Origin of the sequence: Pseudoalteromonas sp. B131b (genome assembly GCF_037162545.1) — a bacterium.
GTDB lineage: Bacteria > Pseudomonadota > Gammaproteobacteria > Enterobacterales > Alteromonadaceae > Pseudoalteromonas > Pseudoalteromonas fuliginea.
The window spans coordinates 519043-576713 of the sequence record NZ_JARLUZ010000001.1 but is presented as its reverse complement, the minus strand read 5'-3'; the positions used below and the strand labels follow the sequence as shown (position 1 = coordinate 576713).

Below are 57671 nucleotides of genomic sequence, written 5' to 3'. Positions count from 1 at the left end.
GAAACGTATTCAGTTGCAGATTTTAGGCGCGATGCAGTGCAAAAAATTGACGAATTCCATAGACAAGGTAAAGTGCCTGTATTGGTTGGGGGTACAATGTTGTACTTCAAATCTTTAATTGATGGTTTATCGCCTTTGCCTGAAGCAGATGCAGTAATAAGAGCAGAATTAGAAGCACAAGCTAAAGAATTTGGCTGGCCTCATTTATATAAAGAATTAGCTAAAGTTGACCCTAAAGCAGCTGAAAAAATGAGTGAAAATGATTCACAAAGAATTAATCGCGCTTTAGAAGTTTACCGATTAACTGGTAAAACCATGACTGAGTTGCAAAAGCAAAAACAGCCACCTTTACCTTATACTTTTCATCAATTTGCGATTGCACCGCAAGAACGCAGTGAATTACATGCGCGAATTGAAGAAAGGTTTAAAATAATGATTGATCAGGGGTTTGAAAATGAAGTTTCGACCCTATATCTACGTAAGGATTTACACCCCAATATGCCTTCTATTCGTTGTGTAGGTTATAGACAAATGTGGGATTACCTTGCGGGTGAGATAGACCATGATGAAATGGTTTTTCGCGGCATCGCTGCTACACGTCAATTGGCCAAACGTCAATTAACTTGGTTGAGAAGCTGGCCTGATGTTACTTGGTTAACAACAGGTGATGAAGAAAACTTGCATCGTGTAGTAAGTTCGCTAAGCTAGTAGTAGTTGAACAAAATTTAGCTTTGTTAAATAAGTTCAGCCACTTAATTATAATAACACCTAGAACGAAGGAATAATAACATGGCAAAAGGCCAATCGTTACAAGACCCATTTTTGAATGCACTACGTCGTGAGCGCATTCCAGTATCAATCTTTTTGGTAAATGGCATAAAATTACAAGGTAAAATTCAGTCATTTGACCAATTTGTTATTTTACTTGAAAACACTGTAAACCAAATGGTGTATAAACACGCAATTTCAACAGTTGTACCTGCTCGCGCAGTCAACTTCCAAGGTGTTCAAGGGGATGAGAGCACTGAAGAGCCAGAAGCTGGAAATTTTTAATTAGGAGCGTAATGCTTGTTTGACCGCTATGAATCCGGCGAACAGGCAATTTTAGTTCATATCGACTTACCTAAAGAAGGAGATCGTGAAGATCTTCATGAATTAGAAATGTTGGTATCCTCTGCTGGTGTTAGTAGTTTGGCGGTTGTGCAAGGCAGCCGTCAAGCACCACATCCGAAACTATTCGTCGGTACCGGTAAAGCAGAAGAAATAGCTGAAATTGTCAAAATCCACAATGCAGATGTCGTTATTTTTAATCATCAACTCAGACCGTCACAAGAGCGTAACTTAGAACGCGTTTGTGAGTGTCGTGTACTTGATAGAACGACGCTAATTCTTGATATTTTTGCCCAACGTGCACGTACCCATGAAGGTAAGCTGCAGGTTGAATTGGCACAACTTCGCCATATGTCAACTCGATTAATTCGAGGCTGGACCCATCTTGAACGTCAAAAAGGCGGGATTGGCTTGCGTGGGCCAGGTGAAACCCAACTTGAAACCGACAGACGATTACTTCGTGCTCGTATTCAAAATATTCGTGCGCGTTTGGCTAAAGTAGCTGTACAGCGCGAACAAGGTAGGCGAGCTCGTACACGTAATGAAATACCTACTGTATCGTTAGTGGGTTACACGAATGCGGGTAAATCTACGTTATTTAATCGTATTACACACTCAGACGTATATGCGGCCGATCAGTTGTTTGCAACGCTTGATCCAACTTTACGCAAGCTTGAATTAGGTGATGTTGGCCCCGTTATTTTAGCGGATACGGTTGGTTTTATTCGTCATTTACCGCATGACTTAGTCGCGGCTTTTAAAGCAACGCTTATTGAAACACGTGAAGCTGATTTACAGCTACATGTAATTGACGCAGCAGACTCTCGTCTTCAAGAAAATATTGAACAAGTACAATCTGTGCTTAAAGAAATTGAAGCCGATGAAGTACCACAGCTATTAATTTATAATAAAATTGATGCGCTAGATAACGCAGCTCCCCGTATTGATCGCGATGACGAAGGACAACCTATAAGGGTGTGGCTTAGCGCCCAGACTGGTGAAGGCTGTGAATTACTTAGTGAGGCCATTAGTGAGTTACTTGCTAAGAAAATGTTTAACGAAACCTTATTTCTTACGCCATTGTATGGTCGCCTAAGGGCTGCATTATTTAGTTTAAACGCAGTGCATGAAGAGCGATTTGATGATCAAGGTAATTGGCTGTTAGATGTTAGAATGCCTATGGTTGAGTGGAATCGTTTAATTAAAGAATTTGGTCCTGAAATTGCTGGTTTTATCAGCCGTAATTAAAAATTGACGTTTAAATGTCGGTTTTTGTATGAGAAACGCGGTAGATTTGTTAGATTTAACACAATTTCCTAATTTATTTAGATAACAATGGAGTATAGCTATGGCCTGGAATGAACCGGGTAATAATGGCAATGACAAAGATCCGTGGAATAATAAAGGCGGACGTGATCAAGGCCCACCTGATTTAGACGAGGTGTTCCGTAAATTTAGTAACAAGTTCGGCGGCTTATTTGGCGGGAAAAAATCCGGCAATGGTAGCGGTGGTGGACTTGGCGGAGCCGGTATTTCATTTATACTTATTATCGCCGTTATTGTATGGGCGTTAAGTGGTATTTACACGGTAAAAGAAGCCGAGCGTGGTGTGGTTCTTCAATTTGGCAAATATGACCGAATTGCAGATCCAGGTCTGCGTTGGAAAATGACGTTTATTGAAACAGTGATCCCAGTCGATATTGAAGCAGTTCGTTCACTATCAGCTACTGGCTTTATGTTAACTGAAGACGAAAACGTAGTAAGCGTTGAGTTTCAGGTGCAATACCGAGTTATTGACCCATATCTTTACAAATTTAGTGTAACTAATGCTGATAGCAGCTTAGAAGAAGCATTAGATAGCGCACTGCGCTATGTTGTGGGCCATGCCAAAATGGACCAAGTTTTGACTAATGGTCGTGAGGTTGTTCGTCAAAATACATGGGATGAGCTTAATAAGATTATCGAACCATATAACTTGGGTTTAATTGTAACTGACGTTAACTTTAAAGATTCTCGTCCGCCAACTGAAGTTAAAGATGCATTTGATGATGCAATTGCTGCACAAGAAGATGAAGAACGTTTCATTCGTGAAGCAGAGGCCTACGCCCGTGAAATTGAGCCTCGTGCACGTGGTCAAGTAACACGTATGACGCAGGAAGCTGAAGGTTACCAAGAGCGTATAACTTTAGAAGCACAGGGTGAAGTGGCTCGGTTTGAAAAGTTATTACCTGAATATCAAGCTGCTAAAGAAGTTACTCGTGAGCGCTTATACATTGATGCAATGGAAGAAGTGTTAGGGAGTAGTTCTAAAGTATTGGTTGATGTTAAAGGTGGTAATAACATGATTTATTTACCGCTTGATAAGATCATGGATAAGCAAGGCACAGCAACACGTGTTGCTCTACCAAGCTCAAGTGATATTCAAGATTTACGTAATAAAGTGAATACATCACGCAATAGCACTGTTAATGGTGGTAATGACCGCTTTAACAATGATCGTTTTAATGAAGGGAGATAAGCATAATGAAAAACTTTAGTTTAGTAATACTATTAGCTGCCATTGTGATGTCTTTCTCGTCAGTTTTTGTTGTACCTGAAGGGCAAAAAGCAATTGTTTTGCTATTTAGCAAAGTACAAAAAGACAGTGAAGACAGTGCTGTTGTTTACAGCCCTGGTTTACACTTTAAAGTACCATTTTTTAGCCAAGTACGACGTATTGATGCGCGTATTCAAACATTAGATGGTACGCCAGACCGCTTTGTTACAAGTGAAAAGAAAGACTTAATTGTTGATTCATTTGTAAAATGGCGTGTAAACGATTTTAGCACTTTTTACTTACGTGCTCGTGGCGATAAGCAATATGCTGAAACGTTACTTGAACAAAAAGTAAATAATGGCTTGCGTACTAACTTTGGTACGCGAACTATTCGCGAAATTGTATCAGGTGAGCGTAGCGAGTTAATGGAAGAGGCGTTAGTACAAGCTTCTGAAAGTGCACGCGAGTTAGGTATTGAAGTGCTCGACGTACGCGTTAAGCAAATTAACCTACCTCAAGAAGTCAGTAGCTCTATTTATCAACGTATGCGCGCTGAGCGTACTGCCGTTGCAAAAGAGCATCGTTCTGAAGGTCAAGAAAAAGCTGAAACTATTCGTGCCGGTGTCGATCGCCGTGTAACGGTTATGCTTGCTGATGCAGAGCGTAATTCTCGTTCTGTACGTGGTCAAGGTGATGCAGACGCTGCTGGGATTTATGCAAATGCATATAATAAAGACCCTGAGTTCTTTAGTTTTGTACGCTCGTTAGAAGCATATAAAAAGACTTTTAAAAATAAGCAAGACGTTATGGTGCTTTCACCAGATAGCGACTTCTTCCAATATATGAAAGGTGCTAAAGCTCAATAAGCTTTGCATTAAGTATTTAAAAGTTAAAAGCCTCGCATTTGCGGGGCTTTTTGTTAATGGGTATTTAATAGTTTAAATTACTGTTATTTATGTGGTTATTAGCTATCGTTTAGGTTTAAAAAAACTACGCGGAAAAAATAAGCTGAACAGGGGTGATCTTTACTTTAGTTTTCTGGTAAAATCTCGTCCTAATTTTCTCTAAGTGAATTTACAATGGGTAAAAACGTTGTTGTATTAGGCACCCAATGGGGTGACGAAGGTAAGGGTAAGGTAGTTGACCTCCTTACGGACAAAGCATCTTTAGTAGTTCGTTATCAAGGTGGCCACAATGCGGGTCATACTTTAGTTATCGAAGGTGAAAAGACGGTTCTACACCTTATTCCATCGGGTGTATTACGTGACAATGTTAAATGTGTGATTGGTAATGGTGTAGTTTTATCACCAGAAGCGCTAATGAGAGAAATTGGCATGCTTGAAGAGCGCGGCGTACCAGTACGCGAGCGTCTTTTAATAAGCGAAGCATGTCCACTAATCTTGCCTTTCCATGTTGCATTAGATGTAGCCCGCGAAACTGCTCGTGGCGATAAGCCAATTGGAACTACCGGTCGTGGTATCGGTCCAGCGTACGAAGATAAAGTGGCGCGCCGTGGTTTACGTGTAGGTGACTTGTTTAATCCGGAATTATTTGCAACTAAATTAAAAGAAGTTCTTGAATACCATAACTTCACTTTAGTTAACTACTACAAAGTAGATGCTGTAGATTTCCAAAAAACGTTTGATGATGCAATGGCTGTTGCTGATATCTTAAAAGCAATGGTTGTAGATGTAACTGAGCTTTTAGATCAAACGCGTTTAGCAGGCGAAAACATTTTATTTGAAGGTGCACAAGGTACGTTACTTGATATCGATCACGGTACTTACCCTTATGTAACGTCTTCAAATACTACCGCTGGTGGCGTTGCGACGGGTGCAGGTTTTGGTCCATTAAACCTTGATTACGTTCTAGGTATTATTAAAGCGTACACGACACGTGTTGGTTCAGGTCCTTTCCCTACAGAGCTTTACGATGGTCTTGATAAACAAGATCCAGTTGGTAAGCATTTAGGCGATAAAGGCCATGAGTTTGGCGCAACAACAGGTCGACTTCGTCGTACTGGTTGGTTAGATGCAGTGGCTATGCGCCGTGCAGTTCAAATCAACAGTATTTCAGGTTTTTGTTTAACTAAGCTTGACGTTTTAGATGGTTTAGAAACACTTAAAATCTGTATTGGTTACAAGCTCGAAGATGGTACAGTTACTAACGTAACGCCATTAGCAGCTGAAGGTTACGATAAAGTAACACCAGTATACGAAGAGATGCCAGGTTGGTCAGAGAACACAGTTGGTGTAACAAGTCTTGACGGTTTACCAAAAGCTGCAATTGACTACATCAAGCGTATTGAAGAAATTACGGGTGTTCCAATTGATATTATTTCTACAGGCCCAGATCGTGTAGAGACTATGGTACTTCGCAACCCGTTTGCGTAATTACTATTAGATTAAAAAAAGCTGCCTAGTGCAGCTTTTTTTGTGCCTAAAATTCACTTTGGAACGATCTTTGTATAGTATTTTGTAGATATCATTTTTATATGTGGCGAATATGCGTTTATTATTTTGTAATTCAATGTTGGCAATATCGCTAACATCACTCTCTTTACTCATAAGTTTCAATAGCTTAGCTGAGGAAACATCTGCTGCTGTGCCGTTGTACACTGAGCCTGAGTTGATTGCATTGATAAATAAAAATGTCCATTTACAGCGCGTAAAGGCTGATGATTGCCAGTTAGTGCAAGATATAGAAGCACGAGCCAATAAAATGGCGTTACCGTCTTATCAGTTTTTATATGGCGATATGCTGGCTTATAACGTATGCGTTGATCGAAATGTAGAGTTAGGTGTGTATTATATGCGTAAAGCTGCTCAGCAGGGCTTAGCGGCAGCATTAGAGCAACTAGGACGTTACTACGACACTGGCCGATTAGTGCAACAAGATAAAACGATGGCAATTACGTATTTACGTGAAGCTTCATCGCAAGGCAATTTAAAAGCTCAATTGCGCTTGGTTAAATTATTTAATGATGGCTTTGGTAGTCCACGAGACTTTGAAGATGCGTATCGATGGTTGTTTAACTCTATGGTGGCAGATAAGGCAACCCATCAAAAAATTGAACAATCACTTACTCAATTAGCTGAAAAAATGCCAGCAAGTGTGGTTGCTCGAGCTCGTCTTCCTATTTAATGGCTTTAAAAAACAAAACCCTAACTTTTTAAGTTAGGGTTTTTTAGTTTTTACAGACTGTAAAAGTATTTAACTGTCTTCTTTAGCCTTTGTTTGCGGGTCTTTTAAAACTGACATTTTAGGCGGCTGTAATGCAACAACGCGTTCGCCTTCTTGCGGCGGTTTTTCCATGTTGATTGTAAACGGTCTGAGCTTAATTGGTGTATCCTCATCACTGTCTTTATCACCAATGAGAATAAACAGTGGTATAGCCTCAGGGTTCATTTCTAGATATTGCTCCCAGCTAAATTCATCAGAAATACGTGTTGAACTAACTTTACCACCTTTAGCTATAATGCTGCTTAAGCGTGCATATGACCCTTCGTCACCAAAAAGTATTTGTCGTGATAAAAACGTTGCGCTGTCTTTATTTGCTTTTGCGTGCGACGTTGAAGAGCGCAATGAGAATACATTTTTCTCATTAAGTAAGTGAGAAAAATATTGGACGCCCAACGCGTTGTGATGACGATTAGGTGAGAGTGCTAGTACACTGCGAATAGTAGTTAGTGGTAAATAGCGTTCGGCGTGCTCCGATTGCGGGTTACCGTAATAACACGCTAAGCCATCCATACGTGCCATTCTACAGTTTTCCCATGCTGGGTCTGATAAATGAACAGGAATATTTTGATCTTTTAAGCCTCGGCCAATGGCACGTGCAACATGGTTTGCACCAATAATCAAAATCGTATTTGGCGACGGTTGGCGTACACCTAAAAGTTTAGCAACAGGAATCGCAGTTAAGCTCTGTAGTACAACGGTAATTATAATTACTGTAAATATGAGAGGTACCATTTTTTCAGCATCAGCAACACCAGACTCCATCATACTAAGCGCAAATACCGACCCAACGGCAGCGGCGACTATACCGCGTGGAGCTATCCAAGCAAGTACCAAGCGAGACTTCATTGGTAGGTCAGTACCAAAGGTCGAAATAGCAATACATAATGGGCGTGCAACAAAAAGTACGATGGCTAAAAATATAAATACATCGCTGTCGAGCATCATTAAATCAGAGAGCTGTAAGCGTGCTGCAAGTAAAATAAACAGCGTTGATATTAATATCATCGACAAGTCTTCTTTGAACTCCAGTACAGAATCTATTTCTAAATCGTCTTGGTTAGCAAGCCAAATGCCAAATACTGTCACAGCTAAAAGACCCGATTCATGGCTTAAATAGTTTGATACAGAAAAACTAATGAGTACTAACGCTAAAATTCCAAACTTATGTAATTCAAATGGTAGCCATTCGCGGCGCATTAATAGTGTTGTTAGCCAGCCTGCAGCAACACCAATACTTAAACCAACGCCGAGGGTTTTAACTAAAGCAATAATAGTGTGGCTAAATACTTCGCCTTGGCCTACAAGCATTACGGCTTCAAATACTAATACAGCAAACAATGCGCCGATTGGGTCTATTACAATACCTTCCCAGCGTAGTATGCGGTCAATGTCTTGTGTTGGGCGCATTGAGTTTAATAGCGGTGCTATCACAGTAGGGCCTGTTACAACTAGCACTGCACCTAATACTGCAGCTACACGCCAATTAAGCTCAAGTAACCAATAGGCGCTTAGGCTAATAATAATACAGGTAGTAAGCATGCCGATTGAGCAAAGGTTTCTTACAACTTTTCCAATCCCTTTTAATTCTCTGAAATGCAGAGTAAGTGAACCTTCAAATAAAATGATTGCAACGCTTAGTGATACAACTGGAAACAGTAAATCACCTAACAATGCATCAGGGTCTAAAACACCACTAAATGGCCCAAGTAAAAGACCAGTAAGCAATAAAAAAGAATAGCGGGTACTCTAAATGCCCACGCGACCCACTGGGCAAGTACAGAGCAAAGTGCGATACCGGCTATATAAATTGCTGACATAGATTAAGAATTCCTTATTTATGACGATATATTTTAAAAGTATAACTTTTGTTAATTATTAATACAGGGGTATACACGGGAAATTCAAATATTACTAATCAATTTTAGCTGCTAATAAAAGATTAGTGATCTTTAATTTTGGATCTTGGATGCAAAGACTTTATAAAAGCACATTAACTACTATTATCTTGTTGATTTATAATGAAAATATATATTTTATTATTAATGTGTAATAGCTCTGTTTGAATTTTAGCCTTGATCTTACTGTGTAATTTAGCGTATTATACTTCGAGTTCGAATTATTAGTTATCTAATTAAGATTGTTGGTTGAAATAGTTGAACGTTAATACTACGGTCATTTTTACTGCTTATAATCATGTTTTGGATACTAAATTAGTATCTGAACGTTAAAATTTTATTTTCCGAATTCTTAAGTATGGTTTTACTGGACAAGTTTGTTTATTTTATTTAACAAATAAAGGTTTGAGTTGAACTATTACTTTTCAATATTTAATCCCCATCGTGGCGATTAAATCTCGGTCCTTGAGTCTTCACCCTATCTGTTGGTGTATCAGACTCTAGAGGCTCTATGTATGTTGTTAATAGAAAAGCCACACACAGCTTTTTACAGCGATGCATAAACAACACTTTTAAACTTTCTTATTGGTACTGCTCATAACACTGGGTGGGTGCTACTTTATATCTGAGCTTAAATTTAAAACAACGTTTTAGATTTGGCCTTTTTGTGTGCGTTTAAAAGTGCTGTCAAACGATAAATAAATTCGAAGCAAGGTTTTATACCTAGCTACTTAGTTTTAGCTCACGAGTAGTGAGCGCAAATAAAATGGAAAGTTGAGCATTTATGCAAAAGTTAAATTGGCGACGCATTGTACTTAAAGTAGGCAGCGCATTAATTGCACCGGATCACGATGGCTGCCGTTCACGTTATATATTAACCATCGCACAGTTTATTGTTCGTTGCCGTGCGCGTGGTATTGAGGTGATCCTGGTTTCGTCAGGTTCGGTAGCGGCTGGCGCGCACTTGTTTCCATCAGATAAACCACGTTCAGTTGTAATGAAAAAGGCAATGGCGGCAGCAGGCCAAACAGAAATGATTGCCATGTGGGACCGTTTTTTCGACTTTCCATCAGCGCAATTACTATTAACTCATGGTGATTTACGTGATCATGAGCGTTATCAAAGTATTCGGGAAACCGTATTTACGTTACTTGAGCACGGTGTGCTACCAATCATCAATGAAAATGATGCTGTGACAACAGACGATTTACGAGTAGGTGATAACGATAATTTATCTGCTATGGTTGCCGCTGCAGCAGATGCAGATGCTTTACTGATTTTTTCGGATGTTGATGGGTTATATGATAAAAATCCTAATTTGCACGACGATGCTGTTTTATTACCTGAAATAAAATCAATTGATGAATCTATTTATGCTATGGCAGGATGTGCTACGAGTGCTGTGGGCACCGGTGGTATGAAAACCAAAATAGAGGCTGCGGAAAAGGCAACATCACACGGTATAGCCACTTATATTATTAATGGCTTTAAAGAAGAAACATTTACTCGATTATTAGCTGGAGAAAATCCAGGTACTATTTTTTCGCCATACGAAAAGCCAATGCAAGATTCTGTACATTGGATGACACATACAGCAAACGAGCAAGGTGAAGTTGTTGTTGATGGGTCGTTTGATGAGTCATTAGAAGGTGAAACTGGGTGTATTCGCGGCGATGAGATCGTTGAAGTACACGGTGAATTTGCTATCGGTGATACCATTTTAGTACGAAGTGAAGACGGTACGCGTCTAGCTAAAGCGACCGCAAATTATAGTAGCTGTTTGTTAAACTTTATTGCAGACAACGAACAGAGTGAATTCAGCGAAAAAATGCAGGATTCAATTGGACCAGTTATATCTGAAAAACATATCGCATTATTGGAGAAGTCATGAGTTTAATTACGGACATTTCACGTCAGGCAGCTAAAGCTGCACATACACTTGCTTTACTCGATACCGAGACTAAAAACCAAGTATTAGTTGAAATGGCAGCGGCATTAAGAGAGCAAAAAGCATTTATAATAAAAGAAAATGAAAGTGATTTAAGCGCAGCACGCGACAATAACTTAGCTGCCTCAATGATCGACCGCTTAACGTTAAACGATGAGCGTATTGAATCAATGGCACAAGGCATTGAAGTTATAGTAAGCCTTGATGATCCTGTTGGTCAGCTACGAGATATTACCGAGCGTCCAAATGGTATCAAAATTCGTAAAATGCGCGTACCTCTTGGCGTTGTATGTATGATTTACGAAGCACGCCCGAATGTGACAGCAGACGCTGGTGCATTATGTTTTAAATCAGGTAATGGCGTAATTTTACGTGGCGGTAAAGAAGCACTTAGAAGTTCACAAGCTATCGCAAGTGTGATGCATAGCGTACTTGAAAAGCATAACTTACCAGTATCACTTATTTCAGTGATTCCAGATCCAGATCGTGCGCTATTAATGGAGTTAATGCAGCAACGCGAAAGTATTGATTTAATTATTCCACGTGGCGGCGAAGGCTTAATCAACTTTGTTACTGAAAACAGTACGATTCCTGTAATTCAGCATTACAAAGGTGTTTGTCATCTATATGTGGATAAAGATGCAGATCTAGAAGTAGCCCTTAACTTACTACTTAATGGTAAAACGCAGCGTACCGGTGTTTGTAATGCACTAGAGGGCTTAGTTGTTCATCAAGATGTGGCAGATGAGTTTTTTAATCTGTGTGCAGTCGTACTACGCCAAGAAGGTGTGAAAATAAATGCAGACAGTTTTGCAGCTAAATATTTTGATAACGCAACCGTTTTAGCTGATGATGAATTTGGTGAAGAGTATCTAGATTTAGAAATTGCTATTCGCGTTGTTCCAAGCTTTACGGCAGCAGTTGAGCATATTGCACAGTTCGGTTCAAACCACACCGAAGTAATTTGTACTAAAAATCAAACTGCCGCAGAGTTATTTCAACGCAGTGTTGATGCTTCTGTAGTAATGGTTAACGCGTCATCTCGCTTTTCTGATGGCTCACAATTGGGTCTAGGTGCGGAGATTGGTATAGCGACCTCCAAGCTTCATGCATACGGTCCAATGGGGCTTGAATCACTCACTACTGAGAAGTACTTAGTAAATGGCGAAGGCCAAGTTCGTGAATAAATTAACGATGTAAGTAATAAAGCCGAGCATTGCTCGGCTTTGCTGTATTTGTGGTTTATTTTAATTTTTTTATCCAATCACTTGCTGGTTCTGGCTTATGCAAATGATAGCCTTGCATAATTACTTCAGGGTACTCTTGGAATAAATCAAAGTGGGACTGATTCTCTACTCCTTCGGCAACAACTTTCAACTGAAATAGCTTTCCTAAGCTAACAATCATATCAATAATTAATTTATCGTTGTTATCAGTCGGCGCATCAAACACAAATGAGCGGTCTATCTTCAATTCTTGAATAGGCAATTGTTTGAGGTAGGTAAGGCTTGAATAACCCGTACCAAAGTCATCAATGGATACACGAACACCTAAGTTTTTTAGGTATTGTACCGCCTCAATGGCGGACTCTATGTGATTGAGTAAGGTGCCTTCAATAATTTCGATAGTTAACTGGTTTGGTTTTATTTCGTAAAACTCTATTTTAGTTTTTAATAATGATAGGAAACGTGCTTCATGAAAGTGTCTACCACTAATATTTACCGATAAGCTCAGTGTTGAATGACGATCATCTAACTGTTGAATAAGCGACAAAGAATTTGTAAGTACCCATGAGTCTAGTTCATAAATAATGTCTGACTCTTCAGCAATAGGAATAAACTCAGCGGGGCTAATAAAGCCTTTCTCAGGATGCATCCACCGTAAGAGCACTTCGCCACCTTTTAACTTTTGCTGACTATCAAATTGAGACTGAACATAAAGTGTTAATTCATTTTGCGATATTGCTTTTCGTAAGTCTTGTTCAATTTCAAAGCGGCGCTTTGCCTGTTCACCAAAAGAGTTATCAAAGAAAGTGACTCTATTACCGCCTTTTTCTTTTGCTTTATAACAAGCAGCTTCGCAGTTTCTGATCGTTTCAATCGCATTTTCCCACTGATCTTCTCTAGGGAAAATATAGGTGCCGATGCTAATTGTAATACTTATTTGTTGATCATCAATTATGAAAGGCTCGTTAATAACTCTTAATAACTCTTGTGCCTTATGTTCTGCAATTTCTTGTGATCTTAGTCGACCAACGCCTTTGTCAACACTACTCAAAGCGGCAAATTCATCGCTGCCTAAGCGTGCAATAACGTCTTTTTTATCAAGTTTATTATGGATACGATTGGCAAGTTCTTTAAGAACTTTGTCGCCTGCTAACAAACCAAGGCCATCATTAATTGAGTGAAAGCTGTCTATGTCTATTATATAAATATAAGCATAGTTATTGTCTAAAGAACATCGCTGTAATTGTTGTTCTAGCTGCTTTAGAAAACCGTTTCGGTTAGGTAAAGCGGTTAGTTCGTCATGCCAAGTAAGGTAGTCAATGCGTTCTTGAGTTACTTTCAAACTCGAAATATCACTAAATACACCAATGAAATGAACATTTGAGTCTTGTTCACCTTTTACCATACTTAGTGTCAGTAATTCAGGATATAGCTCACCATTTTTACGACGCGTAACGAGCTCTCCGCTCCAATAGCCGGCTTTGTTTGCGTGGAGCCAAACATTATTAAAACTAATGCCAGGTTGATTATTTTGTTTTAGCTTATGTAACTTAATATCTAGCGCTTCGGCTTCAGTAAAGCCTGTGATACGGCAAAATGAAGGGTTAACGGCAATTATTTTTCCATCGGAATCAGTAATAACAACACCATCGGCAGTACTCACCAACGCCTGATAGAAAAGTTTTTGTTTAGATGATAATTGCTTAAGCTCCTCTTCTCTTTCACTTAATTCTTGTGCTAGAGATTCTATTTCAAGGAGCTTATCGTGCAGGTCAAAGTTCTTCTCTATAAGTCGGTCTAACATACCTTGCGATGTTATGTGAGTACGAATTCTGGCTCTTACTAAAGCAAGTTTATAAGGCTTGTGGATATAATCAATAGCACCTAATTCAAACCCATGTTCTTCTGAGTCTTCAGTGGTCAGTGCTGTCACAAAAATAATGGGGATTCCTTTGGTATTTTGGCGTGATTTTAATATTTCACATACTTCATAGCCATCCATACCCGGCATCATTATATCAAGCAGAATTAAATCAGGGCGTGTTGATTCTATAAAAGTTAGGGCTTGTTCGCCGCTAATGGATACTCTTACGTCATAGTCAGCAAGTAACCCTTCAACTAATACATGAAGATTATTTGGCTCATCATCAACAATTAACACTAAGGGTTTGTGTTTTTTATCTTGAGCTTCACTAATATTTTTAGCCGGATACATCGAATGCACATTCAATCCTTTTGAGTCTTTAATATCTAATCTAGCTTAGTTTTTTACGCTTGGCTAATTTAAATTGTCATCACGAAATTGGCTTATCAACTCTAATACTAATTGATAGTCAAATTGATTTATTGCCGACTTAAGTCCGAGTAAAGGATGGGGAGATTTCAAAGTGAAGCCATTTAAGCTTCTTACTAAGCTGCTAGGAATTGGCTTTGAGTTAATTGTTAATTCATAAATTTTATCAATAAGGGTTGTAAGTTCGCTTGCATTTTCATTGCCCTCTAAATTGACATCTTCGCTAAGGCGTTGAGTTGTTAGATACTGTTTAATTGCATGCAAAGTAATTACAAATTGCTCACTAAACAGTGAAAATGAAACAACTTCTTTATTGCGTATTTGAGATTCAATTTTTTTAGCTAGCTGCTCTAAAACTTCTAATCCTAAAGTGCCCGCTAAACCCTTTATTGCATGAACATGGCGGGCAAGTTCAATATTATTATTAGTTTCTTGTAGCTTTTGAAACTTTACAATAAAGTTTTCATAGTCTATCGCGAACTGTGTAATCAATTTATTTAGCAAACGTTCATTATTATCTAAGTTATCAAGTGCTAGAGGGATATTAATGAGTAAACCACTTTGGGGCGTTGATAAATTCTTTTCAAGGCTTTGAAATAGCATATCAAAAATGAGGGGCTTGGTTAAAAAGTCATTCATACCTGCATCAATAGCTGCCTTTTTATCCTCAGGAAGTACTGCCGCGGTTAATGCAACTATTGGTAGCGTTTCACCATTTTCTCTAATTTTACTGGTGGCTAAAATACCATCCATTACTGGCATTTGAATATCCATAAAAATAATGTCGAATATATTGTTTTTAACACACTCAACGGCTTCCAGCCCGTTCATTGCCGTTACAATGTCTAGATCTAATTTTTTTAACATTGCAGAGGTGATTTCTATATTCAGAGGGTTATCGTCAACAATGAGTGCTTTTATACCAGTAAATTTAATCAAGTTATCAGGCTTTGGGGTGATGCTTGCTTTGCTTTCAGATGCAAGTAATTTTAAGATATCCGACTGTTTGTAACTGTTATTTATAATATGTACATTTTTTTGTGTTGGCTGGGTGTGAGGCTGATCGGTATCCGTAATTATTATGATGATTTTTAAATTGTTTTTAGATAGCTGACTGCTTTCAGTGAGTTTTTGAAGAATAATACTGTTTTTGGCTTCTTCTTGCGTCAATGACAAAATGACAATATCAAAAGGAGAGCTTGGTTGAGATATTTTAGCGAGAGCGCGTAGCGGCTCTTCTGTTGTTTCGGGTGTTATTCCAACACTGCTGAGTAAAGACACAAGTTGGGCAGCTTGTTCTTTTTGTGGCGTAATGAGTAAGGCTCGTTTTTTTTGTCTGTGTTGTGGTGAAAGTTTAAATGGTAAGGTGAAATAAAACTCACTGCCTTTATCTTTTTCGCTTCGAATTTGAATTTTTCCACCGAGTACTTTTGTAAATTGTTGGCTAATAGTTAACCCAAGCCCCGTGCCACCGTATTTGCGAGTAATAGAAGCATCACCTTGATAAAAAGAGTTAAATACTTTCTCGACCTGTTCAGGTTCAATTCCTACGCCTGTATCTTTAATACAAAACCTTAAATCAATTATGTTTTTTTGTTGGGATATTGTTTCTACAATTAACTGAATTTTCCCATGTTCAGTGAATTTTATTGCGTTTCCGACGCAATTATTGATGATTTGGTTCAGATGAAATGGATCCCCTATCAGCTCTAAATGTGGGTCAGCATGTAGATTAAATTCAAGTGCTAAGCCTTTTTGATTCGCGGTATCTTTAAATAAATTGCCCGTGTTTTTTACAATAGAGTCGAGAGTAAATGGTATTTCTTCTATTTTTATTTTTTTGATTCAAGTTTAGAAAAATCTAAAATATTATTCAGGATATGCAGTAAATTATGTGCACTTGAATATGCTTTGTCTGCGTAATGTTGCTGTTTAGTAGGTAAAGTACTGTCTCTTAAAAGCTGTAGCATACCTAATACGCCATTCATTGGTGTTCGCAGCTCGTGACTCATATTTGCCACAAAGTCACTTTTTGTTTTGTTAGCACTTTCGGCTTGTGCTATCGCAACTGTAAGCTCTTTGTTCATAGTCTCCATTTGGATATTTAACGCCTGCGTTTCAATCAGTAACTCTTTGGTTTGCTGATTTTTTTGATACAACATATTTGCTGCTTTTATTACTGCGGATATCTCGCTTTGATTATGATGGTTTTTATTGAGCGTAACTTGTTTTTCATTACTCATATCGTTTAGTAAAGTGGTTAACTGAGTAATTGGTTTAATGACCGATCTAAAAATAAAGTAGCCGACTGATATAACAATAATCGTAATTAATAAAGCGAATAAATTCGCTTGTTCTGTGTAGCTTATTAGGTGGGAGCTGAGCTGTTTTTCAGTTTCATTAAATTTCAGTTTTTCAGTTTTTTTGACTTGATTAGCTAAATAGAGTAATTCGTTTTCAATACCAGTAAGCACAACATTAATCGAAAAAGTGTAGCTACGTGTCAGCAGCATTAATTGGCTGTAAGCTTTCTTTAAGTTTGTAATCGTGTTCATGGAGACACTGCTTATGCTAGGTGCTTTCGCTAATTTTGAGTGTAAATGCTCAAGGTTTTTATTAACATTTTGTGCTTCGTCAAAATTAGGTTTATACAGGTAACTTACTACCGCGTGCTCTAGGTTACTTATAGTAAGCAATATATCGCTAAAAATAGCTTTGCTTTTAGGGAAGCTTGCGTTTCTAATTTCGTTATCTGTATTTTTAGATCTGTAATAGGTTGTTTAAATTGCGTTATGTAAAGTTGCTCTCGTTTAGTTCGATTCATCACAATTTGATTGAACGTGTCTTGATAGTTACTTAGGTAGTCACCAAGTCTGTTTAGTGCACTTTGATACTCTAAAGAATGCTCTACAGAATTGCTTTTTAAGAGATTGAGGTTTTTATTTGCTTCATTTAAATAAAGGTCGAATTTTTCGATTGTATTTTGATTTGCTTTATCAACATAAGCAATCGCCTGACTTTGCAGTGAAATAACATCGTTTTCTAAACGCGTTACACTTTCATTTTGCATCAGTGCATTGTGTTGTGCTTTTTGTAAGTTTAATAATGATTTTTGTGAATAATTAAATAAATAGCTTTGCAGTACTAATAAGCTCATAAGTAAGCACAAAGCTAAAATTATTTTTGATTTTATCGAACGAATTTTCATTAGCGACTAATTAACTCATGCCATTTTTGCAAACTGTAATCGTAGGTTGGCATAACACTGTTCCATACTGCAACATTACTGAAACGTTTGAGATAACTACCTCCATTTCGTTCCTCTCCTGCTTTTATCGTTATATCACCGTTGGTATTTCGTAAGTCTATTTCAGTTGCTTTACCATCGTACCAGTAGTCCCATTCAGAAGAACTCAGTAGTGGCTTTGAGCGTTCAGGGTTGCTAATGTAATAACCTTGACGAGCTATAAAAGCCCCCGGCCAACCTGATAACCACCAATTCATATAATCGTAAGCAGCATCTTTAACGCTATTTTGTGTTTGTGACGATAAGCACATCACACCGTGCCAGCCTCTGTAACCCTCTTTTGGAGCGGCAAAGCGCACATTAACACCTTGGCTATTAAGCGCGGCTACTGCTGGTGAGAACATGCTCTCTATATGCGCACGTTTGCTCTTCATAAACTCGATTGATTCTGGCACAGAGTTCCAGTACCCACTAAAGTGACCTTGGCGTTTAAAATCAAGTAATATACTAAAGAGTCGATCCATTTCTGAACGCGTTATTGAACCGATATTATTAAATTTTATGAGGCCTTTGCTTTGTGCAGCTAAGGCCAAATCGAATAATCCGATAGTAGGGGCATTTACAATGGCTACTTTTCCTCGGTTCGTATCATCTAATAGCCAACTCCAGCTTTCTGTTTCGTAAGCTATACCTGGTTTGATGAAATCAGTGTTGTAACCAAAAGAGTCGACATTGTGCACATAAGGCAAAAAGCTTATGTGATCGCTTTCGTGCTCGCTTAATGTACCATCGGGTTGGACATTTAATAATTTATACGGAGCATCGCCTGCACCAATATTTGCATTTTCGGTGAGCTTTCCTGTTTTAGTAAGGTTGTTAATTTCATTAAAGTAAGTGAGTCGTTTTTTTCTATTGGCTGTATAGAGCCTGCATTCCACAGCACATTTATGCTATTTGACCATTGTTCGTATAGATCAAAGGAGCTTGGGGCCATTGACGCTCTTTGTAAAACGGCTGCACTGCCTGCGGGTGTAAATTCGATATTAATACCCAAGTCGCTCATCGCTTGTTTTCGAATAGCATCTTGTAATGTGACATGTGTACCAAGGACTCTTAAAGTGACTTTTTTCGGGCAAAAACATAAGGAGCTTGCGTAATCGCGCCAGCAGTCAAACCAATAACAGCAAGTTTTTTCAACGTTGAGCGCTTAGGGGTGTCCATGATAAGCCTAAAGCATTAATACATATGACATTATATATAGCTAATAAGTTGTAAAGACTCAAGTTGAAAGTTATAAAAATTAGTTAGAAAAGAAAGTAATTAACACTACGAAAAAATAGTTTTTGTTTTTTGATGAGGAGTTAGGAAAGTGGTGGAGCTAAGCAGGATCGAACTGCTGACCTCCTGCGTGCAAGGCAGGCGCTCTCCCAGCTGAGCTATAGCCCCACATTCCTAAATTACGATTTACGTAATTACTTGGCTGCTGAGTTCCAAGCGGGACGAACTTTAAATTTTTTTATAAATTTGGTCAAGTATTTTTTCGCTAATTTTTACTGTTTATGACAAATTTTGATAGACTCGGCTTAATTACAAACTAAAACGACAAAAAGCATGAAAAAAAGTGTTCTAGTGATGATGGTTTTACTCGCAGGTTGTGCGTCAAGTGACGGGCCTCCTTTTGAAATAAACAACAAACAGTTTCATGAAAAAAAGATGCGCAAGGTAATAAAATTTTTGCTTATGTTGTTTCAGTAAAAGCTAAGCATCGTGAAAACTTTAATCTTGACCGTGGTCCTAATAACAGACCAAGTCGTGGTGAGGTTAAGCAATATATTGAGCAAGAGCATTTTGAAGAGTCGAGTGTTTTAAAGTTGCAGCTAGAAGACCAAGCTGTTGAGTTATTAAATCAAGAGCTAAAAGAGCGTCAGTATTGCGATAACGAACACGAAGTCAATGACGTTATATGGCGAGATTTGAGTGTGCAATTAAGAGGACGTTGTTTGTAATATGTTGGCTGATAAAACTAAGTTAGCAGAGCTTTTAGCGCACCTAGATATTAATTACGATGTAATAGAGCATCCGCCGCTACATACTAGCTTAGCGGCTGATGAGTTTATGATTGAGCGCCCAGGTACACGTCTTAAAAATTTATTTTTACGTGACAATGAGGGTAAGCGACATTTTTTAGTTATTACAGCGCACGATAAACAACTCGACTTAAAGGTATTGTCAAAGCAGCAAGGTCTTTCACGCTTAGGGTTTGCATCAAGTGAGCGGCTAGCTAAATATTTAAAAGTGGCTCCTGGGTGTGTATCTATGTTGGCTCTTTTAAATGATAAGCAAAACGAAGTGAGCTTATGGGTTGACCAAGATATTTGGGGTGGCGATTTGTTCCATTGTCATCCATTTGAAAATACCCAAACATGGTTGCTTAGCAAGGCTGACTTAGAAACTTTTTTTAATTACACAAAGCATCAACCGCGAGTTGTATTTTTACCCTCAAAATAAGCCCACACAATTAACGATAAACCGCATAAGCAAACCGCAAGCAGCGTAAACATAAACGCTGTTTGCCCATAATGTTGGTATACCACACCGGGTAATAACGACCCTAATGCACCACCACTGTAATAAAATGATACATACCCGCCATTGGTTACGCTTGGTGGGGCTTTACTTATTTTGTTAACGAGCGGCGCTGCAGTTGAATGGATTACAAACATTGCCCCACAAAACAAAGTAAATGCGATTAAAAATAAGCTAAGTTGGTGGCTCATTAATAAAATAATACTCACACTATAAAAACTAAATACAGCGACTAAAAGATGCCAAGATGAAGGTGTTTTTTTAAGCAGCCAAGGTGCAGTAATAGAGGCGAGTGCACCAATTAAATAACCACTGTAAACTAAACCTATGTCACGAGTATTCGTAAGTAAAAACGTGTTTTGTAATATAAACGGTAAGTAATTAAGTAGTGCAGCGAAACAAAAAAACATACAAAAAACGGCGCCATACACTTTAAGTACAGCACCTTCTTTAAGTTGTTTAAGGTAATCTAGAGGGAGAGCTGCGACGGTGTAGCTGGGTTTGAAAAGCGAGAATGCTTAATTGTTAAAGCCAAAAAATAAGCATAAAAGCAATAACATAATAAAAACTTTGCCAATGCCACAAATCGCTAAACAAAGCGGCGAGTACGCGGCCAAAGTAACCTCCAACTATACTGCTACCAATATACAGGGTCATATTTTTTTGAAGGGCATCTGCGCTGTAGCTCATGCCTATATAGCTAGTCATTGCTGTTAAAGCTGCTGGAAGCGTTAAACCTTGTAGAAATCTAACCAAGAGCAAAAGTTCAAAGCTCGGTACATAAATGAAAAGCAGGCTACTAAGTCCTAAAAATACCATTGCAATACGCAATACGAGTAATGGGTTGCGTTTTGCTAAAAGTACACCATAAACAAGTGGTGCAATGGCCAAGGGCAGCATAGTTGCGGTCATTAAGCTGCCAGCTACCGCAGGGGCTACATTAAACTCATTCGCAAAAAGACTGAGTAAGGGCTGTGGCGCATAAAGTACAAAAAATATAAATACCGAGCAAACGAGTAGATGAGGTAAACGCATTATATGCCTTGTACATTTGCTGATTGGTTAGGTGGCATTGTATTAAAAATTGCTTTTAATGCATAATTAAAAGCACGCTCTTTGCGCTATATCATGGTTTGTTTTAACTAGTTTGTTAGATTAATGTCGATAGCGCTGTTATTTAGAGTCGTTGGTGATTAAAATAACCTTAATATTAGTTTTTAGTGGAACAAAGCCATGGGTTCATTACAAGACCAATTGCTTCAAGCAGGATTAACAACATCGCATAATGCTAAAGTTGCTAAATCAGAAAAACGTAAGCAACAAAAAAGCAAAAGAAAGGGGCTACTAGTAACCCAAGTGATCTGCAAAAGCACATCCAACAAACCAAGCTAGAGCAACAAAAAAAGGCTGAAGAGCTTAACCAAACACGCCAAGTTAGCTTAAAGCAGCGCGAACAAGAAGCGCGTGTTAAACAAATTTTAGAGCACCACAACCAAGACGCTATTCGTGGTGAGCGCACATTTAATTTTACTTATCAAAACAAAGTAAAAAATATCGATGTGAACGAGAAAACGCAAAAAGCGTTATCGGGTGGTCGTTTAGCTATCTGTGTACTAGAAGGGCAATTTTACGTTTTAGACGACGAACCAGCACGCAAAGTGGCTGAAGTTGACGAAAAGTATATTGTTTTTCATGTGGAGCCAGAAAACAAACCAAAAGATGAAGATGACCCATACGCAGACTTTGAAGTACCAGATGATATAGTGTGGTAATAGTCTATTAAGGGTAAGCTCATTTTTATTTGCTAAAGTATATAAAAGTGGGATAGAAACGAGTTAGCGTTTTTTGGTTAAGTTGATCGTCTAGCGTCGTTTCGTACGTATGCTTTTTATTTGATTGTTTACTACAATCAATAGAACAGTTTTTCTAACCGTCAAAAAAGAAGAGTAAATACAATGAGCAAGATGAAAACACTACTATTAGGCGCGGGTATTACTTTAGCCGCAAGCTTCTCGTTTAATGTAGCTGCTGCCGATGGCGCTGCACTTTATACCGCTAAAAATTGTCAAACTTGTCACGGCGCTGAAGGTAAAGCACCAATTATGGGTATGTACCCTAAACTAAACGGTCAAAACAAAGACTATTTAGTAGCGCAAATGAAAGACATTAAATCAGGTGCACGTAACAACGGTATGACCATGGCCATGAAAGCAATGGTTGCAACGGTAACTGATGAAGAGTTTGAAGCAATTGCAGATTACCTAGCTAACGTAAAATAATTTACGCAGCTATACCATTTGAATGCAATTGGTATTTTAGCTTTACAAACAGCCACACAATAGTGTGGCTGTTTTGTTTGGTGTTTGCTATAAAATAGAGACTGCTTTAGACTTCTAAACATCTGTTCGTACAGATTGATAATGTACGTTTTAAAAGGCTTATTATGTTTGATTTACCCCAACTCGATTTAAAAAATAAAGTATCAGCACAAGAGTGGCAACTTCGTGTTGATTTAGCCGCATGTTATAGACTGGTAGAGCACTTTCGTTGGGGGATTTAATCTATACGCATTTATCAGCACGTTTGCCTGGCACCGACCACTACTTAGTGAATGCCTTTGGTTTAACCTTTGATGAAGTAACTGCCTCTAATTTAGTGAAGGTCGACTTAGACGGCAACATTATTGACGATACGCCATTTAGTATTAATCCAGCTGGTTTTACTATTCACAGTGCGATTCACGAGGTACGCGAAGACGCTCATTGTGTTATTCACCTTCATACTAAAGAAACAATCGCAGTCGCTACACAAAAAAATGGTTTGTTACCGCTTAGCCAATATTCAATGTTTTCACTGCCATCGCTTTCTTATCATGGCTACGAAGGGCTTGCAGTAAACGACGATGAACGAAAAGTACTGCAAGATGATTTGGGCAGCACTAACCATATGTTATTGGTAAACCACGGTGGCTTAACAGTAGGCCCAACGGTAGGCGATGCGTTTATGCGCTTTTATGATTTACAGAGAGCGTGTGAAATACAACTAGCGCTACAATCAAGCTCGCAAGAGGTTATAGAAGTGCCGCAACCTATAATCGACAATATTTATAATCAAGCAAACGTAGTACACAGTGGCAGCACGGGCGGGCAACTTGCGTGGCCTGCAATGTTGCGTAAAGCGTACCGACTTGACTCTAGTTTTGCAAAATAACCCATAGCGGTTAATAAGGAATTTTAATGAAAGTAAATCGCGTTGAAGTATTTGATATTCACTGTCCTGATAGGCCTTCTTGGACACCTGTATTTGTACGTATTCATACTGACGAAGGTATTAGTGGTGTTGGCGAGGCAGGCCTTGCTTACGATTTAGGCCACAGTGCAGCCGCTGCTATGATTAAAGAAATGGCCGACGCCTTTTTAATCGGCCACGACCCTTTTCAAACAGAAAAACTATGGTCACGTATGTTACGTGAGAGCTTTTGGGGTTTAGGCGGCGGACCAGTTGTATATGCTGCAATGAGCGCAATTGATACCGCACTTTGGGATATAAAAGGTAAAGCGCTTGGTTTACCTGTATATCAATTATTAGGCGGTAAAGTTAACGACAAACTACGTACATACGCATCGCAATTACAGTTTGACTGGGATAGCGAATTTAAAGCGCTAGTACAGCCGCAAGAATATGCAGAAGCGGCTTTAAAAGCGATGGCCGAAGGCTATGATGCAGTTAAAGTAGATCCAATTCAGTACGATAAAGACGGCAATACTTATTACGATCGTACAAAAATAATCTCACGTACTGAAATGAAGTTATACCGTGCGCGCATGCAAGCTATTCGCGAAGCAGTAGGCGATGAAGTGGATATTATTTTTGAATGCCACAGTTTACCAGGCGTGACAACAGCCATTCAGTTGGGTGAAATTGCAGAAGAATTTGACTGTATGTACTTTGAAGAGCCAGTTAACTACCTAAACCACTCATTACACGCAAAAGTAGCAGATAAAGTTAATGTGCCTATTGCTGGTGGCGAACGTCTGTATAACCGCTGGGGAGTGCGCCCATATTTAGAAGATCAAAGTATTGATGTTCTACAGCCAGATATTGGTTTGTGCGGTGGTTTTACCGAAACTAAGAAAGTATGTGACTACGCTGATATTTTTGATGTGCGAATTCAAGCTCACGTATGTGGCGGCCCTGTTGCAACCGCAGCGTCACTGCATTTAGAAACGGCTATCCCTAACTTTTTAATTCATGAGCACCATACTTATGCGATTAAAAAATGGAACCGCGAGTTATGTTTGCAAGATCCACAGCCTAAAAACGGCTTCTTTGAAGTATCAGAAGAGCCAGGGTTGGGTATTGAGCTAAATGACGAGATTGTTATGCGCTCTCAGCGAGTTGAAATTAAGTAGCCAATGCGTTGAGATTGATAATATTACACTTTAAAAAATAAACTATTAAAAATAAGTTAGACCGACTATTTCAGCCGGTCTAATTTATTACTAAAAATGTCACTAGTGCTTTTTATTGTATGATCTGCTGCTCACTCTACATTGTCTTCTAAATTTGAAGACTCTATTTTTTTCCTTTATAAATAGTAAACGTTTTTCCGCCAAAGCGGACTTTTCCGCGTTTACGTTCTATCAATGCACTGGGTATTATTTCATTATTAAGTATTTCAACAAATTGCTTTCGTGCGCGATGGATTTGAATATTAACGTGACTTTCACTAATACCTAAATCTTTTGCTAGTTTTTTTACTTGCACCCAACCCTGTACATCAGCCTCAAAATTATTTTGCATGTCATTTAATTTATATCGTGCTAATAGCAAGGTTAAATAATGATGAGAACGCACATCAAAGTCTAATGTAACTTTATTTTTTTGATTTTTAGTTCGGCTAATTCTTCATCGAGGCTTAGGCTAAAAATGAACTCTAAATTATTATTAGGCTGTCTTTTGAGTTCAACTGTTTTTTCTTGCATGGTGGATTCAGCCTGAAATAAGCACCAACCTTGTCCGCCGATATATAAATTTTGACCATCACTCATTAGGGTCAGAAGGTGATCTTGCATAGTTTCATAATACCAACAGTGCTGCTGTGAGTCGAAAAAGACAATCACTTCAGGTTGCTTATTGTCAGGTAAAAAATGGTATTGCTCTAGAAAAATGACGTCTTCATGCGAGGCATTTTCTGGTAACAATAAGTCTCTTGGTGGGTCGACGCAAATAACTTGATACACAGCATTATTTACTTCAGAAAAACGGATATTATCGCCTTTTTTTAAAGGTATATTTTGATTTTTACTGATTTTTTTATCGTTTAACCAAACGCCATTTTTGCTTAAATCATTTATACACCATTGCTCATTTAGCCATTCAATTACGGCATGAATACGTGTGATTTCAGGAAAATCAAGCAAAGTATCTACAGAGTGTACTAATCTACCAAAGCGGTGGAAAGCACGTAAATAGAATTTACTCTGGGATTCTATATGTTTTAAAACAGCCATGGTTCATCCGTTTTTTCTTATTGATATAATTTATTATACTTAAATAATATCAATAGATTGTAATTATTTAATCTTTGAAGTTACACTAACCATTAAAATGTAAATATTATTGAGTTGCAGTGTGTTTAAATTAGAAGAGCATTACCATAAGCTAAACGTTTTAGCACAAGGAGGTATGAGCAAAGTCTACCTTGCTACTGATTTAAAGTTAGATCGCCAAGTTGCGCTCAAAGTAATCGATTTATCATCTTCAGTTACAGATCAAATACTATTAGAGGCTAAATTATTAGCTTGTTTTAATCATCCAAACATAGTCCAGATTTATAAGACCATCCAGTATGGTGAGCAATTGGTTCTTGAAATGGAATATGTTAAAGGTACAACACTTGAACGTTTGTTAAAAAAACAAGTATTAACTGCACAAGAAAAGCTAGCATTATTAATTGATATAAGTGAAGGGTTGTTAACCATTCACCAGCAAAATATTTTGCACCTTGATTTGAAGCCAAGCAACGTTTTGGTCAATGAAAGTGGTTCAGCTAAAATCGCTGATTTTGGTATTTCACAGATAAAAGATACTTTGCAATCGGAAGAAAACATGAGCTTTGGCAGTTTAACAGCAATGTCTCCAGAGCAGCTAAATGATCAACCGTTAGACTTTAGAAGTGATTTGTTTTCATTTGGATTAATTGCTTATCAATTATTCGCTAATCAACATCCATATAGTGCACAGTCTTCTGACCTTACTAATAAGTCTATAGCAGAGCAAATAAAAAATAATAAATGCAGCGCTAATGCATGCGCTATTACGGGTATCCCAGAACCATTGGGACTACTTATAAACCGTCTTCTTTCTTATAATGTAAAACACCGACCGTCATCTTGCGTAGAAGTTACTGATGAATTAAAACGTATTTTATTGTCGCTAAATGGTAATAGTGAAACTATTTCTATGGCAGACATTCATTTAGCTAGCAAACACAAACAAAGGAATAAGTGGGTCATTTTTGCATTATTGTCATGTATTACCATCAGTTTACTCAGTGTGAGCATTTGGTATTGGCAAGCAAATAAACCCAAAACTTACGTTGCAGTGTTACCTGTCGAATTTAGTAAAACAACCAAACTCTTAGATGCTCAAAAGCAAGTGCTTAACTTGGCAATTAATGATGCTATAGCGCATTACTTATTAAATCACTCTGATTATGCATTAATCTCAAAAACTGAAATACGACAAACTCAAAAATTATTAGGCAAAGACACAAATTTAGCCTCTTTAGGCCAGGCACTTAATTCGGATCAATTACTTGTTACGCACTTAGATTGCACTCCACTTTCTTGTGATATCAACTTAAGCCTACTGAATGGGGGAAATGCGACGCTAATTCGTGAAGAAAGAAGTGCAAGTGATACTGAAAATTACATGGGAATTTATAATTTAGCGAGTAGTTTTGTTGAAAAATTATACACAGGTAATGCTGCGAGTAGGCAAACACTAAAAAAAGAGAGTGAGTTTTTAGATCAATATGTGAATTTAGTACGTGTAGTGTCAAATAATTCGCGTGATGCGGAATCTTTAATGGCAGATGCTGAGAATTTGATTTTACACAGTCCCGAGTTTACACCTTTATATCCACTGTATCGTAAAATCGTACTTCGTCAGTATGATAAAACACATGATCCCGAAATTATAAAAAAATTAAAACAAACCTTAAATACTTTACCTCGTACTTATCGTAATAGTGCTGCTTACTTAATTGATATGTTAGAAGTTCATCAGCATGTTAAAGATAAGTATAATGCGGAAATTGTGATACAAAAAATTCAGGAGTCAGATCTTGAAGAGTTTCAAAAACAAACATTACTAGCAATTTACTATAAAAGAAATGGTGATTTAGCGCGTTCCTTAACGCATGCAAAGCTCGCTTATAAAATAAGGCCAACACTTGTTGCAACACGGAATCTAGCTATTGCCCACCTTATGCAAGGCAATAATCAAAAAGCAGCAGAGTATTTATCAAAAATACTTACCTACACACCTAATGATTTTATTACGCTACAAACGCTCGCAGATATTTCATTGTTATCAGGTGACCTAGCGGAAGCTGAAATTAACTACCAGCGATTAATTTCAGCAGGGACTGCTATTTCATCAACATATTCAAATTACTCTATTGTGTTGTCTTTAAAAGGGGAGTTAAAAGATGCATTACACCATGCCCAAAAGGCAGCAGAACTCTCCTCTATAAATAGTACGCAACAGCTCAATCTAGCTGATATTTTATATATGTTAGATAAAAAGGAACTGGCTTTTGATATTTATAAAAAGATAGATCGACAGATAGCAGACGATACACAAATTGTTGAGTTATTATTAGAAAAAGCGCAAGCACAGGTTCATTTGAATAAAGGGCAAGAAGCGATGATCAGTATCGATCGTGCTTTAGCTCAAAGTTCTGAATTAAGCGAAGTATACTTTGTGAAAGCTATGATTCAGGCCATTTTAGGAGAGAAGTACTCAGCGGTTGCATCTGTAGAGCAAAGTATTAAAAAGGGATGGAGCCCCACTTTTTATCGACTTGGTTGGTTCAAGCCGTTATGTACAGAGAGTAAGTTTCAAAAACTCTTAGGCAAAGAGAATTATGATTCTCTCTGTACATAAAATTCCTAGTGTGGTTCCATGTCTTGAAGAATCACTCGCGGATCTTGAGAGAAATAGCGCATTGTTGGTTCTTGATTAGCTGTGTTTTTAGCGACAAGACGGAAGTTTACTTCATAGTCTGCGCTCTCACTTAGCATACCTGAAACAGCTTCGTCTGGATTGTCAGCAAGTTCTGTTGCTAGCTGAGCAGGCAATGCGTGGGCAGGAATGATACTTGAGATAGACACTATAAGTGATTGACCGCTATTGGCCACTATACTTGTTAATTGATAATTAAAATTATCTTTAGCATCAGAGAAGTAGGTGCCATTTTCAGCGAATTCCCATCCTAGACAATCAACCAATTCATAATATAAATTGACGGCTTGGCCTGCCTTTAATGCTTTATAATCAATACAAATATTTTCACTATCTCCGCCCGTAGGGCTAAAAATGTTCCATTGTCCATTTTCTGTAGGAATAACTCGAAAGCTAAGATTATTCATTTTAATATCCTGTTTTAGGGTTAATAAATGTCATTATAGTTGTTTTACAGGTTAAATAACCTGCGCTTAGATAAAACATATACTCCAGTGAGCATAGCGTTTTTTATATATAAATTGCCATTGAGTAAACTAATTATTTACTCGGCAATTAACATCATTGATAACTTTGGTTGCCTTACTATCAAGGTGGCGTACAAAACATTGCTCGTCTTTAATCATTAACTCAAATTGATCGGGCATGTTGAGTTGCTTGCCCATAATCGGGTTATCCAAAGTATCTTTTTGATTAAGTTTATCGAGCGTTACCGTACTACTTGTTAAAAATACGTCATCAGCTAATTGTATCTGCTGACTATGAAGTAGTAGAGCTATAACCTCGGCTACAGCCTTACTATTTGGCTCTACCAATAATGCATGTTGCAGCTTAGGTGTCGACTCAGAGCTTTGTGCTGAGCACCCAGTAAGCGTACACATTATGATAGCTGTGATTATTAGTAAACGCATTTGCATAGCCTACCTTATGTTATCGCTGAGAATAATATTTTGATTAAGCATTGTTTGCACTCGGGTATCTTCTACCTTTGGTGAATCATCTACAATTGATGGAGCAAAACCCTGCTTGCTACTGGTAGAGCTTGGCGCAGGACAGCTCTCTGTTGTGCGATAGCTAAGTGCCGTTTTGAGTAGTGCTTCATTAGCATCACCTAAGGAAGTAGTAAAATCATCTGCAACGGCACAGCCTGCTATTAATACAGGCTGGAGTGCGTTATCTAATGTATTTTGTGGTGCAAAACCATCTGAAAATTCACCAAAGCCTTTATTGTTCTCGCCGGTAAATTGAATGGTGAAATAAGTTGTATCGCAATTATCTGTTGGGTAAAAGCCATATGGTTTTCCACAAGTACCTGAACCCACTTGAATCACCTCTACATCTGCGCCGCGTAGACCATTAATAATGGCTTCACTGGCAGAGCAAGTGCTGCTGGTTGTAAGCACAAATACACGATTTAAGTTAAGTGTTGGCAAAGGTGTACCCGGTGTAATACTTGGGTTGCTCTCAAATCCCACAAATTGATTGGTAAAAGACATTGGGGTAAGTGCTTGCCCTGTTATTGGGTTGGTATTTGGGTTTTTATCGTTAAAAATAGTACGTTCAAAAACCTTACCTTGTGTATTACTATTACCTGCGATCATATAAGCAATTTGGCTTGCCATTTGTAAAAACCCACCACCGTTATAGCGTATATCGATGACTAAGTCTTTAATGTCGCTTGCAGCAAGTTGGTTAAATGCGTTGTATAGTTGCTCTTCAGCAATTGCATTATGGCTATTAAATTGAAAATATCCAACCTCTCCATTCGCTAAGTCAGTCCGTACATTACTTACCGGTTGCGAGGTTATATTTTGCGACGTGAGGGTAACAGTACGGTTTTCGTTGGTGTTGATATCTTTAAATACAAACTCAGTTACTTTACCTGTTTGCGTAGGGAATAAACCTGCATTAATAACACTAACATCATTTGATGAGTTGGTATTTACAAAATCAATACCATCTACTTCAACTAACTCAAATCCACGTGTTAGGTTTTGGTTACTTGCCGGAGTATTGGGCTGCGTATAACTTATTATGGCTTGGCGAGGTGCGCTAGACGCTAGAATTTTTATATTGAAACCGTAGCCATAACTTACGCCTGCTTGATTTTGGCGTTCCCACTCATCGGTAGGTAAATTAAAATGAAAGTTATCCTTTTTTGCACCCGATTCGGTGAGTTCATTGGTTTTTAGTTGTTCAAAGTAATCAAGGACTCCACTCGTAAGAGCTGGGTCAGTGTCGATAATTTCATCATACCAAAGGTATGTTTCGTTACTCCATGAACGTAGCCAGTTCTTCTCATCACTTGCTTGGCACTGGCCTTTAAATTGACTAGCACGAGCAAATTCATTGGCGGTCCAAGTTGTTGTATTTGAGCCAATAGGAGTGACACTATTACTGTCATTTAAAATTCCGCCACCGCCACCGCCACATGCGCTTAAGATGCTAATAAGTGTTAAAGGCAGAATGGTTTTTGCAATATTTAACTTCGTAGGAATGAACATGTGAAGGCTCGCTTTTTATACTAATACGTAAATATAGCGGTTTTTATTTATACTAGATAGAGATGTTTGGCATTTTTGTAGCTTAAATGGTGCCAGATGTGATCACTGTTACACAACCCCAAATGAGCATGCCATAAATTGTTATAGCTGGAGTTAATTTGGCAAACGGGGAAATTACTGGCAAACATAATCCGTTGCTCACCAAAATGCTGAAAAATAATATCAAAACACGTAATTTGCTGTTGGTTATTTAGCGACAGAAGCTCAAACCCTGAAAACTTAATTGCAACGTTACAATTTTTGGCTAATAGTTCAATACCTTGTTGCCAAAGTACTATATTGCTTGGTAATCCAGCATGATTAATTACAATCTGTAGATGTGGGAGTTGCTTCGCGTAATACGCTAATTTTTTTACTATTGGTATATTTTCAAGCTCAAGCTGCGCTTCAAAATGCAGATTCAAGTGGCTTAATATTTTAAGATTATCTAAGCAAAAACTGTTTAATAAGCGTGCTGCATCATTGCCTTCGGTAATATCTCGGATCCCGGCTAACGTTGGGTGTATAAGGTTTTTTAGCGTACGTTCAAATGACTCACTGTCTTGATCAATTTGTATAAAGCTAATCGCTTTATAGGCAATATTACTTAAGTGTTTATCAAGCCATTTTAACTCATTAATAGGTGCGCTGTTATCAAATCCAGCTTCTATATGCACTAAGCCAGAAAGTTCGAAATCAGTGCTTTCAATAAGTTGTTCTGCGCTAATTTGCTGTTTTATTTTATCTAAATTTGTCCATGTTGGCGGATTGGCGCCCTGCAACCATAAATACTGACCCTCAATTAAATTAAAGAAATGGACATGCGGGTCAATTATTTTTGTACTCATTGGGCAGTATAGCCACCGTCAATACTTTGTAGGCTGCCAGTAATAAAGCTGGCATCGTCGCTTGCTAAAAAGCTCACAAGAGCGGCAACTTCGTCGGCTTGCCCCAATCGGTTAAGCGGTTGAAGGCTTGCTTCTTCGGCAACTATCTCGGCCTTGTTTGCACCACTTTTTTTACAGTACGCATCTATTGCGTTATGAAATAGCGGGGTCTCTATTGTGCCAGGGCATACGGCATTTGCTCTAATATTGAAACTCGCGTAATCAAGCGCTGTTGTTTTTGCCATAGAGGCAAGGGCGTGTTTGGTCAGGTTATACGCAAAAGAGTTTTGCTTACCTATAAGTGCCTGATCGGAAGCGACTAATATAATAACGCCGTTATTTTGCGCTTTCATGCTAGGCAATACACTTTGTACTGCCGCATAAGCGCCTTTAACATTAAGCGCAAACAGCGCATCGAGAGTTTGCTCGTCGGTGCTTTGTATATTTGCGCTTAAATGCTTTCCTGCATTAGAAACAAGTACGTCTATTCGTTGCGATTGCTCGTATATAATTTTAATACAGCTACGTACGCCTGTTACATCACTGACATCGCACTGATGGAATATACCGTATTCACTAGGCTCTATATCGAGGTTATGAACTTGGTAACCACTGTTTAGCAAGCGTTTAATTACTGCTAAACCAATGCCTTTTGTTCCGCCAGTAACAATAGCAACTTTAGCCATATTTGATCCTAATTAGTAAAGGTGATTAGTGAGAGTGGCCACAGCCGCCTTCAGCGTGCACATGTCCGTGAGAAACTTCTTCACTTGTTGCTTCACGTACAGAGATGATTTCCACATCAAATGTTAGCGTTTTACCCGCAAATGGGTGGTTTAAATCACAATCTGCGTTAAAGCGACCTACTTTAACAATAGTCACTTGATGACGACCTTGGTTAGAACTTACCATTGCTGTCATACCTGGTTTCCATACTTTAACGTCGCCTTGTAAGTGCTTAAGCGGGATGCGTTGAATTAAGTCATCAACACGCTCGCCGTACGATTCACTTGGCTCTAGCGTTACACTAAACTTCTCACCAGCTTGTTTGCCTTCAAGTGCTTTTTCTAAACCAGGAAGCATGCCTTCGCTACCATGAATGTAAGTGAGTGGTGCTTCGTTTGTGCTACTTTCTATTTGTTCAGTGCCTTCACTGAGTGTGTAGTGAAATTCAACAGCTGAATTTTTACTGATTTGCATGCTTATCTCTTTAAATTTAATATGTTGAGGCTGATTTTACGCGAAATATACTTGTTTATAAACTTAACGTGGCTGATTTAGTGTTTTTTGTAAATCTAGCAGTAAATCTTTTTTTATTGGTGCTGCTTTTTGCTTTTCAGCCTGAGGTATAAACAGCACTAATTGAGTGCCTGGCTTTAAAATGCTTGATGCAGAGAGCTTATTCCATTTTGCCAAGTCGCTATGAGGGACATCATAAAGCTGACTTATACTCCAAAGGCTATCGCCTGACTTAACTTCGTAATCTATTTCAATGGTGGGAATCGCAATCTCTTGGTGCTCTAAATAAGGACTAATTTTGTAATCAACAGTTAATGTGCTTGGCAGAGTTTTAGGTTGTCCAACTAATAACTTTTCTCCAACGCCGATTAAATTATTATTTTTATTATTAAGTTGTTTTAAAGCTTTTACCGACATGCTAAAACGCCTAGCGATACCATAAAGCGTGTCGTTTTGTTTAACGATGTACTCTCCAGCAAAGTTTGATTTAAAAAACTGACTTTTTAATAGTGCCTCTTGCCCTATAGGAAGCAGTAAAGTGTGCGGCCCGTTAGGTGAGCTTTGATTTTTTAAGTACCCCTGATTGATTGCATGTAGCTGCTTTGAGCCTATACCAGAGAGCTTAGCAATAACTGAAAAGTCAAACTGCTGGCCTATATTCATCTGTGTTGTAAATGGCTTATATGCAAGCTTTGGGCGCTTAATGCCTTTTTGTGGGTGTTTAACTAAATAGCTTAAAGCGAGTAACTTGGGGACGTAGTCAGCGGTTTCTTTTGGTAGGCTTAGCGACCAGTAATCGGTGCTTTTACCGCGCTTTTTGTTTTTTTCGATTGCGCGTTTAACACGGCCCTCACCACTGTTATAAGCGGCCAAAGCGTTTAGCCAATTACCATCAAAGCGTTTATGCAAGTAGCTTAAGTAATCAAGTGCGGCATCAGTTGAAGCAAGTACGTCTTGGCGGCCGTCGTACCATTGGTCTGACTTAACTCCAAAGTGATGCGCCGTTGCGCCAACCAACTGCCAAACGCCAACAGCTTGCTGTGATGAGGCTATCGTTGGTCTAAAATCGCTTTCTACAAATGGTAGTAAAGCGAGCTCCATAGGTAGTTGCTTTTGCTCAATTTTTTTACGATGTGATACAGGTACGGCGCTGCACGTTTGTTTACAGCACGTAAGTAATTGGGTTGCTTTAAATACCAATTTATACGTTGCTTTAAAGCTCGGTTTTGATCAATTTTAAAATGCAGGTTCTCGGCAATGTGAACCCATAAGTCAGTTGCTTTGGGAGATGGCTTTTTAATGTTTACTTTTTTATGTAGTAATACTGTGTTCTGAGGCTTTACTTGAGCATCTTCAATTATGTGTTGATCCGATTTGTCTAAAAAAGTGTGTTTTGGCTCAAAGTGAGTAAATATTTTTGGCGTTTCTTGAATTTCTGATTCAGTTGTTTCACAACCGAATAGAAATAAAACTAAAAAACAGAGAGACAAGCTGCGCATAATGTTCACTTTTGTAAATTCCTTTTACTATTTTAACACAGTCCATTGTGTTGAGTTATTTTGCGTTTTTCGCGCGAGCTAATCCTGATTGCAAAAACAAATTGCTCGATTTTGCATTTAAAGATTCTTCTGTGTAAGGTTTCATTACTTTTTTAGGAAACGATAACACAAGTTGTTCTATCGTTTGATCGTTGTTTTTGTTCACATGCTCAGTAATAGCGGTTAGAAATGCTAACGGCTGTTTGAGTTGAGCTCTGTCAAGTATACCACCATGCCCTGGTATAATCAGCGCAAGATTTTCATCGTCAATGTATTGTTTAAGCAGCGTTCGCCAGCTTTTAAATTCGCCGTGCCCAGGATAAGGGAGCCAGTCAACAATGTCGCCACCAATTAAAACACGACCGCTATTAGTTGTGAGTGTTAAGTCACCACTTGTATGGGCTTGATGGGCGTTTAAGGTTACTTTAAACCCCCTAAATCAAGTGTTTTATTTTCATCAATAATAATTTCTGGCGACTTTAGTTGATATTCTTGCCAGCGAAAAAGGCGTTTTTTTGCAAGCTCCAACTTTTCACGCCATTGTGCTTGTTCTGCTTTTGAAATACCGGCTAAGCGTTGGTAACTCAGCTCTATACTTTTTTCGTAACTATCGAGTTGGTCATTAAATGCTTTTTGGTAGCGATTAAAATCGCTATTTACTTGCTGATGCACAATTAGTTTTGCATCAGGGTAGAAGTGTTGCATAACCGCCATACCGAGTAAATGATCATCGTGGTAATGCGAAGCAACTAAGTAGCATAATGGTGTTTTTAGGTGTTTTTTTAGGTCATTAGCTAGCTGTTCCACAGCAGCAAAATTACCGCTTGCATCAACAAGTAGTGCACACTTGTCACCTTCGATAAGTACTTGGTTAGAGTCGTAAAAACGCAGCTTTTTTCTTGTTCTAAAAATTGGATATTAGCATTAATAGTTACCCAATTGACTGCGCCATAAGTTGTTGGCGCTACGAGTAATAAAGAACATGCTAGTAGTAAGTATTTACATGAAGCGATTATATAAGATAGGTTTAACTTCATCCTGTGTCTCTACGCTATTATTTAATTATGCTAATAATAAACAAAAAGCGCAGTTTGCGCTTTTTATTTTTGATGTGTGGGGTCACTTGCCAAATGCTGACTTAGTTTGTCAACGAGTTGGTCTTGTTTCTGCTGCTCAACTGTAGCCTGTGTTTTTGCTTCTAGCAATTCGTGGCTTAAGTTTAACGCTGCCATAAGTAAGGCTTTTTGATCATTTCGAACTGAAGAGCGTTGTTTCATTTGCTCCACCAAATCATTAAGGTTTTTAGCTGCTGCTATTAGTGCCTCTTCTTGTCCTTCAGGACAAGCAAATTGCTGCTCTTGACCTAGCAACTCAACAGTGACCCGCTGGTTTTGCAGCTCAGACATTAGCTAGCCTGTTGTGCACTTTGTAATTTATCAAGAAGACCAGATAAAGTTGTGCTGGCATCTTTTTGTTTTTCTTCGTTTTCAATAGCTTCTAGCTGTAATAGTTCGTTTTCATCTGCTAGTTTGCTATTTTGTTCTTTTAAGTTTGAAACATCAGTTAGCAATTGATTATTACGATCAATTAGTGAATCGATCAGTTGTTCGAGTTGTTGAAGAGTATTGTTATTCATAAAGGCGCTCATATAACTGTAATTAATGTCATGCAAATGTAAAGCAAAGTGTATTGATTTGCCAGCATTTATGGTGGTTTTAGCTGATTTTTCTTCTGCGTTAAGGGATAATTCAGCGTGAAGGCTTTTTCATTCATAAATGGTTCACTCTCAGTTGCCAAAGTATAGTGCTTATGGTTCACTGTTTTTTATTAAATAGCGTATGGCGAAAATAAATAATGCTTAGTTATAGACACTCATTTCATGCTGGTAACCCTGCCGATGTACTCAAACATTTAGTGTTAGCGCAAGTACTAGGTTATCAAACAATTAAAGATAAACCACTTGATTACATAGACACACACTCAGGCGCAGGTTTTTTTGAATTAGCCGCAGCTGATTCGCAAAAAACACAAGAATATCAAGATGGTATAGAAAAGTTGTGGCAGCATAAAAGTGAACACGCTGCACTTAATGAATATATAGCGTTAATTAAATCGTTTAATGAAACAGATGAACTTGCATTTTATCCTGGCTCTCCAAAGATTGCTGAGCACTTTTTACGTCGTCACGATAAAGGATGGTTTTTTGAGCTGCATCCGCGCGATTTGTTATTACTTGAAGAGAATATGCAAGGTAAACGATCTATTCGTGTACGTGGTGAGAATGGATTTACTGGATTGGTAGGCCTTTTGCCACCTGCTTCACGCAGAGCATGTGTATTGATCGACCCACCATATGAAATTAAGGATGATTATGAAACGGTTGTTACTACTTTAATCAAAGCGTACCAGCGTTTTTCGACAGGTACTTATATGATTTGGTATCCTGTAGTGGATAGGGAACGTATTGATAATATGGAGCAAGGTTTAATAGATTCAGGTATGCGTAATATTCAATTATTTGAATTGGGCACTGAAGATGACACCGATGTACACGGCATGACCGCATCTGGCATGATAGTCATTAATCCGCCATGGAAACTAAAGCAAACTATGGATGCAGTGCTACCAGAGCTCATGACTTTATTAAGCAAGCCGAGTGGCTTTTATCGTAGCGAACAATTAGTAAGTGAATAGCTGAAATGTTAAATAAAAAGCGCTGTGCAATACAGCGCTTACTTTTATGCCTTATTTTTTAACGTATTTAGTTAAAATAACAATACGTTGACCATCAACTCGCCCTTCAATATGTTCAGGATTACTCGTTAAGCCAATATTGCGTACTGCGGTACCGCGTTTAGCGGTAAGGCTACTGCCTTTAACGTCTAAATCTTTAATAAGTGTAACGGTATCGCCAGCTTGAAGTACCACACCGTTGCTATCAACATGTTTAACATCGTCATCTTCAGCAAGTGCTTTTTTAGCCCAAGCAAGTGTATCTTCTTCAAGGTAAATCATGTCGAGTGCGTCTTGTGCCCAGCCATTATCAGGCGCTAAGCGCGAAAGCATTCTGTAAGCTACAACTTGTACTGCGGGTGTTTGGCTCCACATGCTGTCATTTAAACAGTGCCAATGTGTTGGTGTTAATTCGCTACTGTTTTCGATTTGTTCTTTACAGGTTTGACATGTGTAAATACATTTATCTGAATGAGTTTCTGTCACAGGAGGTACTTCGTATACAGAAAGGTTTTCGGTTGCTGCACATAATTCACATTGATTACTACTGCGTTCAATTAAGGCTTTTTCAATACTCATGAAGGTTCTTATTTAAGTGAAGTTTACATTTGGCGTTATTATACCCTAGCAGGGCTGCTGAACGCTATAAGCCCCTTGGTTTTGTAAGGGTATATTATTCATGCGGGGGTTTTTAATTTCTGAACCCTAGGCCTGCTTATCTTTTGAGGTTAAATTTACAGCAGTCAGTTTGGTATTTAGGCGAGGCAGAGCCTATGGTGTGTGGTTATTCCCATAAATAGCCCCTCGATTGAACAAATTTTAATCCACAAAAGTCAACAAGCCCAGTTGTTTATTCTTTTTGTAAGGCGTTTATGCAATATGTGTAATGTGTCTGTTGGAGGTTTGATAATAAAAACGATGGCAATAGATCGCTATTTTATATTTAGTAGAGCATCCTTTTATATGATTTACTTTTAGTTGTTTGCAATGATTAAGATATTTTTACTATACTTTTAATTTGTCACATGTATTAAAGTAACTACATAAGTGCTAATTGCACACATGAACTTACAGGCTAAACCTATTGAAAGCGTCTAATACACCAACTTTAACTCCTACTCTTACGCAGTATGTAGCAAGACAACCCATATTTAATGCTGAAAAAGAGGTTTTTGCGTATGAGTTGCTGTATAGGAATTCATCAAATAACGCCTTTCCAGTAGGTACAAGTGATGAACATGCAACGAGCCGTTTATTTTTTAATACGCTTATGTTGGTAGGTGCTGAAAAGCTTACTGCGCATCAACTGGCATTTATTAATTTATCAACGGATGCATTACTCGATGACTTCCCTAAATTATTAAATCCTGAAATGACGGTTATTGAAATTGTAGAACGCACAGTGAATATAGATGAAGTAGCTAAACGTGTTACATCATTAAAAAAAGAGGGATACACTTTTGCACTTGATGATTATGATGGCGATGCAAAGTGGGAGCCATTATTAGCACTTGTTAGTTATATAAAAATAGAGGCCGATGAGCCCATAATAAAAACTAATATGCACGTAAAAAAGCTTAAGCGTAAATACCCTCACTGTAAAATTATTGTTGAGCGTATAGAGACACACGAACAGTTTAAAGTACTAAAAACTGCTGGATGTGACTTATTTCAGGGATTCTTTTTTGCTCGTCCAGAAATGCTAACTTACAGTGGTATCGATCCTTCAAAAGTTACTGTGTTTGATTTACTTAAATCAACGTCAAAAGAGTCTTTATGTTTTGAGGAGATACATCAGCGTGTAGCGAGAGATGTTGGTATTACCACGCGTATTTTGAAATTAGCTAATGCACGCTCAGGAAATAGTAATTTAGTAATTACGTCTATTTCGCAAGCTGTAGTGTATTTAGGCGAAGACGTTATTCGCCAGTTTGTCCGCGTACTAGCTCTCAGTGACTTAGGTATAGATAAACCGACGGAGCTCACTAAATTTGCACTTGTGCGAGCAAGGTTAATAGAGTTAATTTTAACTGAAGAAAGTCGTGATTTGGCTCAGCAAGGCTATTTAGTTGGGTTGTTCTCAATGCTTGATGCCATTTTGGATATTGAATTAAATAGTATTGTTAAAGAATTTACACTAAACAAAGATATCACTGATGCTTTATTACATGGCTCTGGGGTGCTAGGCGATTGCTTAATTCTTGCCAAAGCTATCGAAAATAAAAACTGGTCATTAGTTGATACAACCTTAAAAGAAATCAATCCACAGCTCCCAATTGAGAAACTTTATAACTTTGTTTTAGAGTCGATGCTTTATAGTGATGATGTAATAGAGGTTGTGGTTGATTAAATATGCGTAATTGGTTGTCGGTTATAAGTGTAGTGGTTGCTCTTTGTTTATTGTTTCCTGGTATTACAAAACCAGTATTAACAATAGAGGGCAACATAGATAAATCAAAATTAGCGCAAGCGGGTATTGAAATGCTGGCTGAAGAGGGCGATGGCCGGACTCGCAGCATGCTAATGATGTTCTCGAATATGCTAGGGCTTGATAAGTTAGAGGGCGAGATTAGCGCCTATAACAAAACACAAAGTATTTTAGGTACAGTTAAAGAACTTGCTAATAATAACAATTTACTTGTAGCCGCCTTAGTGGGGTTGTTTTCTATTGTTATTCCAAGCCTGAAGCTGCTATTACAATTGTTTTATTGTTGCCTACCTTTGAATGGGTTTAAGCAAAAGCTCGGTCTGGTTATTTGTGCATTAAGTAAGTGGAGCATGGTTGATGTATTTGTTATTGCATTAATAGTGACTTACCTAGCAGGTAACGCTCATGGTAAAAGTGGTGAGCTACTTGTTATGAATGCCCAATTTGGTGAGGGTTTTTGGTATTTTAGCGCATATTGTATATTTGCAATTATAGCGAGTAACTTAATTAAAACACCTGATAAACCGCAGTCTACATAATTAAAGTATTTGTGGTTGCCGTTAGGTTATCTTACAATCATTTTAAAATTTATTAAAAGGCATAATGTTGCAACGTTTTTACTCTAGTTTACTCATGATAACTTTACTGCTCACTTTTGTGGGTCAGGCAGTTGCGTCTGTAGCTATGGTATGCGAAATGCCACATATGCCAACAAAAACAGCAATGCATGCCCAAATGCCAATGACACACAGTAGTGATGCAACAGCTGTTGCTAGCATGTCTGAAAATATGATGCAGATGGATTGTTGCGACGACGAAAGTACACCACAAAATGATTGCAAATGCCCTATCAGTGGCTGCGCTGCTAATTCAATGCTTAATGTTGATACTTTATTTAGCGTTACTTTACTTGAATCTGAAAAAGTAAATATAAGTGTATTTACTACACAAATTAATATACCTCGTTCACTTTACCGCCCTCCTATGTCTGCTTAATAGCAGGATAGGTGTATGTAAAAATTGCGGTAACCCCGTTTATTGGTAATTCCTAAACACCTTTTTTGCTTCCTAATTTAAGAATTTCTTTTATTTTTAGATGGAGCAAGTGATGAACCACGCTGTAAGTATTAAAGCCGTGTTATGTAGTGTTGTGTTATTTAGCACAGCTGTTAATGCGCAAAACAATCAAAATAATCTAAAGATCGATACGCTAAAGCAAGCCCGCAATGAGCAAACGCTTAGCTTAACGCAAGCGCTTAATTATGCACTAACGCATGAGCCATGGCTAAAAGCGAGTGGCTACCAAGAAGATGCCGCAATAGCGCAAAGTATTGCCGCAGGCACCTTACCCGATCCTGTTTTAACGGTTGGCTTACTTAACTTGCCTACTAACGGTTATGCGTTTGATCAAGAAGGGATGACACAGCTTAAAGTCGATTTGAGCCAAAAGTTTAGCCGAGGGAATAGTTTAGCGCTTAAACAAAAGGCATTAGCTCAGTCTGCTCAACAATATTCTTGGCAGCGCGCCGATCGCTTAGCACAAGTAAAAGCAATTGTGATTGAGTCGTGGTTAAACGCGTATCGTGCTCAGCGAAGTATTGCTTTAATTGAGCAAGATAAAGGATTATTTACTCAGCTTATTGAAATTACCGAAGCAAGCTACGCAAGTACCTTAGGTAAAACACGCCAGCAAGATATTATTCGTGCGCAATTAGAACTCACTCGCCTTGAAGATAAGCTGGTTATGCTTGAGCAGCAATTTGAAAGTGCTAAAAACCGTTTAGCACAGTGGTTACCTATGAATATGCTTATGCAGCCTTTAAATGCCGAATTTACTAAAACCACAGGGCTGGTTGATTTTGCAAACCTTGAATTTGATAAATTAATACAGTTGCTTATGGCGCATCCCGCAATTATTGCGATAGATAAAACCGTCACGGCAAAGCAAACCGAAGTTGCACTCGCCAAGCAAAGTTACAAACCTCAAATGGGCGTTAATGTGGGTTATGGTTACCGAGATGATACGCCGATGGGGAGTCGCGAGCTGATTTACTCTCGGTAGGGTTTAGTGTTGATTTGCCATTGTTTACTGATAACAGACAAGATCAACAGGTTAAATCGGCTATTGCTAGTGCAGAAGCTACTAAAACACAAAAGCTGGTGGCGCTTCAAAAACTCAAAGGCATGTACTTTAAGGAGTTTAGCCAACTCGCTCGTTTGCAAAAACGCGATACGCTTTATCAAAATACGTTATTACCGCAAATGTCAGAGCAATCTCAAGCAACACTAAACGCTTATACGCGCGACGATGGGGATTTTTCTGACGTGATGCGCGCGCGTATTAGTGAGCTTAACGCCAAAATAGATGCGCTTAATATTCAAGTAGATCAGCATATTATTACCGCTCGCCTTAATTATTATGCAAGTAGCTTAGACCCCCAAGTAATGAGCGAGCAAACTGGAGAATTACATAATGAATACTAATTTAAAGTTACTTGTTGCCGCCTTAGTGGGCGCAGGCGCTGTTGGGTTAATTGGGGGTTTAGTAATGCAGTTTTTACCTAGCAGCTCGGCAATGCATGAACAGCAAAGTGCTGAAAAACAGCCCTTATATTGGGTAGCCCCTATGGATAGTAATTACAGGCGTGACGCGCCAGGGCTGTCGCCAATGGGAATGGATTTAGTCCCTGTATATGAAAACGATAGCAACGCTCAGGATGGACCAGGTGCAGTAACTATTTCGCCTGCAGTAGTTAATAACTTGGGTGTAAGAACTGCCAAAGTAGAGCTTAAAACACTTCACAGCGATATAAATACTGTAGGGTATGTGCAATATAACCAAGACCAACTTATTCACATTCATCCGCGTGTAGAAGGCTGGATTGAAAGCTTGTACGTTAAAGCGCAAGGTGCACAAGTTAAAGCCGGTGAGCCTTTATATACTTTGTATTCACCACAATTGGTGAATGCACAGGAAGAGTTTTTACTGGCGGTGAATCGTAATAATACCGTGTTAATTCGCGCTGCAAAGGCGCGTTTAGAGTCGTTAAATGTATCTGATGGATTTATCGAGCGCTTACAAAAAAATAAAAAGATAATGCAAAATATTACTTTTTACGCAAAGCAAAGTGGTGTGGTAGATGAGCTAACAGTACGAGAAGGCTTTTACGTTAAACCAGGCACATCAATGATGAGTATTGCTCAGCTTGATGAAATTTGGGTAGAGGCAGAAGTATTCGAGCGCCAATCAGAACAAGTTAGCGTGGGCTTGCCCGTTACAATGACGCTTGATTATTTAGAAGGTCAAAAGTGGGAAGGTAAGGTTGATTACATTTACCCCGCGCTTGATGCTAAAAACCGGACGCTACGTGTAAGACTCAGGTTTGAAAATACAGATCATCGGTTAAAACCAAATATGTTTGCACAAGTGAGCATTCACGCTAAAGCGAGTAAAGCGCAATTTACAGTCCCTAAAGAAGCGGTAATTCGCACGCAGCATCAAAATCGTGTGGTTATTGCATTAGGTGAGGGTCGTTTTAAATCGGTAGAAGTCGAAGTTGGGCAAATTAATAGTAATGAAGCGGTCATTTTGTCAGGCGTGACGACAGGTGACACGGTAGTGACCTCAGCGCAATTTTTAATAGATTCTGAGTCGAGTAAAAGCTCCGACTTTAAACGAATGGAAATACCTAGTTCTGGTATTAGCTCAGGTATGGGGTCGGATTCTGGTTCAGGCTCTAATATGAACATGGATATGCAGCCACAAAGCGCCACGGTTAACGGCACTATTAATGCCATAGATATACAAAATCGCATTATAAATATTAGTCGAGAAGCCATTGAAAAATGGAATCGAGAACCCGCCACAATGGACTTTGTATTAGCGCCAGATATTGATATTAGTCAGTTTGAAAATGCCCAGTATATTAATTTTACTTTTAGCATTATTAATGATGAATTTGTAATCACTAAAGCGCAAAACGCAGAGCCGATTGATCATTCTACTATGCAACCTATGCAACACAGTTCTCACTAGGAGCCATTATGATAACTGCCATTATTCGCTGGTCTGTTGGCAATCGCTTTTTTGTGTTGTTGCTTACATTAATTTTACTGGGTGGAGGGTTGTTTGCGATAAAAAATACGCCCGTGGATGCCTTGCCTGACTTATCTGATGTTCAGGTCATTATAAAAACTACTTACCCGGGGCAAGCGCCGCAAGTAGTGCAAGACCAAGTCACATTTCCGCTCACTACAGCAATGCTTTCTGTGCCGGGTGCGCAAACTGTAAGGGGTTTTTCGTTTTTTGGTGACTCGTACGTTTACGTTATTTTTGACGAAAAAACCGATTTGTATTGGGCGCGTAGCCGAGTACAAGAATACCTAAGTCAAGTAGCAAATCGATTGCCCGATAGCGCTACGCCAGAGCTTGGTCCTGATGCAACAGGCGTAGGTTGGATTTACTTATACGCACTGGTTGATAAAACAAATAAACACGATATTAGTCAGCTACGAAGCTTACAAGATTGGTTTTTAAAGTTTGAGCTACAAACCGTACCAGGAGTCTCTGAAGTGGCTGCTGTTGGTGGCATGGTTAAGCAATACCAAGTCAATGTAGAGCCCGATAAATTACGTGCTTATGGTATCCCGCTTAGCCTTATTCAAACTGCTATTCAACAAGGCAACCAAGAGATGGGCGCCTCAGTAGTTGAAATGGCTGAAGCTGAATACATGGTAACAAGCACCGGCTACATTAAGAGTGTTGCCGACCTAGAAGCTATTCCGCTTGGCGTAAACGCTAATGGTACTGCGCTGCAATTGCGTGATGTAGCTGATATTAGAGTCGGGCCGCAAATGCGCCGTGGTATTGCAGAGCTAAATGGCGAGGGCGAAGTAACCGGCGGCATCGTTATTATGCGCTATGGCGAAAATGCACAAAAAACTATTGAGCTGGTAAAAGCAAAATTAGAATCGCTTAAAAAGGGATTACCAGAGGGCGTTGAAATAGTCCCTGTGTACGATCGCTCCAACTTAATTAATAACGCGGTAGATAATCTAACAAGTAAGCTAATTGAAGAGCTGATTGTAGTTGCTTTAGTGTGTGTGGTGTTTTTGTTTCATGTGCGCTCATCATTGGTGGCAATTATTACATTACCGCTTGGAATTTTAACGGCATTTATAGTTATGTATTGGCAGGGGATTAACGCCAATATTATGTCTTTAGGGGGAATTGCAATAGCGATAGGTGCAATGACCGACGGTGCTATCGTCATGATTGAAAATATGCATAAACATATGGAGAAAACGCCCCTTACCAACGAAAACCGCTGGGAAGTTGTGGCTAAATCGGCGAGTGAAGTGGGTCCTGCATTATTTTTTAGTTTATTAATTATTACCGTCAGCTTTATGCCGGTATTTATTTTAGAAGCGCAAGAAGGACGTATGTTTGCGCCACTGGCTTACACTAAAACCTATGCTATGGCAGCGTCTGCTGGGCTTGCGATTACCTTAGTGCCGGTATTAATGGGTTACTTTATTAGAGGTAAAGTTATTTCGGAGCAAAAAAATCCAGTTAACCGATTACTCGTCGCAGCGTATCGCCCACTACTTAACTGGGTGCTTAAATTTCCAAAAATGACATTGGTACTCGCGGTGGTTGTTTCTGTTATTGGCTTTTACCCGGTAAATAAAATAGGCAGTGAATTTATTCCGCCACTCGATGAGGGCGATTTAATGTATATGCCCACAACGTATCCTGGTTTATCGGTAGGTAAAGCGCGCGAAATACTACAGCAAACCGACAAGCTAATTGCCACAGTACCCGAGGTTAAAACAGTATTTGGTAAAGTTGGGCGAGCAGAAACAGCAACAGATCCTGCACCGCTTACAATGATAGAGACGTTTATTCAGTTAAAACCAAAAAACGAATGGCGCGAGGGTATGACCCTTGAAAAACTTAAAAAAGAACTCGACGGTTTGGTTAAGTTTCCGGGGTTGACGAACGCGTGGGTAATGCCAATTAAAACACGTATTGATATGCTCGCAACCGGTATTAAAACCCCTGTGGGCATTAAAGTTGCGGGACCAAAGTTGAGTGAAATTCAAAAAATTGGTCAACAAATAGAAGTGCTTTTAAAAGATGTGCAAGGCACCGCATCGGTTTACTCAGAGCGAGTAGCAGGTGGGCGTTATATAAAAGTAGATATAAACCGAGAAAAAGCGGCGCGTTATAGTTTAAACATTAGCGACGTACAGCAAGTTGTATCTACAGCAATTGGTGGTACAAACGTAACACAAACCGTAGAAGGGCAAGAGCGCTACCCAGTTAATTTGCGTTACCCGCAAGCATACAGAGACTCGCCAGAAGAACTAATGTTGTTACCCATTGTAACGCCTACAGGGCAGCGTATAGCACTTGGTGATGTAGCCAATGTATTTATTGAAGATGGACCGCCTGGTATAAAAAGCGAAAATGCACGTTTAAACGGTTGGAGCTTTATTGATATAGATGGCGTTGATATTGGTACTTACGTTGAGCACGCTCAGCAAGTGCTCGATAAAGACCTAATACTACCAGCTGGCTACTCAATTACGTGGGCTGGGCAGTATGAATACATGCAGCGCGCTAAAGACAAACTGACTTATGTATTACCACTTACATTAGCAATAATTATTGTGTTGCTTTACCTTAATTTTAGAAGCTTTGCTGAGGTCACTATTATTATGGCTACGTTGCCACTGGCAATGATTGGTGGCGTATGGCTAATGTATTTAGAGGGCTTTAACTTTTCAGTTGCAGTAGGTGTGGGCTTTATTGCCTTAGCTGGGGTAGCGGTAGAGATAGGGGTCATTATGCTGGTGTATTTAAACCAGGCCTATCAAGAAAAATGCATCGAAGCAGAGCAGGCAGGTAAGCCACTTAGTTTAGTGCAATTACAGCAAGCTATTATTGAAGGTGCAGGGCTTCGAGTACGCCCAGTAATGATGACTGTTGCTACCATTATTATTGGCTTGCTACCTGTGCTGTATGGCACAGGCACCGGAGGCGAAGTAATGAGCCGGATAGCAGCGCCTATGGTGGGTGGTATGGGCAGTGCAATTGTACTTACTTTACTTGTTATTCCTGCGGTTTACTTACTATGGCGTAAGCGAGATTGGTAAAAGTATTAGGGAGTAAGCCAAGTATTTATTCCCTACATACCAGAGTTGTTTTTAGAATACCTTCATTATCGCTAGTTAGATATTATTAATTTGTTAAATTAATAATAATTAATTGTGTTGATTTATTTTTTTGTTAATAATAAACGGTAATTTTATTTAAGGAACGAATAATGAAGTATTTACACTGGCAGCATATTATACAAAAAGCACTGTTTACTTGTTTTTATTTACTCACACTTAGTTATTCGTGTTTTACGTTGAGTAATTCAAGTTTTACTCTCGCTGATTTTACCTTACGGCCCCCATTCGGTGGTATTAGTTATGCTCCTTCTGCACCAACTAATTTTAATTATAGCAAAAGTGATAACGCTATATCTGTCTCTTGGGATTGGGGAGTTAATGATGGTGGCGAATTGGAGGTTTTTTCTGCAAAAACTTTCAATGGAGCTCTTGAAAGCCAGAGTAAAAATACTTTCAGTGTTCTGCCTTGTAATGGTAATTGTAATCTTACTACGCACTTTGTTGTTGAAGTATCTGAAGCTGGCGGTGCTTATAGGGTTGTTGCAACAACTACAGGAAAAATTTACCACTTTACATTAACTAACTATGCCAGCTACCGGTTTAGAGTTAAAGCTGGGACTGATTACTCTAAAACAGAGGTAGGGCCAAGGAAAATTATCTATAGTGATTATTTGGTAGGCCCTGTTATTACAGCTCCTGCAAAACCTAAGTTAGAAAAACCCAGTATTACTCCGGCCTCAGAATCAATCCTTTCCGGTACGGCAATATCAATTAGTTCAAGTTACACAATCAAGTATAAGCTAGTTAATAACGGTACAAGTTGCGATAACGGTAGCTGGCTGAGCTATACAAGTGCATTTAATTTAACGCGCAGTCAACGCGTGTGCGCTAAAGCAATAAAGTCAGGTTGGCCTGATAGTGATGTGGTGCTTCAAGATTATACAATTTTGGAGCAAACCTCTCAGTTTGCAGCGTTGGCAGCAATAACGCCTAATAATGAGTTGGAGTTCGAACCAGTGGGGTCGCCAACGGTTAGTGGTGTGGGAACTATTAAGGGTCAAGCCGGGGTTGATGGTGGCGCAGCAACCTACCACATTCCTATTGAATTACCGCCAGGGCGTGTAGGCATGCAACCGGAAGTGTCGCTCAATTATTCATCACGCAGCGGCAAGGGGATAGCCGGTGTGGGTTGGTCATTAACAGCAGGTTCAAGTATTACACGCTGCGCTGCAACTTATGCACAAGATGGTTTTAGTCAAAACCCACAATACAACAGTAATGACCGTTTGTGCCTAGACGGCCAACGTTTAATCGCAACATTAGGCTCTTATGGTAATTCAGGCACTGAATATCGCACAGAAATAGATAGCTTCACTCGCGTTACGCAAAGCGGTTCTCTTAATGGCACGTCGACGTGGTTTAAAGCCGAATATAAAAATGGGCATGTTGCTTATTTTGGTAAAACCAGCAATTCACGCTTAGTGCATGGTGGTAAAAGTGCTGCGTATTCGTGGTTAATTGAATATCAACATGATGCTACTGCGAAAAATTATATTCATTATAAATATGAAGAGTTTGGAGTCGGTGAAACGCTATTAAGTGGAATAGCTTACACAGGAAATAGTGTTAGTTCAAAAGGGAGCTAATCAATTACTTTCGCTTACGAAAGTAATAACAGGTTTAAAAGTGGTTATATAGCAGGAGGAAATTACTCATCATCACAGCAGTTAAAAGCAATTAATGTTGAAAATAATGGTCAAGTAGTTAGGTCTTATGACTTAACTTATACCTTAAGTCGAACTTCAAATAGAGAGCTATTAAATAAAGTTCAGCAGTGTGAAGGTGCAGATAATTGTTTTTCAATAACGAACATTGATTGGAGTGATAATAAACAAACAGTTGCGTTAAATACGCTAAGCTTAGCTAATGGAGAAAGGCTATTTCCTAATATTTTAAATTTATTTGAGTATATACCCCAAGGCGACTTAAATGGTGATGGAGTAAGAGATTGGCCAGGAGTTTACCTTAATGCTGAGGCCGAACTTTCTTCATATAATAATTTGGCGTTTAACCCTTGCTATCAAAACAGCTATAACAGGCAATTAATTTGCGTTGATGGTGACTTTAACATGGATGGTAAAAGTGATGATTGGTCAAATGTTAATGGGCTAATGGTAATTAAATATACAAATGGTGGAATGGTCACTACTAATGTAGAGCTAGGAAATAGTGCCAACTTGGGCATAGCTGATAGTCACCCTGTTCATATAGCAGATTACAACGGTGATGGATGGCCTGACCTGATGGTTTATGATTCATCAAATTCAGGCGGGGTGTCTTTAAAACTTTATTATCACACGGGTTTAGTTCAGCGTCCATATAGTGAAAGCCAGTATATAGGTAGTTATGGTTTAATACGTAAAGGAACATCCAATATACTAGGTCGAGGCTTTCAATTTATGGGCGATATGACAGGTAATGGCCTGCCCGATATAATAAAAACTGACAGCGGTGCTTCAAGAGATAACCCTTATCCACAAGCTATACCAACTAGTTTATTAGTCAATAGCGGCAGTGACTTTTCAAATGTTGGTTTAGATGATTTAGATATACTTTATAATGGTGATTATCAAGATTTACATCCGGTTTTTTCATATTTTATTGATATAAATGGGGACGGGTTAAGCGACTGGATTGGGTGGCGTACAACACCGTCGATAAAGTTAGTTGCTAGACTAAGCATTGGGGGAGGAATTTTGCTCAAAACGAAATCAACTTAGGTTCTAACCCTTTTGAAACTCGTTTTTCGTATATACGACTTAGCAATAATGAAGTTGACACAAGGTATATTCTTAAATTTATGGGGGCATTTAAAGTACAAGATATTAATAATGATGGGGTACCAGAGGTACTTGTACCTGGTGAGAGGATATATGAATCATGTGCGTTAATACCAAGTCAAATTGGAGGGACTAAAAATCGTTGTGGCGATGAACTATACGGCTCGCGATTTAGCTCTTCAGATGTTGGTTCTATAACTTCAATCAACAGTGAGTCGGTTGATAATAGCATTTATAGATTTGATGCTATTTATTTTGAACAGGGAGTAGGTAATAGTTTTTCAGTTCGAAGAGAGCCAACAAATTATCTTGGGCATGCCTATCAATCAACTTTTATTGATGTGTTTGGTACAGGTATCCCTTCCCTCGTTTTTAATCATAGAAGAAATTACTCAGCGGGGAAATTAACAACATTTAATGATGCATCTCTTGGTAATGAATTTGTGCAATATAAAAGTGATTACGGAATTTTTATAAGTAGAAATTATGGCTCAGGTAGTGGAATTACAAATAGCGATTATGCACCAGCAGATCTCATTGAAAGTGTTGAAAATGGCTTAGGTGTTAAATCACAATGGCGTTTAAGGCCGCTTTCAAGTAATGAACTTGATTACGATTTACTCTCAGGTGACATAGTAAATGGTAATGGATACTTTAATTTTGCCTCATCAATGTATGTAGTAACTAGTTTTAAACAAAGTAATGGGGTTGGCGGTACGAATGAGCGCAGCTATAATTATTTAGGTTCGGTTTATAATGCCCAAGGCCGTGGTTTTATGGGCTTTAAAAGCATTATAGAAAAAGATGTAAGTCGAGGGCTCGTTACACAATCAGACTTTAAACAAGTCTTTCCGTATCAGGGTAAGTTAGAACGCCAAGCTACTTTTGCGGTAAATGACTATAACGTGCGAAGTTATAATTTATTACAATCAGCAAGTCTGGAAGCTAATGCATTAAGCTATTCAAGTACTGACTGGCAGGATAACCTGAACCATACTATATCAGGTGTTTATAATGTATATCCTCGTTCTACAACGCAGCTAACGCGAGATCTTGATTCTAAAAGTGTTGTTACATCTACCAATAAAACCATAATTGGAATTGATGAATATGCAAATGTAACAGCCAACTCGGTAGAGATTAATGACGACTGGGGAGTGTATACAACGTCCCAAAGTAGTACTTATCAAATCGATGAAAGCAGTTGGTGGTTAAATAAACTCACTAATAAAACAGTGACAAAAAACGCAATTAAAGAGCGTAATAGTAATGATCCAATAACGAATGTAACACTCGATCAAAAAACATCTAATACAACTGTTTATTCTCAATATCATAGCAGTCGTCAGGCTGGTGTAGTCGAAATTAGTGGTAAAATAGGCTCAGCTATTTCGGGTAATGGCAGTACAGTTACGACTGCTTTTAATGATTACGGCTTACCGCACCTTGTAAGTCAAACAACCAAAGTACGCAACAGTAGCGGCAGTTGGGTTGACCAAACGCGGACGACATCAACTACGTACAGTAAAAATGGCATCAGCGAGGCAAGCGACGGCTATTTCCCCCACAAGCAAATCAATGCTAAAGGGCATATAAGTTATACCAATGTGAACCCCGCCACGGGGCAGGTAACCCAAACACGCCAACAACTCAGTGGCAGTAATTATCAAGTAACCAACTATGGCTATGATGATTACAACCGTCCGTACAGCGTTCAAACTGCGGGTATGCCCATTCAGTACAGTGCAGTACAAACACCGGATACACAAGCTCCCGAACACGCAGCTTTACAAGTCTTAAAGGTGGCAGCCGGGCAACCAGCCCAAAAAATCTATATAGATAAGTTAGGTCGTACACTACGCACTGCCGTACAAGGTTTTGATAGCGATTGGATATTCAGTGATGTTGTTTATAACAGTGTAGGTTATAAAACATTTGAATCTGTAGCACATAAAGAGCATGCCTCAGTATTTGGTACATTTTATACCGCACACGATACACTCGGTCGCGTAACTGAAAAAGTAACCAATCAACATTGCGGTGATATGACTACAAACTACGAATACAGCGAACTTGCCACAGGCATAACAGTTTATGATAGTTGTTATGGCATCACGCTAGATATGTCGCGTACTTACAATAGCCTTAAGCAACTAATGCAAACAACTGATGCAAACAATGGAATTACACGTTATAGCTATAATGGGCAAGGGTTACCAATCGTTATTCAAGATGCTAACGGCAATAACATTGTGGCAATGTACAATGCACTTGGTCAAAAAGTACAGGTAAACGATCCAAATCAAGGTATCACTAATTTTCAATATAATGGTTTTGGTGAATTACAACATGAATCCCGAGCGGATAATAAAACCATTAGTTATGTAACCGATGTACTTGGGCGCGTTACACGACGCACCGCGACAGGTGAAAATACGTTAACGTATAGCTATGATGGCGCTACCTATGGCCTAGGGCAGTTAAATCAAGCGGCAGGTAATGGCGTAACAAAAAATTACGCATACGATAGTCGAGGCCGTCCTAGTAGCCAAACTATTATTGGTAGTGGTAAAAGCTACACAACAACCACATTTTACGACAGTAACTATGGCCGTGTAAAAGGGCTACGTTACCCGAATAACCTTACCTTAGAGTACATTTATAACGATGCAGGCTATCAAACGCAGGTAAAAAATGCCGCCAGTGGTTATGTGTTTAAAACTATCACTGAACATGATGTGTTTGGTAATATATCACAGGGGACATTAGGTAATGGGTTAAGTGAAAATACCGCTTACAGCCTTAAGAATGGTCAGATGACCCTTAAAACCATTGCTAAAAATAATAGCAATATTATGAGTGTTAATTACTCAGCGTATGATGGCTTTGGTAATTTAAAAGCTGTTGATATCACAACAGGGAATATTGGCAACCAGCACAATTTTAGTGAAAGTTACAGCTACGATGCACTGCACCGTTTAGAAAGTAACGCTGTTAATGGCATTACCACGATTGACTACAGCTATGATGCTGTGGGTAATTTATTATCTAAATCGGATTACGCCTCACAATACGATTACACTAACGGTGCAACAGGTGGGCCGAATGCAGTAAAACGTGTGCTACGCAGCGGCAGTTGGAAAGTATTTAGTTATGATGCACGTGGTAATATGACACGAGGTGATGGGCTTACAAGTGCAACGTACAACGCGATGGATAAACCCGCACAAATTATAAAAAACGGTAAAACCCTCACCTTTACCTATGGTCCACAACACATGCGCTTTAAGCAAGTGAATGGCAGCGTAACCACTTTTTATAGCGATAAGTTATATGAAGAAGAAATCGACGGCACCAAAACCACATGGCGAGCTTACATAGACGACATAGCCGTTATAAGCCAAACGACAGGGGTCAGTGCAAGCATTCGATACACTCACCGTGACCGCTTAGGCAGTGCACGCGTATTTACCGACCATAACGGACAAGTAGAAGCAGAGCGAAATTTTGACCCATTTGGTAAACCACGGCTAGCCAGTGGCGGCTTGAAAGCATTTGGAGATTCAAAACTCGATGATATGGCGGATGCCAAAACACGAAGAGGCTTTACTGACCATGAGCATTTAGATAGTGTGGAGTTTATTCATATGAACGGTCGGGTGTACGATTATAACCTTGGGCGTTTCTTATCCGTTGATCCCTTCATTCAAGCACCAGGGAACTCGCAATCGATTAACCCCTACTCGTATATTATGAATAATCCTTTGAGTGGGACAGATCCTACGGGATATGTGGCAGAAGATATTAAGACCAAGAAAATAATGGAAGCTCCAACTGGTTCCCACATTAAAAGGCAAACAGGCACTAAGGTGAGTGGTACTGTTAAATCAGGAGGGGTAACGACTAAGTTTTCTGCTACGATATCGAATGGCTCAGTAAAAGGAAGTCACACGAGTAGCGCCGGAGGGCAATCTGCTAGTGGTAATTTTGCTGGTAATATAGGTTCACAACAACAAATAGCTAAGGCTGGTGTTTATAATAAAAGTGAAGAATTAGGTTTTAAAGGAGAGCCATTGACAGGATACCCATCTAATCTGGTGGTGCCTGATGGAGAAGAAAGGAGTAGTTACATTGAAAAAGATTTACTATATCAAATGGATTTGGACTCCCTAACTGCTTCTAATTGGAGAAGTAGCCTATCTTTAGGTGGGGAGTTACCTAATTTTGGAGATTTACTTCGTGAACAACCTATAGCGAAAGCTGTTAATTTAAGAGTCGGTAGTCCAATTTCTTTTGCGGCTAACGTAGATGTAGACGTACACAGTTTGAAAATAAGCGTTGGAATTTTTAAAATAGTTCGGGTTGACGTTATTACGAAAAATAGCCATACAGTTTGGAAAGCCAAGTCTTCTAAAGGAAAGGTTATTAGCGGAAGTTACCCTAATAAACCGGAGCATATTTTTACCAGAACACCATTGCCCGGTACTTATATAAGATATAGAACTAATAAAGGGCAATTTATTGGAACTATGTCTATACCTACACCAATAGGAATAAAATAATGAAATCAATTCTAACGTTATTTTTGATTATAGCTTCGACCACAGCTTATTCTTCTGTTTGGACTGAAGGTGTGGCAGAAAAAATCAGTATTGCTTCTACCTTGAATTGCGGTGAATACCCAAATATTAAAAGTCTTCAAGCTAAGTTTGAATGTGAGAGTGCTTTGCTTGAAATATCAAATGCTCTTTATAATGGATGGTTGAAGACAAATAAGGTAGAAAGAAAGGAGTATTTATTTTGCTTTTGGAGTAAAGGTAACCCAAAGTCAGAGTCATTTGATGAGATTTTTGCCAATCCTATTGTTCGCTTGAATATTGCAGCTCTAATTGGGCAGTTAAAGAGAGTCAGCTCTTTAACCATAAATATTAAAGAACAAAGAGAATATGCTAGAGCATATATTTCTAGTTCAAACAATTTGGTTTTAGTGGATTCTATAACAGCTCTTGGCTGGGTTGGAGAAAGAAAGGATTTGCATATTTTGTTAGAAATAATACAGGAAGAAAAAGAAGGCATTGCTGAAAATGCAGTGCTCTCTGTTATTAACTTACTCAGTAATGATTACCAAAGTATACTTTCTAAATTAAGTAAATCATTGAAAAGGGAGCCGTTGCAAAAATTTATCGAAGAAAGGCTATAAGTTAAGTTTTTAGCAATAATTAAAATTCCCGAATTCATTTTGCAAGTGCACCACTGACCATAACCCACCAAAAAATATGACATTCTGAAGTATTTGCTAATGTAGTAAGTGCGACCAAACTCATTATCGAGGGAATTCAGAATGTCTTATGAACATATTAACAGTTTCGAACGAAAAGCTATCTACTATCGATTCAACAGTGGCGAAAGCTGCCGATCCATTGGTAAACTATTAAATCGACACCATACAACTATCATGCGTGAAGTTAAGCGAAATAAGCCACCCTACTATGATTATTTCGATGAGGCAGCGCACGAAAAAGCGATGGCAAGAAGGAAGGTCTCTAGGCATGCAAGAAAAAGAAACAATAAGGCACTGTACGAGCTTGTGCTGAGTAAGATAGCAATAGGATGGTCTCCAGATGCTATAGCAGGTCGGCTTAAGAAGGATAACCCGTCAGATGAATTAATGCATGTCAGTCATGAAACAATCTATCAATGGGTGATTAAGGATTTTAAAGCAGGTGGAGAGCTATACAAAGACTTAGCTAAGAGGCATAAAAAAAGACGTAAACAACGTAAATATGGCGATTTACGTGGGCAAATTAAGAATAGAGTAAGTATTAGCGAACGACCAAAAATAGTCGAAGACAGAAGCCGAATAGGTGACTGGGAAGGTGATTTAATTGAAGGCAAAAAGGGCTCTGGTTTTTGTAACCCATGTTGACCGTAGCTCTCGATATTTAATCGCGCAAAAAATAGAGACTAAGCAAGCTGAGTCATTCAATACGGCTACAGTAGAGATGTTTAAAGAGATTCCAGAGCATAAACAGTTAACTCTGACCTTGGATAATGGAAAAGAATTTTCGAAATTTAAAGCTTTGGAAGAAGAACTAGATTTTATTATTTACTTTGCTGATCCTTATTGTTCGTGGCAACGAGGAACAAATGAACATACAAACGGTCTGATCAGGCGTTATTTCCCAAAGAAAACTGATTTTTCAACTATAACTAATGAACAACTCCAAGAGGTTGTAATGAAAATTAATACTCGCCCAAGGAAAATACTAAATTATCAGACAGCTGAAGAGGTCTTTATTAATTAGTGATTTAAGGTTTGGTGCACTTGGAACCTGAATTCGGGTTACTCCAAACATGCTCAGCCCTTTGGGTTTGCCCTAGAGAAGAGAATAAACTAGACATCCACTCAAAATTTTGCACTTTTACGCTCAAAGTACTACGCTTTATTTAGTGCAAAAAACAAGCAGAATGTCTTATGGCCATCGCAAGAAAACGACAAATAAGTTTGGTTGATACAAAATACTATCACTGTATTTCACGTTGCGTGCGTCGTGCTTTTTTATGTGGGGAGGACCGTTTTACAGGCAAGTCTTATGAGCATCGACGAGGCTGGGTTGAAGATAAGTTACTGGAATTAGCTAAGATATTTTGTATTGACGTATGTGCTTATGCTGTAATGAGTAATCACACCCATTTAGTACTGTATGTTGATGATAAGAAAGCTAATAGGCTAAATGATAAAGCGATTATTATTCGCTGGCATAAACTCTGTAAAGGCACATTGCTAACGCAAAAATATGTACAAGGTGAAAAGCTAAGTAAAGTTGAACTCATCTTTTTCAATCAAACGGTTAAACAATAGCGAGAGCGCTTATCAAGTATCAGTTGGTTTATGCGGTTATTAAATGAAGACATTGCGCGCAGAGCAAATAAAGAAGATAACTGCACAGGCCGCTTTTGGGAGGGGCGCTTTACGTCTCAAGCATTATTAGATGAAGCAGCACTTGCGGCCTGCATGGCCTATGTAGATTTAAACCCAATTAGAGCGAAAATGGCTAACACCCTAGAGGAATCAGACCATACCAGTGTCCAACAACGTCTAACATATGCAAAAGAAGGCAAACAACCAAAACAGCTCCTTCGCTTTGCAGGCATGCCACGTCAAACAATGCCAAAAGGGCTCCCGTTTGAGCTTAAATCGTACCTAGAACTTGTTGAGCTAACAGGGCGAATAATGCGAGAAGACAAACGCGGGCATATTGATAATATGAACCTTCCCTTGCTCGAAAGAGTGAATATATCCCCCGAAAACTGGTTAAAACTCACCACGCAATTTACGCGCGTATTTCGTGGTGCAGTAGGCAGGCCAAGTTCACAAGCAAGTTACTGTAAAAACTTAAACAGAAAGCGGCGGGCGAATATCAGTAACTGCGAAAAGTTACTGGCATAAAACGTAAGCTACTCAGTAAAACTGTTCAGTAATAAATCACAACTGCACCATGCAGCTATTTTCATGCGTGAAATTTAGATTAAGAGCACTAGTGACTTATTTGATGGATGAAATGAAAGTAACTCGGTGATAAAAGATAAATTCTTAACCTAAAATTAAGTTTAATAGTAACTTTTTGTTTGTTCGATTAGAGTGGCTGTTTAGTTTAGCTCTAGAGGGCTTTAACTTTTCAGTTGCAGTAGGTGTGGGCTTTATTGCCTTAGCTGGGGTAGCGGTAGAAATTGGGGTCATTATGTTGGTGTATTTAAACCAAGCCTATCAAGAAAAGTGCCTCGAAGCAGAGCAAGCCGGAAAACCGCTTAGCTTAGTGCAATTACAGCAAGCTATCATTGAAGGTGCAGGGCTTCGAGTACGCCCAGTAATGATGACTGTTGCGACCATTATTATCGGTTTGCTGCCTGTGCTGTATGGCACAGGTACAGCAAGCGAAGTAA

38 protein-coding genes, 1 tRNA gene and 13 pseudogenes (2 of these 52 only partly in view) are annotated in these 57671 nt (G+C 38.8%); 30 read left to right on the top strand and 22 right to left on the bottom strand.

Annotated features, from left to right (window positions below; all coding sequences use genetic code 11):
* From miaA to P4S65_RS02745, 7 genes are all read left to right on the top strand, one after another.
* Positions 1-708, top strand: partial view of a tRNA (adenosine(37)-N6)-dimethylallyltransferase MiaA gene (miaA, locus tag P4S65_RS02775; protein ID WP_007375938.1) — the 3' portion only. It extends 210 nt beyond the left edge of the window; only the last 708 of its 918 coding nucleotides appear in the window; its start codon lies off the left edge, out of view; its stop codon occupies positions 706-708.
* Between the two features lie 81 nt (positions 709-789).
* Positions 790-1053 (top strand): RNA chaperone Hfq, encoded by a 264-nt coding sequence (gene hfq / locus P4S65_RS02770; protein ID WP_007375939.1) that lies wholly within the window; start codon positions 790-792, stop codon positions 1051-1053.
* Between the two features lie 15 nt (positions 1054-1068).
* Positions 1069-2358 (top strand): ribosome rescue GTPase HflX, encoded by a 1290-nt coding sequence (gene hflX / locus P4S65_RS02765; RefSeq protein WP_337119533.1) that lies wholly within the window; start codon positions 1069-1071, stop codon positions 2356-2358.
* A gap of 100 nt (positions 2359-2458) precedes the next feature.
* Positions 2459-3628 carry an FtsH protease activity modulator HflK gene (gene hflK, locus P4S65_RS02760; protein ID WP_007375941.1) on the top strand — a complete coding sequence of 390 codons (1170 nt, stop codon included), beginning with the start codon at positions 2459-2461 and terminating at the stop codon, positions 3626-3628.
* Positions 3629-3633: 5 nt separating this feature from the next.
* The gene (gene hflC / locus P4S65_RS02755; RefSeq protein WP_007375942.1) at positions 3634-4512 is read left to right on the top strand and encodes a protease modulator HflC; all 879 of its coding nucleotides are present in this window, start codon (positions 3634-3636) and stop codon (positions 4510-4512) included.
* Between the two features lie 213 nt (positions 4513-4725).
* The gene (locus P4S65_RS02750; protein WP_007375943.1) at positions 4726-6039 is read left to right on the top strand and encodes an adenylosuccinate synthase; all 1314 of its coding nucleotides are present in this window, start codon (positions 4726-4728) and stop codon (positions 6037-6039) included.
* Positions 6040-6151: 112 nt separating this feature from the next.
* Positions 6152-6790, top strand: a complete 639-nt coding sequence (locus P4S65_RS02745; RefSeq protein ID WP_337119532.1) for a tetratricopeptide repeat protein — start codon at positions 6152-6154, stop codon at positions 6788-6790.
* Between the two features lie 69 nt (positions 6791-6859).
* On the opposite strand, the pseudogene P4S65_RS02740 reads toward P4S65_RS02745, so the two are convergent.
* Positions 6860-8706: pseudogene (locus tag P4S65_RS02740) on the bottom strand (cation:proton antiporter).
* An 862-nt stretch (positions 8707-9568) separates the two neighbouring features.
* Here P4S65_RS02740 and proB point away from each other — a divergent pair.
* Complete coding sequence (proB, locus tag P4S65_RS02735) at positions 9569-10675, top strand: glutamate 5-kinase (RefSeq protein WP_007375946.1); 1107 nt, start codon at positions 9569-9571, stop codon at positions 10673-10675.
* The gene (locus tag P4S65_RS02730) at positions 10672-11919 is read left to right on the top strand and encodes a glutamate-5-semialdehyde dehydrogenase (RefSeq protein ID WP_096793873.1); all 1248 of its coding nucleotides are present in this window, start codon (positions 10672-10674) and stop codon (positions 11917-11919) included. Before proB ends, P4S65_RS02730 begins: the two co-directional genes overlap by 4 nt.
* Positions 11920-11974: 55 nt before the next feature.
* Here the strand turns inward: P4S65_RS02730 and P4S65_RS02725 are convergent, their stop codons facing one another.
* The 7 genes and pseudogenes from P4S65_RS02725 to P4S65_RS02695 form a co-directional block, all read right to left on the bottom strand.
* Complete coding sequence (locus P4S65_RS02725; RefSeq protein WP_033030464.1) at positions 11975-14173, bottom strand: two-component system response regulator; 2199 nt, start codon at positions 14171-14173, stop codon at positions 11975-11977.
* A gap of 63 nt (positions 14174-14236) precedes the next feature.
* Complete coding sequence (locus P4S65_RS02720; RefSeq protein ID WP_337119531.1) at positions 14237-15532, bottom strand: response regulator; 1296 nt, start codon at positions 15530-15532, stop codon at positions 14237-14239.
* 132 nt (positions 15533-15664) lie between these two features.
* Positions 15665-15901 (bottom strand): annotated as a pseudogene (locus tag P4S65_RS02715) (ATP-binding protein); the annotation flags it as partial.
* A gap of 182 nt (positions 15902-16083) precedes the next feature.
* Positions 16084-16806: a histidine kinase dimerization/phospho-acceptor domain-containing protein gene (locus tag P4S65_RS02710; protein WP_337119530.1), complete on the bottom strand. Its 723-nt coding sequence runs from the start codon at positions 16804-16806 to the stop codon at positions 16084-16086.
* Between the two features lie 128 nt (positions 16807-16934).
* Complete coding sequence (locus P4S65_RS02705; protein ID WP_337119529.1) at positions 16935-17408, bottom strand: hypothetical protein; 474 nt, start codon at positions 17406-17408, stop codon at positions 16935-16937.
* A gap of 50 nt (positions 17409-17458) precedes the next feature.
* A pseudogene (locus P4S65_RS02700) lies at positions 17459-18719 on the bottom strand (ABC transporter substrate-binding protein).
* A gap of 149 nt (positions 18720-18868) precedes the next feature.
* Positions 18869-18944 (bottom strand) — tRNA-Ala (locus P4S65_RS02695).
* Between the two features lie 165 nt (positions 18945-19109).
* Here P4S65_RS02695 and P4S65_RS02690 point away from each other — a divergent pair.
* Positions 19110-19504: pseudogene (locus P4S65_RS02690) on the top strand (hypothetical protein).
* A gap of 1 nt (position 19505) precedes the next feature.
* Complete coding sequence (locus tag P4S65_RS02685; protein ID WP_008138855.1) at positions 19506-20006, top strand: prolyl-tRNA synthetase associated domain-containing protein; 501 nt, start codon at positions 19506-19508, stop codon at positions 20004-20006.
* Here P4S65_RS02685 and P4S65_RS02680 read toward each other — a convergent pair.
* A pseudogene (locus P4S65_RS02680) lies at positions 19973-21119 on the bottom strand (MFS transporter). The gene P4S65_RS02685 and the pseudogene P4S65_RS02680 sit on opposite strands and share 34 nt — an antisense overlap.
* Positions 21120-21317: 198 nt before the next feature.
* Here P4S65_RS02680 and P4S65_RS02675 point away from each other — a divergent pair.
* The 4 genes and pseudogenes from P4S65_RS02675 (at position 21318) to P4S65_RS02660 (ending at position 24496) form a co-directional block, all read left to right on the top strand.
* Positions 21318-21856: pseudogene (locus P4S65_RS02675) on the top strand (DUF2058 domain-containing protein).
* A 183-nt stretch (positions 21857-22039) separates the two neighbouring features.
* Positions 22040-22363: a c-type cytochrome gene (locus P4S65_RS02670; RefSeq protein WP_096793870.1), complete on the top strand. Its 324-nt coding sequence runs from the start codon at positions 22040-22042 to the stop codon at positions 22361-22363.
* A gap of 164 nt (positions 22364-22527) precedes the next feature.
* Positions 22528-23294 (top strand): annotated as a pseudogene (locus P4S65_RS02665) (class II aldolase/adducin family protein).
* A 26-nt stretch (positions 23295-23320) separates the two neighbouring features.
* Positions 23321-24496, top strand: a complete 1176-nt coding sequence (locus tag P4S65_RS02660) for a mandelate racemase/muconate lactonizing enzyme family protein (protein ID WP_007375956.1) — start codon at positions 23321-23323, stop codon at positions 24494-24496.
* A 163-nt stretch (positions 24497-24659) separates the two neighbouring features.
* Here P4S65_RS02660 and P4S65_RS02655 read toward each other — a convergent pair whose 3' ends face one another.
* Together P4S65_RS02655 and P4S65_RS02650 are read right to left on the bottom strand one after the other, a co-directional pair.
* On the bottom strand, positions 24660-24887 hold the full coding sequence (locus P4S65_RS02655; RefSeq protein ID WP_337119528.1) for a hypothetical protein: 228 nt from the start codon (positions 24885-24887) through the stop codon (positions 24660-24662).
* 62 nt (positions 24888-24949) lie between these two features.
* Positions 24950-25597, bottom strand: a complete 648-nt coding sequence (locus P4S65_RS02650) for an FHA domain-containing protein (protein WP_337119527.1) — start codon at positions 25595-25597, stop codon at positions 24950-24952.
* Between the two features lie 121 nt (positions 25598-25718).
* On the opposite strand from P4S65_RS02650, the gene P4S65_RS02645 reads away from it, so the two are divergent.
* A complete protein-coding gene (locus tag P4S65_RS02645; protein WP_337119526.1) occupies positions 25719-28259 on the top strand; it encodes a protein kinase domain-containing protein in 2541 nt (846 codons plus the stop codon).
* A 5-nt stretch (positions 28260-28264) separates the two neighbouring features.
* Here P4S65_RS02645 and P4S65_RS02640 read toward each other — a convergent pair whose 3' ends face one another.
* From P4S65_RS02640 to zapB, 10 genes and pseudogenes are all read right to left on the bottom strand, one after another.
* Positions 28265-28744, bottom strand: a complete 480-nt coding sequence (locus P4S65_RS02640) for a hypothetical protein (RefSeq protein ID WP_096793866.1) — start codon at positions 28742-28744, stop codon at positions 28265-28267.
* 129 nt (positions 28745-28873) lie between these two features.
* The gene (locus P4S65_RS02635) at positions 28874-29254 is read right to left on the bottom strand and encodes a hypothetical protein (protein WP_337119525.1); all 381 of its coding nucleotides are present in this window, start codon (positions 29252-29254) and stop codon (positions 28874-28876) included.
* A 3-nt stretch (positions 29255-29257) separates the two neighbouring features.
* Complete coding sequence (locus P4S65_RS02630) at positions 29258-30841, bottom strand: S41 family peptidase (RefSeq protein WP_337119524.1); 1584 nt, start codon at positions 30839-30841, stop codon at positions 29258-29260.
* Between the two features lie 47 nt (positions 30842-30888).
* Positions 30889-31728: an amidohydrolase family protein gene (locus tag P4S65_RS02625; RefSeq protein ID WP_337119523.1), complete on the bottom strand. Its 840-nt coding sequence runs from the start codon at positions 31726-31728 to the stop codon at positions 30889-30891.
* Positions 31725-32453 carry an SDR family NAD(P)-dependent oxidoreductase gene (locus P4S65_RS02620; RefSeq protein ID WP_337119522.1) on the bottom strand — a complete coding sequence of 243 codons (729 nt, stop codon included), beginning with the start codon at positions 32451-32453 and terminating at the stop codon, positions 31725-31727. The genes P4S65_RS02625 and P4S65_RS02620 overlap by 4 nt, the downstream gene beginning before the upstream one ends.
* Before the next feature lie 25 nt (positions 32454-32478).
* Positions 32479-32967, bottom strand: a complete 489-nt coding sequence (locus tag P4S65_RS02615; RefSeq protein ID WP_337119521.1) for an FKBP-type peptidyl-prolyl cis-trans isomerase — start codon at positions 32965-32967, stop codon at positions 32479-32481.
* Between the two features lie 63 nt (positions 32968-33030).
* A pseudogene (locus tag P4S65_RS02610) lies at positions 33031-34505 on the bottom strand (LysM peptidoglycan-binding domain-containing protein).
* 55 nt (positions 34506-34560) lie between these two features.
* Positions 34561-35581 (bottom strand): annotated as a pseudogene (locus tag P4S65_RS02605) (MBL fold metallo-hydrolase).
* 63 nt (positions 35582-35644) lie between these two features.
* Positions 35645-35950, bottom strand: a complete 306-nt coding sequence (locus P4S65_RS02600) for a cell division protein ZapA (RefSeq protein WP_337119520.1) — start codon at positions 35948-35950, stop codon at positions 35645-35647.
* The gene (zapB, locus tag P4S65_RS02595) at positions 35950-36180 is read right to left on the bottom strand and encodes a cell division protein ZapB (RefSeq protein WP_007375968.1); all 231 of its coding nucleotides are present in this window, start codon (positions 36178-36180) and stop codon (positions 35950-35952) included. Before zapB ends, P4S65_RS02600 begins: the two co-directional genes overlap by 1 nt.
* Positions 36181-36398: 218 nt before the next feature.
* On the opposite strand from zapB, the gene P4S65_RS02590 reads away from it, so the two are divergent.
* On the top strand, positions 36399-37238 hold the full coding sequence (locus tag P4S65_RS02590) for a 23S rRNA (adenine(2030)-N(6))-methyltransferase RlmJ (RefSeq protein WP_337119519.1): 840 nt from the start codon (positions 36399-36401) through the stop codon (positions 37236-37238).
* 51 nt (positions 37239-37289) lie between these two features.
* Here the strand turns inward: P4S65_RS02590 and P4S65_RS02585 are convergent, their stop codons facing one another.
* Positions 37290-37856: a PhnA domain-containing protein gene (locus P4S65_RS02585; protein WP_337119518.1), complete on the bottom strand. Its 567-nt coding sequence runs from the start codon at positions 37854-37856 to the stop codon at positions 37290-37292.
* A gap of 505 nt (positions 37857-38361) precedes the next feature.
* Between P4S65_RS02585 and P4S65_RS02580 the strand changes: the two genes are divergently transcribed.
* The 13 genes and pseudogenes from P4S65_RS02580 to P4S65_RS02515 form a co-directional block, all read left to right on the top strand.
* Positions 38362-39627, top strand: coding sequence for an EAL and HDOD domain-containing protein (locus P4S65_RS02580; protein ID WP_337119517.1), 1266 nt, complete (start codon positions 38362-38364; stop codon positions 39625-39627).
* Between the two features lie 2 nt (positions 39628-39629).
* A complete protein-coding gene (locus P4S65_RS02575) occupies positions 39630-40244 on the top strand; it encodes a paraquat-inducible protein A (protein WP_033023237.1) in 615 nt (204 codons plus the stop codon).
* A 94-nt stretch (positions 40245-40338) separates the two neighbouring features.
* On the top strand, positions 40339-40701 hold the full coding sequence (locus P4S65_RS02570) for a hypothetical protein (RefSeq protein ID WP_337119516.1): 363 nt from the start codon (positions 40339-40341) through the stop codon (positions 40699-40701).
* Positions 40702-40813: 112 nt separating this feature from the next.
* Positions 40814-42189: pseudogene (locus tag P4S65_RS02565) on the top strand (TolC family protein).
* Positions 42179-43741, top strand: coding sequence for an efflux RND transporter periplasmic adaptor subunit (locus P4S65_RS02560; RefSeq protein WP_337119515.1), 1563 nt, complete (start codon positions 42179-42181; stop codon positions 43739-43741). Before P4S65_RS02565 ends, P4S65_RS02560 begins: the two are co-directional and overlap by 11 nt.
* An 8-nt stretch (positions 43742-43749) precedes the next feature.
* Positions 43750-46866, top strand: coding sequence for an efflux RND transporter permease subunit (locus tag P4S65_RS02555; RefSeq protein WP_337119514.1), 3117 nt, complete (start codon positions 43750-43752; stop codon positions 46864-46866).
* 170 nt (positions 46867-47036) lie between these two features.
* On the top strand, positions 47037-48533 hold the full coding sequence (locus tag P4S65_RS02550; RefSeq protein ID WP_337119513.1) for a SpvB/TcaC N-terminal domain-containing protein: 1497 nt from the start codon (positions 47037-47039) through the stop codon (positions 48531-48533).
* 483 nt (positions 48534-49016) lie between these two features.
* A complete protein-coding gene (locus tag P4S65_RS02545; protein WP_337119512.1) occupies positions 49017-49667 on the top strand; it encodes a hypothetical protein in 651 nt (216 codons plus the stop codon).
* 80 nt (positions 49668-49747) lie between these two features.
* Positions 49748-54289 (top strand): RHS repeat domain-containing protein, encoded by a 4542-nt coding sequence (locus P4S65_RS02540; protein ID WP_337119511.1) that lies wholly within the window; start codon positions 49748-49750, stop codon positions 54287-54289.
* Complete coding sequence (locus P4S65_RS02535) at positions 54289-54927, top strand: HEAT repeat domain-containing protein (RefSeq protein ID WP_337119510.1); 639 nt, start codon at positions 54289-54291, stop codon at positions 54925-54927. Before P4S65_RS02540 ends, P4S65_RS02535 begins: the two co-directional genes overlap by 1 nt.
* 141 nt (positions 54928-55068) lie before the next feature.
* Positions 55069-56032: pseudogene (locus P4S65_RS21855) on the top strand (IS30 family transposase).
* A 170-nt stretch (positions 56033-56202) separates the two neighbouring features.
* Positions 56203-57177 (top strand): annotated as a pseudogene (locus P4S65_RS02520) (transposase).
* 205 nt (positions 57178-57382) lie between these two features.
* Positions 57383-57671 (top strand): annotated as a pseudogene (locus P4S65_RS02515) (efflux RND transporter permease subunit); its annotated part runs 110 nt beyond the window's last position; the annotation flags it as partial.

Bases quoted from the DNA above. Each gene is read 5' to 3' on its own strand.
- hfq (WP_007375939.1), top strand. From the start codon at position 790: ATGGCAAAAGGCCAATCGTTACAAGACCCATTTTTGAATGCACTACGT.
- hflK (WP_007375941.1), top strand. From the start codon at position 2,459: ATGGCCTGGAATGAACCGGGTAATAATGGCAATGACAAAGATCCGTGG.
- hflC (WP_007375942.1), top strand. From the start codon at position 3,634: ATGAAAAACTTTAGTTTAGTAATACTATTAGCTGCCATTGTGATGTCT.
- P4S65_RS02750 (WP_007375943.1), top strand. From the start codon at position 4,726: ATGGGTAAAAACGTTGTTGTATTAGGCACCCAATGGGGTGACGAAGGT.
- P4S65_RS02745 (WP_337119532.1), top strand. From the start codon at position 6,152: ATGCGTTTATTATTTTGTAATTCAATGTTGGCAATATCGCTAACATCA.
- proB (WP_007375946.1), top strand. From the start codon at position 9,569: ATGCAAAAGTTAAATTGGCGACGCATTGTACTTAAAGTAGGCAGCGCA.
- P4S65_RS02730 (WP_096793873.1), top strand. From the start codon at position 10,672: ATGAGTTTAATTACGGACATTTCACGTCAGGCAGCTAAAGCTGCACAT.
- P4S65_RS02725 (WP_033030464.1), bottom strand. From the start codon at position 14,173: ATGTATCCGGCTAAAAATATTAGTGAAGCTCAAGATAAAAAACACAAA.
- P4S65_RS02710 (WP_337119530.1), bottom strand. From the start codon at position 16,806: ATGAACACGATTACAAACTTAAAGAAAGCTTACAGCCAATTAATGCTG.
- P4S65_RS02705 (WP_337119529.1), bottom strand. From the start codon at position 17,408: ATGAGCTTATTAGTACTGCAAAGCTATTTATTTAATTATTCACAAAAA.
- P4S65_RS02685 (WP_008138855.1), top strand. From the start codon at position 19,506: ATGTTGGCTGATAAAACTAAGTTAGCAGAGCTTTTAGCGCACCTAGAT.
- P4S65_RS02670 (WP_096793870.1), top strand. From the start codon at position 22,040: ATGAGCAAGATGAAAACACTACTATTAGGCGCGGGTATTACTTTAGCC.
- P4S65_RS02660 (WP_007375956.1), top strand. From the start codon at position 23,321: ATGAAAGTAAATCGCGTTGAAGTATTTGATATTCACTGTCCTGATAGG.
- P4S65_RS02655 (WP_337119528.1), bottom strand. From the start codon at position 24,887: ATGCAAAATAATTTTGAGGCTGATGTACAGGGTTGGGTGCAAGTAAAA.
- P4S65_RS02650 (WP_337119527.1), bottom strand. From the start codon at position 25,597: ATGGCTGTTTTAAAACATATAGAATCCCAGAGTAAATTCTATTTACGT.
- P4S65_RS02640 (WP_096793866.1), bottom strand. From the start codon at position 28,744: ATGAATAATCTTAGCTTTCGAGTTATTCCTACAGAAAATGGACAATGG.
- P4S65_RS02635 (WP_337119525.1), bottom strand. From the start codon at position 29,254: ATGCAAATGCGTTTACTAATAATCACAGCTATCATAATGTGTACGCTT.
- P4S65_RS02630 (WP_337119524.1), bottom strand. From the start codon at position 30,841: ATGTTCATTCCTACGAAGTTAAATATTGCAAAAACCATTCTGCCTTTA.
- P4S65_RS02625 (WP_337119523.1), bottom strand. From the start codon at position 31,728: ATGAGTACAAAAATAATTGACCCGCATGTCCATTTCTTTAATTTAATT.
- P4S65_RS02620 (WP_337119522.1), bottom strand. From the start codon at position 32,453: ATGGCTAAAGTTGCTATTGTTACTGGCGGAACAAAAGGCATTGGTTTA.
- P4S65_RS02615 (WP_337119521.1), bottom strand. From the start codon at position 32,967: ATGCAAATCAGTAAAAATTCAGCTGTTGAATTTCACTACACACTCAGT.
- P4S65_RS02600 (WP_337119520.1), bottom strand. From the start codon at position 35,950: ATGTCTGAGCTGCAAAACCAGCGGGTCACTGTTGAGTTGCTAGGTCAA.
- zapB (WP_007375968.1), bottom strand. From the start codon at position 36,180: ATGAATAACAATACTCTTCAACAACTCGAACAACTGATCGATTCACTA.
- P4S65_RS02590 (WP_337119519.1), top strand. From the start codon at position 36,399: ATGCTTAGTTATAGACACTCATTTCATGCTGGTAACCCTGCCGATGTA.
- P4S65_RS02585 (WP_337119518.1), bottom strand. From the start codon at position 37,856: ATGAGTATTGAAAAAGCCTTAATTGAACGCAGTAGTAATCAATGTGAA.
- P4S65_RS02575 (WP_033023237.1), top strand. From the start codon at position 39,630: ATGCGTAATTGGTTGTCGGTTATAAGTGTAGTGGTTGCTCTTTGTTTA.
- P4S65_RS02570 (WP_337119516.1), top strand. From the start codon at position 40,339: ATGATAACTTTACTGCTCACTTTTGTGGGTCAGGCAGTTGCGTCTGTA.
- P4S65_RS02560 (WP_337119515.1), top strand. From the start codon at position 42,179: ATGAATACTAATTTAAAGTTACTTGTTGCCGCCTTAGTGGGCGCAGGC.
- P4S65_RS02555 (WP_337119514.1), top strand. From the start codon at position 43,750: ATGATAACTGCCATTATTCGCTGGTCTGTTGGCAATCGCTTTTTTGTG.
- P4S65_RS02550 (WP_337119513.1), top strand. From the start codon at position 47,037: ATGAAGTATTTACACTGGCAGCATATTATACAAAAAGCACTGTTTACT.
- P4S65_RS02545 (WP_337119512.1), top strand. From the start codon at position 49,017: ATGGATGGTAAAAGTGATGATTGGTCAAATGTTAATGGGCTAATGGTA.
- P4S65_RS02540 (WP_337119511.1), top strand. From the start codon at position 49,748: ATGGGGGCATTTAAAGTACAAGATATTAATAATGATGGGGTACCAGAG.
- P4S65_RS02535 (WP_337119510.1), top strand. From the start codon at position 54,289: ATGAAATCAATTCTAACGTTATTTTTGATTATAGCTTCGACCACAGCT.